A 52456-nucleotide genomic window follows, 5' to 3' on the forward strand; every position below is an offset into this window, starting at 1 on the left:
GTGTTGTCCCTTAACTGACTAACATTACGGCTTGCCCCGCCGCTCGCCGCAGCAAGAACGCTCTTATTGCCGGGCATGCTTGACCTGCACCTCAGGCATCGCCGACGAGTGATGGTTGAGGATCTTCCACTGTCCACCCACCTGCTCATACACAAAGGTATAACGCGCCTGCACTTCATGCTTCTCGCCGTTCGCTTGGGTCAAGGTAAAGGTGTAGACCCCGCTGTCCATGGCCACGTTGCTGCCCAGCTGGCGGATTTCGCGGTAGTTGATCTGGCCCACCGGCTTGAGCGCCAGGAAGTGATCGAAGTAGTCCTTGATCTGGTCCGGCGTGGTGCGCACCTGGTTGGACACGGTAGGCTGCAACACCGCATCCGGCGCATACAGGTCGACCACCGCGTTCACGTTACCGGTCTGCAAGGCACTGTTCCAACGGTCGAATAAACCGGCGATCTCACGCTCTTTCACATTGGCCGGTGCCTGGGCCACCTCACGGTAGACATAGGGTGATGCCTGCTCGGCCTGAACCAACGGGGCGCTGAAGGCGAGAATCAGGGCGATCGAAGCGGCTTTGAATGTCATTGCAATACTCCAGGGGGTTGTCGTGGCGCCCACTTTGCCAACCTGCCCACCGCGCGCCATCGGCCAACCGGAGGCATTTGCCTATGCCATTTGGCAGATAGCGCTCAACCGCCCCGGCAAGGTCTAATAGCCGCCTCGCGCCCCTGAGCATCCCGTTATGCAGAACACACCCTTTGATCCCGGCAGCGCCTTGGCCATGCGCGCGCATTTCAGACAATCGGAAAGTCGCACGGCGCGCCTGCGTCTGTTGGTGGACACGGGCCAGGCATTGGCGCAGTTGGCCCCCGACGTCATGCGCGAGCGCGTGCTGACAAGGGCCTGCGGCTTCCTCGCAATGGACCACGGCGTGCTGCTGGAATGGGAGGCTGACGGCGACGCCCAGATCACCGCTCGCCATGGCAGCCCGGCGCGACCGGCCAACCTGGCCGCCCTCGCCGACCGCGACCTGCGCGCGCCACGCTGGCAGACGCAGCCGCACAGTGCTTTGCAGGTGCCGTTGTGCGGCAGTCACGGCGCGGCCTTTGGCATGCTGATCGTGGGCAATAGCGTCAGCCTGCAAGCGCCGGAACATGAGGACATCGAATCCCTGCAACTGCTCGCCACGCTGTTGGCCACACATGTGGAAAACCACCGCCTGCTGACCACGCTCAAGGCACGCGACCGCACGCTGTCCGACCTGGTCAACCGTTTGCTGCATGCGCAGGAAGATGAACGCAAACGGGTGGCCTACGACCTGCACGACGGCCTCGCACAGACCCTTGCCGGTCTGCACCAACGGCTGCAAGGCTTCGCCGGCCGCTGCCCGGACCTGCCGCAGGCATTGAGTGCGGATTTGCAAGCGATCCTCAGCCTGGCCCAGCACTCTGTCGGCGAGGGCCGACAACTGATCGCGGGCCTGCGTCCCACCGTGCTGGATGATTTCGGCGTGTTCAAGGCCCTCGATAAAGAGGCCGATCGCCTGCGTGACGCCGGGATCGATGTGGTGTGGCAGGCGCAGTGCGAAACGCGACTGCCCAGCCAGGTGGAAATCGCCCTGTTCAGGATCGGCCAGGAAGCCATCAATAATGTGCTCAAGCACGCACAGGCGAGCCAGGTGCGACTGGCGCTGGTGTTGCGCGACGCGACGGCCGTACTGCAGTTGGACGACAACGGCAGGGGTTTCATCTGCGAACAACCACGCGATGCCGCCCGGCACCTGGGGCTTGCCACCATGCATGAGCGCGCCAGCTTGTTGGGCGGCTTTTTCAGCTGCGTCAGTGCCGTCGACGGTGGCACGCAACTGCAGGCCCGCGTGCCGATACAGCCCCAGGGAGCCGCGCAATGAACCCGGTGTTGCGCCTGGTACTGGCGGACGATCACGAAGTCACCCGCACCGGTTTTGTCGCGTTGTTGGCCGGCCACCCACAGTTCGAGGTGATCGGCCAGGCCCGTGACGGGCAACACGCGGTAGAACTGTGCGAGCAACTGCTGCCGGATATCGTCATCCTCGACATCCGCATGCCGGTGCTCAATGGCCTGGGCGCCGCGCGCTTGCTGCAACAACGCTTGCCGGACCTGAAGGTGGTGATGTTCACCATGGACGACAGCCCCGACCATCTGGAAGCCGCGATGAATGCAGGTGCGGTGGGCTATCTGCTCAAGGATGCCAGCCGTGACGAGGTGATCCAGGCCTTGCAACAGGTGGCCGCCGGCGCGAAGCGCTCAATACGGCGGTCAGTGCGCGGCTGTTGCGGCGCATGAGCGAGCGCCAGGCCAGCGGCGCCGCGTCCGCCGAACACCTCACGCCGCGCGAGCGTCAGGTATTGGGCCTGGTCGCCAATGGCATGAGCAACCGTGCCATCGGTGAGCAGTTGGGGATTACCACCGGCACGGCCAAAGCCCATGTGGAACGGGTGATCGGCAAGCTCGGCGCGGCCGACCGCACACAAGCCGCCGTGCGTGGCATTGCGCTGGGCCTGGTGGCGCAACCATGAAGCGGCGCTGGGCCGACTTGCCATTGCGGGGCAAGGCCTTGGTGGTGATTTCGCTGCCGCTGGTGGTGCTGTTGTTGTCGCTGGTGCTGATCTACATCACCGAACGTCAGACCGCCCGCGCCGAAGAGGACGTGCGCCGGGTGCTGCGGGTGCAGGGCGATATCCAGGCCGTGCACACCCTGCTCGCCGAGGCGGCGGCCAGTGTGCGCGGTTACTTGCTGACCCGGCGCGAGGACTTCCTGCCCAGCTATTTGAACGCCAGGCCGCAGATCGAGGCGGCGCTGCATCGGCTCGACCGCAACGTGCGCGACCCACGGGTGCGCGAGCAACTCAGTGCGATCAAGCCGTTGATCGATGGCAAGGTCGATGGGCTGGAGGAGATGCTCAAGGACCGCGACGCCACGGCGGAATCGATTGGCGCCATTCTGATCAGCAACAAGCACATTCTCGATGCGCTGCGCCAACACATCAGCAGCATGCTGACCCTGGAGGAATCACTGCTGGCCGAGCGCAGCGCCGCAGCGTCCGAGACCCGTCAACGGCTGTTGTTGTCGACCTGGCTGGCGGCGATCTGCGGGCTGTTCGGCGCGATTGTCGCGGTGCTGTTCCTGTCCAAGGGCATTGTGGCGCGGGTGCAGAACGTGCAACGCAATGCGCAACGCCTGGCGCTGGGTCAGCCGTTGCTGGCGCAACCGCCGGAGCAGGATGAGATCGGCCAGTTGGGCACGCGCCTGGTGGAAGCCGGCGTGCTGCTGGCTGAACGCGAACGCGCCTTGCGCGACAACGAAGAACGCTTGCGGCTGATCATCGACGGGGTCAAGGACTACGGGATCTTCGCCCTTGACACCGCAGGCCACGTCACCAGCTGGAACAACGGCGCCGAACGCATCAAGGGCTACACCGAGCAGGAAATCATCGGCCGGCATTTCTCGCTGTTCTACCTGCCCGAGGAATGCCCGCAACACCCCGAGATGGCCCTGCGCGAGGCGACCCGCAACGGCGACTACACCGAAGAAGGCTGGCGCTGCCGCAAGGATGGCACGCGTTTCTGGGCCAGTGTGGTGATTACCGCGCAGTACGACGGCACCGGCGCGTTGCGCGGCTTTTCCAAGATCACCCGCGACATCACCGACCGCCGCGCCGCCGAAATAGCCCTGCGCACCGCCCGCGAGGAAGCCGAGCGCGCCAGCCGCGCCAAAAGCGAGTTTCTATCGCGCATGAGCCACGAGCTGCGCACCCCGCTCAATTCGATCCTGGGTTTTGCGCAGCTGCTGGACATGGACGCGGCCAAGACGCAAAGGCGCATGTCGGGCATATCCTGCGCGCCGGCCAGCACCTGCTGACGCTGATCAACGAAGTGTTGGACATCGCCAAGATCGAAGCGGGAAGCCTGGCGCTGAACATCGCCCCGCTGCCGTTGGCGCAGGTGCTGCAAGAGGCACTGACGCTGGTATCCCCCATGGCGGCCGACGCGGGTATTGAGTTGCTGCCGCTGCCCACCCTGGCGACCGACATCGGCATCGTCGCCGACCGCCAGCGCCTGACCCAGGTGCTGCTGAACCTGCTGTCCAATGCGATCAAATACAACCGGCGCGACGGGCAAGTGAGCATCGAGGTGACTGTCGACGCGCAGCGCATCGGCGTGTCGGTGTGCGATTGCGGCAAGGGCATCGCGGCCGATCACTTGGGGCAGCTGTTCACCCCCTTCGAGCGTCTGGGCGCCGATCCGAATGTGGAAGGCAGCGGCCTGGGCCTGGCGCTGAGCAAAAGCCTGCTGGAGAACATGGACGGCCAGTTGCACGTACACAGCCAGGCCGGCATCGGCTCGCGTTTCACCCTGGAACTGCCGTGGGTACGCCTGCCGGCCCCGCAAAACCTTGGATTAGCGCTCATCGACAGTGAATTCAAGCGCCCTGCCCCGTTGACTGTCGCGTTTCAGGGCAAGGTGCTGTGTATCGAGGACAACCTCTCCAGCCTCGCGCTGATCGAAACCCTGCTGCAACGTCGGCCGGGGATAAAGCTGCTGTCGAGCATGCAAGGCCAACTGGGCCTGGACCTGGCCGCGCAGCATGGGCCGCAGTTGATTCTGCTGGATGTTTCCCTGCCGGACATCGACGGCTTGAGAGTGCTGCAACGCCTGCGTCAGTCACCGGTCACCCACGCCACCCCGGTGCTGATGATCACCGCCGACGCCAGCGACCGGACCCGCCTGGCCTTGCAGGACGCAGGCGCCACGGCGGTGTTGAACAAACCCATCAACGTGCCTGCGTTTCTCGCCCACCTCGACCAGTACTTCCCGGAGCCCGCGTGAACACCGACCTGCGTATTCTGATCATCGACGACCAACGCCCTAACCTCGAACTGGTGGAGCAACTGCTGGCGCGCGAAGGGCTGACCAACGTGCTGAGCAGCACCCAGCCGCTGCTCACCCTGGAACTGTTCAACAGCTTCGAGCCGGACCTGGTGATCCTCGACCTGCACATGCCCGAGTTCGACGGTTTTGCGGTGCTGGAGCAACTCAACCGGCGCATCCCCCACGACGAATACCTGCCGATCCTGGTGCTCACCGCCGACGCCACCCGCGACACGCGCCTACGTGCCCTGGCGCTGGGTGCCAGGGACTTCATCAGCAAGCCACTGGACGCGCTGGAAACCATGTTGCGGGTATGGAACCTGCTGGAAACCCGCGCGCTCTACACAACCTTGCGCAGGTTGGTACCGGCGCAGCGGATCGAGTTGTTGCAACGGCGTGAATCAACGGGCAATCTCCACGCCGCCGGGGACACTCCGGCCTAGCTCCCCCATCGATCGCACCTCAAGGATGGCCCGCACATGGCGGCTTCGAACAAATGGCTGATGTCGTCAGTCGCGTATTACCTGGATTTCTTCACCATCCCCTTGTTCATCGGCTTTGCGCTGTGGCTGGCGCCCCTGGATCCATGGCAACTGCTCGCCGGTCTGCTGGCCTGGACGCTGGTGGAGTATTCGGCGCACCGCTTCCTGTTCCACTCGCTGTACCGCCGCGAACACTGGACCCACCACATTGATGTACTGGCCTACATCGGGGTGTCGAGCTGGAAAACCAGCACCACCTTTGCCGCGCTGTTGCTGTTTGCCTGGTACACCGGCCTGACCTCGGCGTTCATCGGCGCGGTGACCGGCTACTTCTATTACATCTCGGTGCATTACGTGATGCACCGCCCCGCGCATTGGGCGTACCGCTATATTCCGGGGCTGGTTGCCAACCACGACCTGCATCACCGCCAAGGCATCGAGAAAAACTTCGGCGTGTCCTCGCCGCTGTGGGACCACGTGTTTCGCACCTTCATTCGCACCCCGGCAAGGGTTGATACCCCGCGGTGAAGGTAACGTACCCGTCATAAACCAGACGGAAGGCACATAGGGAGGGCTAAAGTTGCGGCGAACAGTGCGGATAACTTCTATGTTGTTTATATCCGCAATACTGTTCAAGGACCGAACTCATGACCCCGAGTCAATCCAGCCGTACTGCCCTCCCCGGTCATCCGCGTATTCTTTGGTTCGCTTTACTCCCAGTCATCCCCGCCGCCGTCTGGATACTCCTGCAGTCCGCGTCCCCGGCCAACCTGGCGGCCTGCGCGGTGCTGGCGCTGATCGGCCTCGGTGCCTGCGTCTGGAGCGCACGGGTGCAGCGCGAGGCGGTGCGCCGCGCCTTTGCGCTGGAAGTCCCTGGCGCCACGCAGGCCCTACAACAGAGTGCGGACTCACGGGCACAACTCGACGAAGTCTTGCTCGGCGCCATGCCGATCTGGGCCAAACAGGTGGAAAGCTCGCGCCAGCAGACCGAAGACGCCATTGTCAGCCTGGCTAATCGTTTCACCGGTATTTCCGCGCGATTGCAAGACACCGTGCACGCCTCACAGCAAGCCGCCGGCGAGCTCGATGGGCAGGCCGCCGACGGCGCCCTCAAGGTGCTGGCGCGCAGCGACAGCGAGCTGAGCCAAGTCATCGACTCCCTCAAGGCCGCTCAATCGAGCCGCGACCAGACCCTGTCCCAAGTACGCAGCCTGACTGCCTATACCGGTGAGTTGCGCAGCATGGCCGCCGATGTGGCGGCGATCGCGGCACAAACCAATCTGCTGGCCCTCAACGCGGCGATCGAGGCGGCACGCGCCGGTGAAGCCGGGCGTGGTTTTGCAGTGGTGGCCGATGCGGTGCGCAGCCTGTCGAGCAAGTCCAGCGAGACCGGCCAGCAGATGTCGGCCAAGGTCGACATCATCAATAACGCCATCAACCAACTGGTGCAGGCGGCCTCCAGCAGCGCCGACCAGGACAGCCACTCGGTGGCCGCGTCCGAGCAGAGTATCCAGCAGGTGCTTGAGCGCTTTCAGACCATCACCGGTCACCTGGCCGACTCCGCCGACCTGCTCAAGCAGGAAAGCTACGGGATTCGCGACGAGATGACCGAGGTGCTGGTCAACCTGCAATTCCAGGACCGGGTCAGCCAGATCCTCAGTCATGTGCGCGACAACATGCACGCCCTGCATGAGCACCTGCTGCAGGCCAGCCAGGCGCCGGACCAGCCGGTGGCCGTGGATGCCCGGCAGTGGCTGGCGCGTATGGAGGCCACCTATGCCACCGACGAGCAGCGGCGTACGCACCATGGCACCGCGGCCGCGCAACAGCGTTCAGAAGACATCACCTTTTTCTAGGAGCACAGCATGGCGAAGAATGTATTAGTGGTCGACGACTCGAGCAGTGTGCGGCAGGTGGTCGGCATCGCCTTGAAAAGCGCCGGCTACGACGTAATCGAGGCGTGCGACGGCAAGGATGCCCTGGGCAAGCTCAACGGGCAGAAGGTGCACCTGATCATCAGCGACGTGAACATGCCCAACATGGACGGCATCACCTTCGTCAAGGAGGTCAAGAAGCTGGCCAGCTACAAGTTCACCCCGATCATCATGCTGACCACCGAATCGCAGGAATCGAAAAAAGCCGAAGGCCAGGCCGCTGGCGCCAAAGCCTGGGTGGTCAAGCCGTTCCAGCCGGCGCAGATGCTGGCGGCGGTGTCCAAATTGATCCTGCCCTGACCGCTAACGACCCGGAGGCCCCATGCCCATCATCAGCGAAACAGTCGAAGGCATCGCCCGCGTGGGCATCGAGGGCGAACTGACGATCTACACCGTGGCCGAACTCGCCGCCGAGCTGCTGCCCCAACTCGGCACTGCGCCGCGCCTGGAGCTTGATCTGTCGCAGGTCACGGAAATCGACGGCGCCGGCCTGCAATTATTGGCGGTGATCCACCGCGAGGCCACAGCCGGCGGTACGCCGGTAAGTCTTGTCGGACAAAGTCAGGCGGTGACCCAAACGTTGCAATTATGTGGCGGCACTGTCTTTTAGCGCGCCATACCCCGATCAACGAGCGACAAAGGAATGTCCAGGTGAGTATTAATCTCGATCAGGCACAGCAGACCTTCATCGCCGAAGCACGCGAGCTGTTGCAGGTCATGGAGCAATCCCTGCTGCAACTGGAGAGCGAGCCAGGTGATGAGGATGCCATCGGCGCGGTGTTTCGCGCCGCACATACCATCAAGGGCTCGGCCGGGCTCTTCGGCCTGGCGCCGATCGTGGGGTTCACGCATATCGTCGAAGACGTGCTCGACCGCCTGCGCGACGGCAGTGTGACGGTGGATGCGGAGCTGATCGCGGTGCTGCTCAAGTGCGGCGACCACATCCTCGATCTGATCGAGGCGGTCGACCACCACGGTGGCGCGCTGCAACCTGCGACGCTGGCGCGCGGCGAGGTGTTGCGCGAGGCGCTGAGCGCCTATCAACCGCTGCAGACCGCCAGCGCCGCCATCGAAACCTTTGGCGCGGATGACGCGCCCCAGGCCGAAGTGCTCTGGCACATTTCCCTGCGCTTCGGCGTGGACGTGTTCCGCAATGGCATGGACCCGTTGTCCTTCCTGCGCTACCTCGACACGCTGGGCCAGCTGCTGCAAGTCACCACCCTGACCGACAGCCTTCCACCCGTGGACGCCTGGGACCCGGAAAGCTGCTACCTGGGTTTCGAGATCGACCTGCGTTCGAATGCCAGCCACACCACCCTCAATGAAGTCTTCGATTTCGTACGCGATGATTGCCAAGTGCACATTCGTGCCCTCGATGAAACGAGCGACAGCAGCGCCGCCACCGGTACCGAATTGGTCACCCAGGCCGCGCCAGGCCCCATGGAGACGGCGCAACAGCGGGTGGCGACCACCAGCGAAACCAAGCCCCGGGACGGCAGCTACGTGCGGGTCAATGCCGACAAGCTCGACGAATTGATCAACCTGGTCGGCGAGCTGGTCATCGCCAGCGCCGGCGCCAGCCTGCTGGCCCGCTCCTGCAACAACGACCCGTTGCAGGAAGCCACGTCCACCGTGTCGGGGCTGGTGGAAGAGATCCTCGACGGCGCCCTGCACCTGCGAATGATCCCCATCGGCGATACGTTCAATCGCTTCCGCCGCGTGGTGCGCGATGTCAGCCAGGAACTGGGCAAGGACATCGACCTGATCATCAGCGGCGCGGAAACCGAGCTGGACAAAACCGTGGTGGAGAAAATCGGCGACCCGCTGATGCACCTGTTGCGCAACGCCATGGACCACGGCATCGAAAACGCCGACGCCGGCGCGCGGCGGGCAAGCCGGCCAAGGGCTACCTGAGCCTGAACGCCTATCACGACTCAGGCAGCATCGTGATCGAAATCGCCGACGACGGTGCCGGGCTCAACCGCGAACGTATCCTGGAAAAAGCCCAGGAACGCGGGCTGATCGCCAGCGGTGCGGTGCTCACCGACCAGGAGATCTACAACCTGATTTTCGAAGCCGGCTTCTCCACGGCCGAGGCGGTGACCAACCTTTCCGGGCGCGGTGTCGGCATGGACGTGGTCAAGCGCAATATCACCCTGTTGCGCGGCACCGTCGACCTCGACAGCCGCCCAGGCCAGGGCACCGTGGTGCGCATTCGCCTGCCGCTGACCCTGGCGATCATCAATGGCTTCCTGGTGGGCATCGACCAATCCACCTACGTGATTCCGCTGGACATGGTTCAGGAGTGCATCGAGCTGGACGAACGCCAGCGCCAATCCAGCCGCGACCAGGGCTACCTGGACCTGCGCGGCGAGGTGTTGCCGCTGGTGGACCTGCGCGAGCACTTCAACCACGAAGGCCCGGCGGCCCGCCGTCAGAACGTGGTGGTGGTGCGCTATGCCGAACACAAGGCCGGGCTGGTGGTGGATGACCTGCTCGGCGAGTTCCAGACCGTGATCAAACCCTTGGGCAAGCTGTTCGGCGCGCTGCGCGGCATCAGCGGCTCGACCATTCTGGGCAGCGGTGCGGTGGCCTTGATTCTGGATGTGCCGGCGCTGCTCAACCAAATCGTACAACAAGAAGCGCGCACGCCTCAGGTGCCACCGTCGGCCTCGGTCGTCGTGCGCTGAAGCATTTGTCATTCCATGGAGGTTTCCCGATGAAATGGTTCTACGATCTCAAGATTTCCACCAAGTTGATCAGCTCATTCCTGGTGGTCCTGGCGCTCACAGCGGGCATGGGCGCGTTCGCCATCCTCCAGCTCGGCGCCGTCAACCATGCGGCGCAGGAGATCCGGGGCAACTGGATGCCGTCGATGCGCGCGGCGGCAGGCATGCGTTTTTTTGCCGCCAACTACCGACTGAAAGAAAACCGCAACATCAGCACCGAAATCGCCGAGGAAAAAGCCCAGGCCGAGCGCGAAGCCGTGGAAGCGCGCCAGCAGTTCGAAACCCGGCTGGGCACCTACGAACAACTGTTGTCGAACGACGAGGACCGTCAGCTGCTGGTCAGCGTGAAGAGCGCCTGGAGCGCTTACCTGGGAGCCAGCCAGCAATTGCTGGAGCTGTCCCGGCAGAACCAGGAAGCCCAGGCCCGCGCCCTGCTGCGCGGCGAGTCCAAGGTGCACTTCGACGAGCTGACCAACCGCTTGCAGAAAATGGTCGAACTCAACGACGCCGGCGCCACGGTAGCCGGTGACAGGGGCTCGGCGCTGTATGAAGAATCACGCCTGTTGATCATTGTGGTACTGGGCGCGGCGCTGCTGATCGGCCTGGGGCTGGCGCTGTTCATCGCGCGGATCATTTCCCGCCCACTGCGACTGGCGGCAAGCGCCGCCGAGCAATTGGCCGAGGGCAATCTCAATACCCCTATCGCGCCAGGCTCGAAGGATGAAACTGGCATGGTGCTCAACGCCATGCGCAACATGGTCGGCAAACTGGCGCACATCATCGGCGAAGTGCGCAACGCCGCCGACAACCTGGCCAGCGCCTCGGAGCAAGTCAGCGCCACCGCGCAGTCGATGAGCCAGGCCACCAGCGAACAGGCCGCCAGCGTCGAGGAAACCAGCGCGTCGGTGGAGCAGATGAGCGCCAGCATCAACCAGAACACCGAAAACGCCAAGGTCACCGACGGCATGGCCAGCAAGGCCGCCAAGGAAGCCACCGACGGCGGCGAGTCGGTGCAGCAGACGGTGGTGGCGATGAAGAAAATCGCCCAGCGCATCAGCATCATCGACGACATCGCCTACCAGACCAACCTGCTGGCGCTCAACGCCGCGATCGAGGCTGCACGGGCCGGCGAACACGGCAAAGGCTTTGCCGTAGTCGCGCCGAAGTGCGCAAACTGGCGGAGCGCAGCCAGGTGGCCGCCCAGGAAATCGGCGAGTTGTCGTCCAGCAGCGTGGACATGGCCGAGAAAGCCGGCAAGTTGCTCGACGAGATGGTGCCCTCGATCAACAAAACCTCCGACCTGGTGCAGGAAATCAGCGCCGCGTCCGAGGAACAGGCAGCCGGTGTCGCGCAGATCAATACGGCCATGACCCAGCTCAACCAGGTCACCCAGCAGAACGCCTCCAGCAGCGAGGAACTGGCCGCCACCGCCGAAGAAATGAGCAGTCAGGCCGAGCAGCTGCAACAAGCCATGAGTTTCTTTGTGCTTGACGCCACCCCCAGGGCCGCGGTGCAAAGCAGCCACGTAGACAGTCAGGGCAGCAAGCCCAGCCGTCAGCCACCGCGCCCGGCACCGCAGGCTCCGCGCCAGGCCTTTGCCTACAACATGGCCAGCGCCCCGGACGAATCGGAATTCACCCGTTTCTGATGCCAGGCATCGACACGGGCTTATAGGGAGAATGACATGGGTGCAGTGATGACTACCCGGCAGGCCGCGGTTACGGCCGATGAGGATGCCCAATACCTGACCTTCATGCTCGGCGGCGAGATGTTCGCCATCGGCATTCTGGGCATCAAGGAAATCATCGAGTACGGCAGCCTGACGGTGGTGCCGATGATGCCCGCGTTCGTGCGCGGCGTGATCAACCTGCGCGGCGCCGTGGTGCCGGTGGTGGACCTGTCGGCGCGGTTTGGCCGGGCGAACTCGGCGATTACCCGACGCTCCTGTGTGATTATCATCGAAGCGAGCACCGAAGATGGCCAGCCCCAGGACATCGGACTGCTGGTGGACACGGTATCTGCCGTGCAAGAGATCCCGGCGGCGCAGATCGAGCCGCGCCCAGCTTCGGCGCGCGGATTCGCGCCGACTTCATCGGTGGCATGGCCAAGGTCGAAGGCAAGTTCGTGATTGTGCTGGAGGTGGACAAAGTGCTGTCTATCGATGAGATGTCCAGCCTGGCCGAAAGCGCCCAGGTCCCGGCGCTCGACCTCGACCCGCGTTGAGGTGTGATCATGGCAGACACCTCTTCGCTCAATGACCGTGAGTTCGGTCAGTTCCAATCCTGGTTGCACCGGGCGGCAGGCATCAACCTGTCGCCGGCCAAGAAAGCCCTGGTGGCCGGGCGGCTGTTCAAGCGTCTCAAGCACTATGACCTGCAGAGCTATGGAGACTACTTCAAGTTGATCATGAGCGATCAGCGCAAGGGTGAGCTGCAAGTCGCGCTGGACCTGCTGACCACCAACGAGACCTATTTTTTCCGCGAGCCCAAGCACTTCGACTTTCTACGTCAGCAGGTGCTGCCCAAGGCCGCGCCGGGCAAAGTGTTTCGCGTGTGGAGCGCGGCCAGCTCTTCGGGCGAAGAATCCTACAGCCTGGCGATGACCCTGGCCGAGGCCCTGGGCACCACGCCCTGGGAAGTGGTCGGCTCGGACATCAGCACCCAGGTGCTGGCCAAGGCGCGCACCGGGCATTATTCGATGGAGCGCATCGGCACCCTGCCCCAGCCGCTGTTGACCAAATACTGCCTCAAGGGCATCGGCCGTCAGGAAGGCACCTTCCTGATCGACAAGAGCCTGCGCAACCGTGTCAGCTTCGTGCAGGTCAACCTGAACGAACCACTGCCGGGCCTGGGCGAATTCGATGTGATTTTCCTGCGCAACGTCATGATCTATTTCGACCAGCAGACCAAGAGCCAGGTGGTCGCTCGCCTGTTGCCGCTGCTCAAAACCGGCGGCCATTTCATCATCAGTCACTCCGAAAGCCTCAATGGGGTGAACGACACCCTGAAGCTGGTGGCACCGTCGATTTACCGCAAGCCATGAAAAAGCCCCTCGGTGCGGCCGAAGTGGTGTTGGCGCCAGGCCAGGTCAGTTTTATGACGCGGCCGACGCGCCTGCGCACCCTGCTCGGCTCCTGCGTGGCGTTCACCTTCTGGCACCCACAACGCTGATCGGCGGTATGTGCCATTTCATGCTGCCGGCACGTTTGCGCCATGATCAGCCGCTGGATGGCAAATACGGTGACGAAGCGCTGGAGCTGCTGCTTCAGCACGCGCGCGCCCATGGCACACAGGCGCAGGATTATCAGGTGAAGGTGTTCGGCGGCGGCGAGATGTTCCCTGCACAGCAATACTTGCCAGCGCGCAATGTGGCCAGCCTGAATATCCGCGCGGCGCTGGCCCTGGCCGAGCATCATCACTTGCACCTGACGGCCCAGGACATGGGCAGTACCGGCTATCGCACCATCGTGTTCGACCTGTGGAGCGGCAACGTCTGGGTCCGGCACCAACCAATGGGAAAACGTTAAAACCATGCCTTCCAAAAAAATCAGTGTATTGCTGGTCGATGACTCGGCCGTGGTACGCCAGGTGTTGCTGGCGATCTTCAACGACACGCCGGACATTCACGTCATGGGGGCGGCCTCCGACCCGATCTTCGCCATGGACAAACTGGCGCGGGAATGGCCGGATGTGATCGTGCTGGATGTGGAAATGCCGCGCATGGACGGCATCACCTTTCTGCGCAAAATCATGAGCGAGCGCCCGACGCCAGTGGTGATCTGCTCCTCCCTGACTCAGAAAGGCGCGGAGACGTCCCTGCAGGCGCTGTCGGCCGGCGCGGTGGAAATCATCACCAAACCCACCACCGGCTTGAAAAACTTCCTGATCGAGTCGGCTCCGGAGCTGGTCGCGGCGATCCGCGCGGCTGCCAATTCCAATGTCAAGAACCTGGGCAAGCGCAGCGCACGACCGACCCCGGCCCCTGTACCGGCGGGCAAGCTCAGTGCCGATGCGATCCTGCCCGCCGCCAACGGCCAGGCCATGGCCCAGACCACCGAACGCATCGTCGCCATCGGCACCTCAACCGGCGGCACTCAGGCGCTGGAGGCCGTGCTGACGGCGCTGCCGAGGGTGTGCCCGGGCATGGTGATCGTGCAGCACATGCCGGAGAAATTCACCGCATCATTTGCCGAACGGCTCAACAGTGTGTGCCAGATCGAAGTGCGCGAAGCGCGCAACAATGACCGCATACTCCCAGGCCTTGCGCTGATCGCCCCAGGCGGCAAGCACCTGATGGTCACCCGCAGCGGCGCCTTCTATCACGCGCAAGTCATCGACGGGCCGCTGGTCAACCGGCATCGCCCCTCCGTCGACGTGCTGTTTCGCTCGGTGGCCAAGTTTGCCGGCAAGAACGCCACCGGCATCATCATGACCGGCATGGGCGACGACGGCGCCCGTGGCCTCAAGGAAATGCTCGATGCCGGTGCCGCCACGGTGGCCCAGGACGAGGCCAGTTGCGTGGTGTTCGGCATGCCCAAGGAAGCCATCAAGCTCAATGCCGCACAGCGCATCATGGCGTTGCAGGATATTCACCAGGCGATTTTGCATAAGTGATAACACCTGTGGCGAGGGAGCTTGCTCCCGTGACGTCCTGACAGCCGACACGTATCTGGCTGATTGCCCACATTTAGGTCGCGGCGCGTCAGTTAGATAGCCGTTCTCCCGAGGCGACCCGCCAGGCCTGACCACTTCATCAAGTATTATCACGCCTATTGATAGCTCCCTAACGAAACCCCCAGGCTAGAGGGCTGATCGCGCGCTTATATCATTCCGAATGATAGTTACCTTTGCTTCATTCGATTCGTGACATACCGCGTCCCCGCGCATGATCCGCCCATCTCAAATACATTGGCGGATGCACCTCATGGAACAGTCATTCAAACCTTTGCGCTTCCCCCTGGCGATCCTGGCCGTGGTGGTGATGAGCGCGTGCGGCAAGACCCCGGAACAAGCGGCCGCCATGCCGGCGGCCAAAGTCAGCGTGGCCAAGGTGCTGGAACAACCGGTCAACGAGTGGGACGAATTCACCGGCCGTCTTGAAGCGCCGGAAACCGTACAGATTCGTCCACGGGTCTCTGGCCAGATTGACCAAGTCGCTTTCACCGAAGGCGCTTTGGTCAAGAAAGGCGACCTGCTGTTCCAGATCGACCCGCGTCCGTTCCAGGCTGAAGTGCGCCGCCTTGAAGCCCAGCTCGCTCAAACCAAAGCCGCCGCCACCCGCAGCGACAACGAAGCCCAGCGTGGCGAACGCCTGCGCCAGAGCAATGCGATCTCCGCCGAACTGGCCGACTCGCGCACCACCGCCGCCCAGGAAGCCCGCGCCGCCGTCGCCGGGATCCAGGCGCAGTTGGACCTGGCCAAGCTGAACCTGAGCTTCACGCGCGTGACCGCGCCGATCAGCGGCCGCGTCAGCCGTGCCGAAATCACCGCCGGCAACCTGGTGACCGCCGACACCACCGCGCTGACCAGCGTGGTCTCCACCGACAAGGTCTACGCCTACTTCGACGCCGATGAGCGCGTGTTCCTCAAATACACCGAACTGGCTCGCCAGGGCCGTCGTGGCGCCACCACCCCGGTGTACCTGGGTCTGTCGAACGAAACCGGTAACCCGCACCTGGGCCAGATGAACTTCGTCGACAACCAGGTCAACCCGGCCACCGGCACCATCCGTGGTCGTGCGGTGTTCGATAACAGCAAGGGCGAATACACCCCTGGCCTGTATGCGCGCCTGAAGCTGGTGGGCAGCGGCACCTACTCCGCCGTGCTGATCAACGACGAAGCCGTGGGCACCGACCTGGGCAAGAAGTTCGTGCTGGTGATGGAAGGCGACAAGCCGGCCTATCGCTCGGTGGAACTGGGGCCGAAGATCGAAGGTTTGCGCATCGTGCGCAGCGGCCTGAACAAGGACGACACCATTATCGTCAAGGGCCTGCAGCGCGTGCGCCCGGGCTCGCCGGTCGCACCGGAAACCATTCCGATGGCCAGCAAGGAAACCCTCGCCGCCTTGGCCCAACAACGACAAGCGCTTGAAGCCAGCAACCTGGAACAAGTGGCGCCGGAAAAACCCGCGCCCAAACTGGCCAGTGTCGCGACTCCACGCGGTTAAGGGATACGACTCAAGATGAATTTTTCCAAGTTCTTCATTTCGCGGCCGATCTTCGCAGCGGTGCTCTCGCTGTTGATCCTGATCGCCGGCGCGATCTCGCTGTTCCAATTGCCGATCAGCGAATACCCGGAAGTAGTGCCGCCGACCGTGGTGGTACGCGCCAACTTCCCGGGCGCCAACCCCAAGGTCATCGGTGAAACCGTGGCGGCCCCGCTTGAACAGGCCATCACCGGCGTCGAGAACATGCTGTACATGTCCTCACAGTCGACCGCCGACGGCAAGCTGACCCTGACCATCACCTTCGCCCTGGGCACCGATCTGGACAACGCCCAGGTGCAGGTGCAAAACCGTGTGACGCGTACGCAGCCAAAACTGCCGGAGGAAGTGACGCGCATCGGTATCACTGTGGACAAGGCCTCTCCCGACCTGACCATGGTGGTGCACTTGACCTCCCCGGATCAGCGTTACGACATGCTCTACCTGTCCAACTACGCCTTGCTCAACATCAAGGATGAGTTGGCGCGCCTGGGCGGCGTGGGTGATGTGCAGCTGTTCGGCATGGGCGACTACTCCCTGCGCGTCTGGCTGGACCCGAACAAGACGGCTTCACGCAACCTGACGGCCACCGATGTGGTGACAGCCATCCGTGAGCAGAACCGTCAAGTGGCCGCGGGTGCCCTCGGTGCGCCGCCTGCGCCGAATGCCACCGCGTTCCAGTTGTCGGTGAACACCCAGGGCCGTCTGGTCACTGAGGAAGAGTTCGAGAACATCATCATTCGTTCCGGCGATAACGGTGAAATCACGCGTCTCAAAGACATCGCACGGGTCGAGCTGGGTTCCAGCCAATATGCCCTGCGTTCGTTGCTCAACAACCAGCCGGCAGTGGCGATCCCGATCTTCCAACGTCCGGGTTCCAACGCCATCGAAATTTCCAACGAAGTGCGCAGCAAGATGGCGGAGCTGAAAAAGAGCTTCCCGCAAGGCATGGACTTCAGCATCGTCTATGACCCGACCATCTTCGTGCGTGGCTCTATCGAAGCGGTGGTGCATACGCTGTTCGAAGCGCTGATCCTCGTGGTGCTGGTGGTGATCCTGTTCCTGCAGACCTGGCGCGCCTCGATCATCCCATTGGTGGCGGTGCCGGTATCGTTGATCGGTACGTTTGCGGTGATGCACCTGTTCGGCTTCTCGCTCAACGCGTTGTCGTTGTTCGGGCTGGTATTGGCCATCGGTATCGTGGTGGACGATGCCATCGTTGTGGTGGAGAACGTCGAGCGCAACATCGAGCTGGGCCTGGAACCGTTCCCGGCGACTGAAAAAGCCATGAGCGAAGTGACCGGCCCAATCATCGCCACCGCGCTGGTGCTGTGCGCGGTGTTCATTCCAGCGGCGTTTATCAGCGGCTTGACCGGCCAGTTCTACAAGCAGTTCGCCTTGACCATTGCGATCTCCACGGTGATCTCGGCGTTCAACTCGCTGACCTTGTCCCCTGCCCTGGCCGCCGTGTTGCTGCGCAGCCATGACGCGCCGAAGGATCGCTTCTCCAAGGTGCTCGACAAGATTTTCGGCGGCTGGTTGTTCCGTCCGTTCAACCGCTTCTTCGAGAAGGCCAGCCACGGTTACGTCGGCACCGTACGCCGAGTGATTCGCGGCAGCGGCATCGCCCTGTTCCTGTACGCCGGCCTGATGGTGCTGACCTGGTTCGGCTTTGCCCATACCCCGACCGGTTTCGTACCGGCCCAGGACAAGCAATACCTGGTGGCCTTCGCCCAACTGCCCGACGCCGCGAGCCTGGACCGTACCGAAGACGTGATCAAGCGCATGTCCGAAATCGCCTTGAAGCAACCGGGCGTGGACAGTGCGGTGGCCTTCCCTGGCCTGTCGATCAACGGTTTCACCAACAGCCCGAACAGCGGCATCGTGTTCGTGACCTTGAAACCGTTCGACGAGCGTAAAGACCCGAGCATGTCGGCCGGTGCGATTGCCGGCGCCTTGAACGGCCAGTACAGCAACATCCAGGAAGCCTACATGGCGATCTTCCCACCGCCGCCGGTACAGGGCCTGGGCACCATCGGCGGGTTCCGCCTGCAGATCGAGGACCGTGGCAACCTGGGTTACGACGAGCTGTACAAAGAAACCCAGAACATCATTGCCAAGAGCCATAACGTGCCGGAATTGTTCGGCCTGTTCACCAGCTACACGGTCAACGTGCCCCAGGTCGATGCCGCCATCGACCGGGAAAAGGCCAAGACCCACGGCGTGGCGATCAGCGACATCTTCGACACCCTGCAGATCTACCTGGGTTCGCTGTATGCCAACGACTTCAACCGCTTTGGCCGCACCTACCAGGTCAACGTGCAGGCAGAACAGCAGTTCCGCCTGGATGAAGACCAGATCGGCCAGCTGAAAGTGCGCAACAACAAGGGCGAGATGATCCCGTTGGCGACCTTTATCAAGGTCAGCGACACCTCGGGACCGGACCGTGTGATGCACTACAACGGCTTTATCACCGCTGAAATCAACGGCAACGCCGCACCGGGCTACAGCTCCGGCCAGGCCCAGGCCGCGATCGAAAAACTGTTGAAGGATGAACTGCCCAACGGCATGACCTACGAGTGGACCGACCTGACCTATCAGCAAATCCTCTCGGGTAATACCGCGCTGTTCGTGTTCCCGCTCTGCGTGCTGCTGGCGTTCCTGGTACTGGCCGCCCAATACGAAAGCTGGAGCCTGCCACTGGCGGTGATCCTGATCGTGCCGATGACGCTGCTGTCGGCGATCACCGGGGTGATCATCTCCGGCGGCGACAACAACATCTTCACCCAGATCGGCCTGATCGTACTGGTGGGCCTGGCCTGCAAGAACGCGATCCTGATCGTCGAGTTCGCCAAGGACAAACAGCAGGAAGGCCTCGATCCGCTCGCCGCGGTACTGGAAGCCTGCCGCCTGCGTCTGCGGCCAATCCTGATGACCTCGTTCGCGTTCATCATGGGCGTGGTACCCCTGGTGTTCTCCAGCGGTGCCGGTGCCGAGATGCGCCATGCCATGGGTGTGGCGGTGTTCTCCGGGATGATCGGTGTGACCTTCTTCGGTCTGTTGCTGACGCCAGTGTTCTACGTACTGATCCGTCGCTATGTGGAGCGCCAGGAAGCGCGCAAAGCGGCCAAGGCCTTGAAGCTGGAGACACAGCAATGAGTGTGAAAGTCTTTTTGCCGAGCTTGCTGGTACTGGCGTTGAGCGCCTGTGCCGTGGGCCCGGACTACAAAACGCAGACCCCGGAAGCGGCGAACATCACTGCCGCCGCCGACGCCAAGCAGTATGACCATGCCAAGTTCGAAGGCATCTGGTGGCAACAGTTCGACGACCCGACGCTGAACCAGTTGGTCACTCAGTCGCTGCAAGGCAACCGTGATCTGCGCGTCGCCTTTGCCCGCCTGCGGGCGGCACGGGCGATCCGCGATGACGCCAGCAATGACGCCATGCCGACCATCACCAGCCGCGTCAGCAGTGACCAGGGCAAGGGCCAGGTCCCGGGGCAAACCTCTCGCCGCGTCAAGACCGAGCGCTACGACCTCGGCCTGGACATGGCTTGGGAGCTGGACCTGTTCGGCCGCATCCAGCGCAACCTGGAAGCCACCGACGCCGACCAGCAAGCCGCCGAGGCTGACTTGTACCAGCTGCAAGTCACGATGATTGCCGAACTGGTGGACGCCTACGGGCAACTGCGCGGCGCGCAACTGCGTGAACGCATCGCCCTGGACAACCTGAAGAACCAGCAGGAGTCGCGCACCATCACCGTCAGCCTGCGCGATGCCGGGGTGGGCGACCAGCTCGACGTGGAACGCGCCGACGCACGCCTGGCGGCGGTAGAAGCCAGCGTGCCGCAACTGCAAGCCGAACAGGTGCGCGAGCGCAACCGCATCGCCACCCTCCTCGGCCAGCGCCCCGACAAGCTGAGCGTGGACCTGAGCCCCAAAGACCTGCCGGCGATTGCCAAGGCCTTGCCGATCGGCGATCCAGGACAACTGCTGCAACGGCGCCCGGACATCCTCAGCGCCGAACGCAAACTGGCCGCCGCCACCGCGCGTATCGGCGTGGCCAAGGCCGACCTGTTCCCACGGGTCAGCCTCAGCGGCTTCCTCGGCTTTACCGCCGGGCGTGGTTCGCAGATTGGTTCGTCGGCGGCCAACGCATGGGCCCTGGGCCCGAGCATCACCTGGGCCGCGTTTGACCTGGGCAGTGTGCGCGCGCGTCTGCGCGGCGCGGATGCCGAAGCTGATGGCGCACTGGCCACCTACGAGCAACAAGTGCTGCTGGCGCTGGAAGAATCGGAAAATGCCTTCAGTGATTACGGTAAACGCCAACAGCGCCTGGTCTCGTTGATCCGTCAGAGTGAGTCCAGCCGCGCCGCCGCCGACCTCGCCGCGATCCGCTACCGCGAAGGCACCGTGGACTTCCTGGTCCTGCTCGACGCCCAGCGCGAACGCCTGGCCGCCGAAGACACCCAGGCCCAGGCCGAAGTGGACCTGTATCGCGGGATTGTGGCGATCTACAAGGCGCTGGGCGGCGGATGGCAGCCGGATACGGTCGTCGCGACGGCCAAGTAACGTAAAGAGCTCCTTTGGTTGGTCGCATCCAGCCAATTTTTAGCCCCGTGATCGATTCGGTCATGGGGCTTTTTTTTGTTTGAAATATCCTAAAAAATTGAAAGTAATCTCTGTAAGTTAAACAAGAAGTCCTTTGTAAGTAATTTCCTAATACTGCGCTACGCCTGAAGATCAGGTTTGAAGGGCTTTTTTATTGCGATAGGCGTTTGTTCCATCACGGACGCACCGGTATGTAAAATCACACCGCGTACATTTGCGCATCACCGGCAATATAATCTTTAATCACGTAAACAGGCATACAAAAAAAACAAGGAGATTGAAAATCTCAAAACACAAGACGGAAAACTTATACTATTGCCTATCGATATTCATGAACCTGGATGTTCAGCGGAGCTTATTCGCACTTTACCTGCTGCAACTTGGCATCACACAAGGTGAAATAGGCCTGCTTCAATCTTTTTTATTCTTCTCTTCAGTTGCGCTGGAAATCCCATCTGGTTTACTTGCAGATCGACATGGCCGTAAAGTTTCTCTTGCAGTGGGTTTTTTAGGATTGTTTTTAAGTGGTATTGGCTTTTTGCTGTTTTCTTCTTTTATTCCGTTTGCAATTATATTTTGTCTGTTCGGCGCCAGTATTGCCATGGGCTCCGGCTCAGACCGAGCGTTACTGTATGACAACCTACTCGCTGAAAATCGTACTGCCGAGTACCCTAAAATACTATCGCGCGCCCGTGCTATTGGCGCGGTGTCATTAGGCTTATCCATACTGCTTGGTGGCGTATTACAAGATACCTGGTCTTGGAACAGTGTTTATATTTTTTTTGCGGCCTCAAAGCTTATTGGAGCGCTTGTAGTAACATTCATTCCTGAAATCAAGCTACCGTCGTTTTCGTTGAACGCCCATAAAAATAGCGACATGGACAAGGGAAAAACAGAAGGAGTTTCCACTTCACTGATTAAGTTTTTCGGTTCAAAAAAAGGTGCCTTTCTTATACCTTTGTTTATTGGGTATGCGTTATTTGAGCTTTCGACGATACCTCTCTTTATCTATGGCCAGCCTTTTTTCTCCATGCAGGGCTTGGAGATACCTATAATCGCAGGCATTTATGCCGCCATTGAAGCCGTATCGGCATTAATGTTCATGGCCGCCGATTTTATTTGCTCTAGACTTCCTATTGGCATCATTGCCTTCACTACAACCGGCATTGTCACTTTCCTTCTTTTCATTTTATCATTAAATATCGGAATCATTACTTCAATTGCCGCCGTCCTTCTGATTATGTCGCTGCCTGCTATATATGAGACGTCATATGAAACCTATATTCACGATAACGTTGAGTCACGTATTCGAGCCTCTTGCCTCTCTGTTGCAAATCTGGTCAACTCGGTAATCATCGGTATTTCCTACACTGTTTTCGGGGGGCTAGTAGATATATATGGTTTCTCATTAACTTTGCTTATAGTTGCAGCCATCTGTTTTGCTGGTTTGTTTGGTGTCAGTACAACGTTGCTGTTAGGTGAACAAAAAGCCCAGTCAGAAAAACAGGAAGCTTGAGATGCTCGATTCATTTGCAACCTAGCATCACTCTTATAGGCATCCGACTGAATACTTGACTGAGCTTTATCCGTGCCCTTACGTCCTACGTAGCATCATTAAGAATCAAACTCCGATAATGCCCCGGATTCGACCCGCTCCACTTGCGAAACGCTTTATAAAACGAACTGGTATCAGCAAACCCCAATCGTTCGGCTATCTCGGCAAAACTGATCTGCGGCTCTGCCAGCCACACGATAGCCAACTCCTTGCGCACGCTGTCCTTCAACCCCTGATAGGTCTGCCCTTCTTCCGCCAGGCGGCGGCGCAGAGTGGAGGCGGAGATGCAGTGAACCGCCGCCAGGCCATCGGTTTCCGGCCAGGTGTCGGGGGGCATCTGCCGCAGGTCGTGTTTGATGCGTGCCGCCAGGCTGTCGGGGTCGCGGTATTTGACCAGGATATTGGCCGGCGCATGGGCCAGGAATCGCTGGAGTTCCTGCGCAGTGCGTTTGATCGGCAGGTCGAGGCAGTCGGCGGAGAAGATCATGCGGGTGCGGGGTCGATCGAAACGCAGGTTGTCTGAAAACATTACCCGATAATCATCACAGAAATCCGGCGGCGGGCAGCGCAGTTCGATGGCCAGGATCGGGATGCGCCGCCCGGCCAACCAGCAGGCGACGCCGTGCACGATCATCCAGTAGGTGAAATAGGTAAAGGCGCGATTGGGCTCGGCATCGGGTTCCAGCAACACAATTTCCGCCAGGCTCTGTTGGCGCACCAGTTGCGCCGGCAGGCGCTCCAGCATCAGCGAGAGGAAGTCCAAGCCAGTTTCCACGCCGGCCGCCAGGCTCGGTTGCGCGATGGCCGCCCGGCAGAGAAACGCCAGGCTGCCGGACTTGAGCCTGCGCGGGTCCATGCCGAAAAACTCATCATCGCAACGCCGCGCCAGCAAGCGCCACAGGCTTGCATAGGCAGCCGCCGGCACGCGGGCGGCAGGCTGTTGCAGCAACGCCGGGTCGATCCCGACCTTGCTCAGGGCCTCGGCGGTGGCCGCCCCCGGCACGCAGCTCTGCAACAAGGCTTCGCGCACCAGGTGGATGGAGATAGTGTCTTTTTCCGACATGGGCAGTGAGGCAATCCGCTCGTGCATAAGGTGGCGTGCATCATAAGGGCGGTTGCGCTTTGCCACCACCGTTCAGCCGCCGTTCAGCAAAAGTCAATATTTCACGTTTAGCAATGAGTATCATTATGTTACAACTTAGCACCCTATCTAATGACCCTGCGGTGCTGAATGCTCGTCCCTTTTCTGATCATGCTGCGCGAAGGCATTGAAGCAGCCTTGATCGTTGGCATCATTGCCAGCTACCTGCAACAGACCGGCCGTGGCCAGTGGATGCCCGCCGTGTGGATTGGCGTGTTCCTCGCCGCTGCGCTCGCCCTGCTGGTGGGCGGCGGCCTGGAACTGGTCAGCGCCGAGTTCCCGCAGAAACAACAGGAGCTGTTCGAAGGCGTGGTCGGGCTGGTCGCCGTGGGTATCCTCAGTTCGATGGTGTTCTGGATGCGCAAGGTCGCACGCTCGATCAAGCATTCGCTGCACGCCTCCCTCGATCAGGCGCTGGCCGGGTCCAGGCACCAGGTCATCGCACTGATCCTGATGGTGTTTTTCGCCGTGGCCCGCGAAGGCCTCGAAACCGTGTTTTTCCTGCTGGCGGTGTTCCAGCAGAGCGAAGGCCCAGGCGCGCCGATTGGCGCCCTGCTCGGCCTGGTGTTGGCGATTGTCGTGGGCTTTTTGATCTACACCGGCAGCATGCGTTTGAACCTGGGTGCATTCTTCCGTTGGACCGGCCTGTTTATCCTGGTGGTCGCGGCCGGCATCCTCGCCAACTCGGTGCAGGCCCTGCACGAAGCCGGGGTGTGGAACCACCTGCAAAGCGTGCTGTTCGATTTCAGCGCTGTATTGCCAATGGACAGCCCATTGGGCTCGGTGCTGGCCGGCATGTTCGGCTATCAGGAAGCACCGACCGTCAGCACGCTGGGTGCCTACCTGATTTACCTGGTGGTGGCGCTGGTGATGTTCTTCCTGCCCGCGACGCCGGCCAAGCCAGCCGCTGCCCCTTCTTCCGCTTCCAGCCAGTAAGGACCGTCTCTTGTCCAACCCAACGCCTCAACCTGCCCCGCCATCCCGCGCCTTGCGCTGGGCGGTGGCCGGCTCGGTGGTCGTGATGATCGCCGCCGGTGGCCTGTTCTACTATGCCTCGCAACTGGCCGCCGCCAAGCGCCAAGCCAACAGCAATGAAATCGCGGTGACCATCCATGGCCACGCCTGTGAACCCAATGCGCTGACAGTGCCTGCCGGACGCGCGAGCTTTCGCATCATCAACCGCTCCGAGCGGGCGGTGGAATGGGAAATTCTCGATGGTGTGCTGGTGGTCGAAGAACGCGAAAACATCGCCCCCGGCCTGAGCCAGGTGATCAATGCCAACCTGTTGCCGGGTGACTATGCGATCACCTGCGGCTTGCTGAGCAACCCGCGTGGCACCTTGCATGTAACCCCCACGGCGGCGTCCGATGCCCAGGCCAAGGCCAAGCCGTCGATGGTGGCGTTTATCGGCCCGCTGTCGGAATTTCGTGTGTACTTGAGCAGCCAGGGCACTGCGCTGATCAAGGCCACGACCGCTCTGCAACAGGCGATCGAGGCCGGAGACCTGGCCCAGGCCCAGGCGCTGTATGTGCCGGCCCGCAAGGCCTACCAGCGCCTGGCCCCGGCAGCGCAACGTCTGGCGGAACTGGACAATGCCATCAACGCGCGCGCCGATTACTTTGAAAAACGCGAGCAGGACCCGGCCTTCAGCGGCTTCCATCGCCTCGAATACAGCCTGTTCCAGCATCGCAGCCTCGATGGCCTGACACCGCTTGCGCAGCGCCTGGTGACGGATGTCACCACCCTCAGACAGCAACTGCTGGCCCAGTCCCTGCCACCGGAACAACTGGTGAGCATCGTGGTGCGCAACCTCAACAGCCTGGCCGATGCACGCGCCCTCAGCGGTGAAGAAGAACGTTACAGCCACATCGACCTGAACGGTTTCGCCGCCAACCTGGAGGCCGCGCACAAGGTGGTGGAGCTGATGCGCCCGCTGCTGACCAAATCTGGCGCGCAGCTATTGCCGAAAATCGACAGTGCCCTTGCCGCGTTCGATGCCGAACTCGCAGGCTTTAAGGTCGATAACACTTACAGCACGTACGACAGCGTTACCGTCGATCAGCGCAAGCAGATCGCCGACAAGGCCAAGGCTCTGGCCGTTGCACTCGATGGAATCGACCCCGCCCTTGGCCTTTCCGGCCTGCAGTGAAGACGACCGCACAAATGAGTGATACCCGACAGTTTGATGCACAACGCCGCCGTGTCCTGCTGGGCATGGCCGCCACCGGCGCAGCGATTGCCGGCAGCAGCCTGGCCTGCCCGGCCATGGCTGCCGCCGAACAAGTCACCACGGCCCCGCGCAGTGACAAGACCCAGGACCACCACGACTTTTTTGGCCGGCACCAGAGCGGCATCGTCACCCCGCGTCCGGCCTGCGGCATGGTCGTGGCGTTCGACGTACTGGCCGGCGACCGCGAAGACCTGGAGCGCCTGTTCCGCACCCTGAACGAACGCATCAGCTTCCTGATGACCGGCGGCCCCGTGGCGCAGGTCGACCCGAAACTGCCGCCCACCGACTCCGGAATCCTCGGCCCGGTGGTCACACCGGACAACCTCACCATCACGGTATCCGTCGGCGAGTCGCTGTTCGATGAGCGCTTTGGCCTCGGCGCCGTCAAACCCAAGCGTCTGAGCCGCATGGTCGGTTTTCCCAACGATGCGCTGGAACCGGCGCAGTGCCATGGCGACTTGAGCCTGCAGTTCAGCTCAAATACCCCGGACACCAATATCCACGCCTTGCGCGACATCGTGAAAAACCTGCCCGACCTGCTACTGGTGCGCTGGAAGCAGGAAGGCAGCGTGCCGCCCCAGGCGCCCGCCAAGCCCGGCACGCCTGCGCAGAGCGCGCGTAACTTCCTGGGTTTTCGTGACGGTTCGGCCAACCCCAACTCCAACGACGACAAGGCGATGAACCAGATTGTCTGGGTACAGCCCGGCAGCGACGAACCCACCTGGGCGGCCCATGGCAGCTATCAGGCGGTGCGCATCATCCGCAACTTCGTCGAACGCTGGGACCGCACGCCCCTGCAAGAACAGGAAAGCATCATCGGTCGGGTCAAGACCACCGGCGCGCCCATGGACGGCCAAATGGAAAGCCAGGTGCCCGACTACAGCAAGGACCCGCACGGCAAATTGACCAAGCTCGATGCGCATATCCGCCTGGCCAACCCGCGCACCCCGCAGACCCAGGCCAACCTGATCCTGCGTCGTCCGTTCAACTACTCCAACGGCGTCAACAAAAACGGTCAGTTGGACATGGGGCTGCTGTTCATCTGCTATCAGGCAGACCTGGAGAAAGGCTTTATCAGCGTGCAAACCCGGCTCAACGGCGAACCATTGGAGGAATACCTCAAGCCGGTCGGCGGTGGGTACTTCTTTACCTTGCCGGGGGTCACCGGCCCTAAAGATTACCTTGGACGCACGCTGCTCGCGGCTTCGCACCCCCAAACCACTGCCAATACCTGAAACCAACCCCCACAGCGGAAACCGTCCCATGAAGAAGTCGACTCTCGCGTTGTCGTTGTTAATGACCCTCTCGCCCCTGGCCGCCTTCGCCGCCACGACGGCGCCGCTGGACCTGGTAGGCCCGGTATCGGACTACAAGATCTACGTCACCGAACAAATCGATGAGCTGGTGACCCAGACCCAGGCATTCACCGACGCCATCAACAAAGGCGACCTGGCTACCGCCAAAAAGCTCTACGCACCGACTCGCGTGCACTATGAGTCCATCGAGCCGATCGCCGAGCTGTTCAGCGACCTCGACGCGTCCATTGACTCGCGGGTCGACGACCATGAAAAAGGCGTGACCGCCGAAGACTTTACCGGTTTCCACCGCATCGAATACGCGCTGTTCTCGCAGAACTCGACCAAGGGCCTGGAGACACTGACGGCCAAGCTCAACACCGACGTCAGCGACCTCAAGAGCCGCGTAGACGGCCTGACCTTCCCGCCGGAAAAAGTCGTGGGCGTGCCGCCGCCCTGCTCGAAGAAGTCGCCGCCACCAAGATCTCCGGCGAAGAAGACCGCTACAGCCACACCGACCTGTATGACTTTCAGGGCAACATCGACGGCGCGAAGAAAATCGTCGACCTGTTCCGTGGCCAGATCGCGCAGCAAGACAAGGCATTCCTGACCAAGGTCGACAAGAACTTCGCCAGCGTCGACAAGGTCCTGGCCAAGTACAAGACCCAGGACGGCGGCTTCGAGACCTACGACAAGGTCAAGGAAAACGACCGTAAAGCCTTGGTGGGCCCGGTCAACACCCTGGCTGAAGACTTGTCGACGCTGCGTGGCAAGCTGGGTTTGAACTAGGCTAAACGCCCCCCAGCCTTGGGGGGCTTTCTACGTTGAGCTTAACGGTGTGAACCCATCCAACGGCGTGCTGATCGGCAAGCCGGTTTGCGGATTGACCGCGTACCAATGGCCGTTCGCCTGCAGCGCTTGAACGGGAACCGAATGGTTGTGGCCATTGTGTGTGGAGCGTTGGCCAACACCTTCCTGCAATATCGCAGCTTCGCCCAGCGCACTTTTCACGCCAAAAAACGTGCGCAACTTTTCCTCCACCGCAACCATTTTGGTCACCGCCGACAACTTCGGCGCCTTGGCCACGGTCTGAGGCAGCGTCAGCAGGCCTTTGGATGCCCAGCGGATCAAATCGGCCGTACCGTCCAACGGATTCAAAAACGCACTGACCACCAACACGCCTTTCGCCAAGACACTAAACGCTTTGGCACCAAAGGGTGCAACCGCTTTTGTGGCTTTCGCCAGGGAGCGAACTGTCGTCCCCGCGCCTCCCAACAGGGCAGCGAACGTATCGATGATCAACCCGCGCGAGCCCTCCACGATATTGCCGTTGACCAGGTCGATGATTGCTCCGACAAAAGGAATCATGCTCAGGAAAAGGGCCTTGTTACGCTGTGACACCTCCCGCGCCTGCTCAATTGGCAATTCGTCCTGGGCTATCTTCAGCACCGTGTCGCGGTGATGGATAAAGTTGCCCTGCATGATGCGCTCGACAATTGCCTGGGATCTGGCAGAGGCAAAACTGTTGGGAACCGGGCTGTCGGCATGACGGCTGTCCAGTGCCGGCAACGTGTCACCCAGCTTATCGATAATGATGCCAGGTGATGTCATCCCCGCACGGGGACCGGCGTCAGAGGTGTAGGCGGCAAAATCAAACGGTTCCGGCGCACCGTTCTGTGTTTGTACGTCTGTTGGCGCCCAGCGCCCGTAGGTTTTCTGATGATTTTCAAGCGTGCCTCCCAGTGTTAACTGAGCGGGCAAATCCTCACGTTTAACGATCAGCATCTTGGCCGCAAACACCTCGAAGTAGCTGACCGCCCCGTTATGGACGCAGCGTATCAGCGTGCCTTGGCGCCCACGCCGCTCTTCGACCTGCGCAGACGTTTGTTCCAGGGTGAGCACTGCGTCGGTTTGCTCGCGCAAGGCAAACAGTTCGACCTCGCCATATTCCAGGGCCTGCCGGTCAGCCAGGGGTAACTCAGCGATCATTTTGCGCGTAGTGGTGCTCAAGCCTTGTTTGAGCGCGGCCAGATAGGCGTCCACCTTGTCAGGCAGTTGAGCCTGCACATCCGGCAGGTCAGCAATCCTTGCGTTCAAGTCCCGGACATTCTGGTCGACAGCCGCTTGATCGGCCGGTTGCAGGCGTCGATGAATATCAAAGGGACTGTTCGCTTTGGGCAATTGAGGCGGCTGCTCACCGGGTGCCAGCAACATCCATCGATCCTTGACCAGCTCCCCCGTCATGTACGTCTCGACCAGCGAGCGGGTCACGGGCTCGGACGGCTTCTGGTTGCGTCGCTCAGCCGGGTCGGCGATATACACGGTCAAGGCCTTCAGTTGTTCGACGCTGTGTTCGGGAAAAACTTTTCGCAGCTGTGAGATCGCCAGGTCGCGGCGCGTGGGCAGCGGTACGTTGAATACCTGCAAGGCTTGCACGAGCTGCTCATTCTGGGCCTGGAATGCCTTACTGGCCTGTTGATAATGCTGCGGTGTATAGACGCCGTCCGTGGGCTTGGCGAACACACCTTGCATCACCGCCCAGTCCAGCAAGGCGTCGATCCCGTGGTTTGTCAGCACCGCCGTCTGGTCGTCGGTCATTGGCTCCAGCTTGCTCAGGGCCATGATTTCATCGTAACTCATGGCACGTGAAGAGCCTGGCCCACCCTGGCGCTCGGCAAACGCAACCCCCAGACGGAAGTCGGTCCATTGCGCAGACCCCATACGCAGCGTGGGCGGGATACCCTTGACCAGAAACTCGGGCGCACTGCTGGCCAGAAACAGGTGCGCGGCCAGCGGCGTGGTCTGCGCATCGAGCAGCGGATTTTTACTCAGGTGGGCCTCAACGTCCGCACGTACCGAAGCTATCGTCCGTCCGTTGTTGCCGGCTTGATAAATGTCATAACCCACAAGGGTGCCTGGACGCCCTGGAAAGTCTGGATCGATCTGCAACAAGAACGCCGCCAGCGTCCACTGTTTGGCTTCAAGCGCCGACAGTTCGTACGCACCGGACGCGCCCTGGAAACTCAGGGTGCGAGCAACCGACTCGCCCCAGAGCAAGGCCACTCGGTGGCTGAGGATCTGATCGATGAAATGATCAGCCTGGTCACGCAGCACCTGCGGTGTGTTGTCATCAAGCACACCCCTGAAATCAAGCCCGCGCAACACCGTGGCGCCGCTTGCGCTGCTGTAGACATCCTCATCATTAAACTTGGCCACTGAGCGTTTATCGGTATCCGACAACCGGCCCGGTGCCCATTCACGTCCTAGCAATTGCGCGTAATTACCCAGCACGGGAGCGGGCGCGATCACGGCATTCAGCCAGCGAATGGTGTTGCGCACCTCTCCAATCGTTTTGGGTATGGTTAAACCGCACGCCAGCAAGACATCGCTGGCCGCGGCGCGCCCCGAGCCATCGACGCTCAGCCCTGAAGTTGCGCTTACCGGTGTTCGCAACGTGGTCAACGCCACCTCTTCATCGTCGGGTCGATTGCGAACCAGATCACTTAAGCAACTGACCAAGTGCACGCGCTCATCCATCCGACCGATGGCCTTGCTGGCTGAAACGTACCGGCTTTGCAGCCGATTTATTGCCTCAGTCGACAAGGCCGACCAGTCTGACGCCAACAACGCATCACGCACCTGGTTCAACTCGCCTGGCTGGGTCGGTGGCGTGACCCCGTACCAGTGCAAAACAGCATTGCGCGAAAAAGCCTGGCTCTCTGGTGGAATATACGCCACGCCTTTACCGGCAGTGTCCAAAGCACCTGCTGCGGCGCGCAATCGTGCGCTTACCTGCCACCAACCCGATGTGTCGCTCAGTGTGAACGTCTTACGCGTTGCGCGACGGCCCTCCATAACCAACCCCGTGATTGAGTCCGCCGTGACGACGAGGGTGTCCAACGCCAGTCCTTTGCTCATGGCCCAGTCGCGTATTTGCGCCGAATTGAAAGCGCTGCGTAATGCTGAAAACCCGGGGTAAATCGTACTGTTGGGCGGGATCTGAACAAGCGAGTCCGACACTTGGCGCAATGCCCACGTCGCTAACAGGTTTTGCAGTTGGCGATCGGCGTCACCTGATGTTGCCACCCCCGACGGCAACGTCGATTGCGAGGACGTATCGGCAGGTGGATCGATCGTTATCGCACGCTTGCTGCGCACAGCGGCGGCCGGGGATGGTATTGAAACATGCGCTGCTGACGCAGGCGCAGAGACGTGGTGGGGCAAGTAGATGCTCGACATTTCCGGTTCCTCTTTACCATGGATTGGCAAGAGTTCTTGTCCTTAAGAACTGTCAAGAGGAAACATACGAGCCATCGCCTCACGGCACTGTAGGCCGACTCTCAAGACGGCGAAGGCCGTCTGAGCGTTCGCTGTAGGACAGGTCGGGCTTTACAGAATGCGATAGAGCAACCGTTCAATTCGCACGCGGCTGACCCGACGCAGGAATTTGCCGACTGCGGGCGGGTAGTCCACCAGGGTCTGCAACTGCTGGTAGCCGCCAATGCGTGTGGCGTGCTGGAAAATCTGCGCCAGCTCCGCGCGCCGTGGCGCCAGCCACTGGGCCTTGGGATCATCGATCAGCAAGGCGTTTTCCAGGTCGAGACGAAACGCTCGAGGGTTGAGGTTGTTGCCGGTGAGCAAGGTATAACGCTCATCGACCCACATGCCCTTGAGGTGGTAGCTGTTGTCGCCGTCGTGCCACAGGTGCAGGTTGAGTTGGCCACTGTCGATCATTGCCTGATGGCGCTTGGCAAAACGGCGCAGGCTGATTTCGTACAGGTACGGCAATGCCGCAATGACCTTGAACGGCTCGCTGGGCGGGATATAGAAGTCGTTGGCGGTCTTGTCGCCGACGATGATGTCGATCTTCACGCCGCGCGCCAGGGCGCGGTTGATCTCGCGGGTCACCGGCAGCGGCAGGTTGAAGTACGGTGTGCAGAGGGTCAGTTGCTGTTGGGCACTGGCGATCAGCTCCAGGATCACCCGACTCAACGGGTTGTTCTTGCCGACGCCCAGCAAAGGGCTCACCGACAAGTCGCCATTGGGCAGTTGCCCGGCCGTGGTGTCGTAGGCCGCGTGTTTGAGACGGCTGCGCAGGTCGCCGATGTCGTTGCGCAGGCTGCGGGTGGTGGGCGGGTTCGGCAGGTCGAGACGGTGCACCGCCTTGGATGCCACCAGACCATGCTCCACCAGATGCTGCATGGAGTCGGCCAGCGGTTGGCTGTGGATCAGGTGGTAACGGTCGAAACGGTACTTGTCGAACTTGTGCAGGTACACGTTGTTCAGGCTGGCACCGCTGTACAGCACGGTATCGTCGATCACAAAGCCCTTGAGGTGCAGCACGCCGAACAGCTCGCGGGTTTGCACCGGTACGCCGTACACCGGCACTTCACTGGCATGGCTCTGGGTCATGGTCTGGTACCAGGCGCTGTTGCCCGGCTGCTTGCCGGCGCCGATCAGCCCGCGCTGGGCGCGCAGCCAGTCGACCACGACGACAATATCCAACTGCGGCCGTGCGGCCTTGGCGGCGTGCAGAGCGTCGTAGATCTCTTGCCCCGCTTCGTCCTGCTGCAAGTACAGCGCGACGATGTAGATACGCCGGGTGGCCTGGGGGATTTTTTCCAGCAGGCAGCGCCGATAAGCGTCGGCGCCGGACAGCACCTCAATGGCCTCGGGTGTGACTGGAAAACCACGTAGCTTGGGCAGCAGGGAGCGTTTGAAGAACGACGGCATAAGGCTCGCAATGGGTCGAATCCGAAGAGGTCCCGAGCTTACACCATGAGCCTGCTCAGGTCTCGCTACCGGGCATGGAAATTTTATAGACAAAGAAGAACGATCGTTCTACTGTATTAAACATGAACGACATGCCCAGTAATGAAACCCGCGACATTATCCTCGACGTCACCGAGAAGTTGATCTATCGCCATGGCATTGCCGCCACCGGCATGGATTTACTGGTGAAAACCGCCGGCGTCTCGAGAAAAAGTATCTACCGCTACTTCGCCAATAAAGACGAATTGGTGATTGCCGCCCTGCAACGCCGCGATGAGCGTTGGATGCACTGGCTGCGTGGCGAAGTCGAACCGGTCGACGGCAGCGGCGCACGCTTGCTGGCGGTATTCGCCGCCTTGAAAACCTGGTTCGGCTCGGCCGATTTCCGCGGCTGCGCCTTCATCAACACCAGTGGTGAAACCGGCAACCCGGACGACCCGGTGCGCCTGCTGGCCAAGGCTCACAAACAAAAGCTGTTCGAATACCTGCTCGAACTCTGTACCGCACATGGCACCCCCGATCCTGGACGGCAGGCCGCGCACTTGCTGATCCTGATCGATGGCGCCATCACCGTTGCCCTGGTGATGGGCGATTCAACAGCCGCTGATAATGCGCAATGCATGGCGCAAACGTTATTGGGGCTGTGAACGCACGCTGGCGCAACTTCTTCTTAACAGGAGTCATGACATGTCATCCAACCCAGAAACACGCCCGCCCCTCCCGCCATTCACGCGTGAATCGGCCATCGAAAAAGTGCGCCTGGCCGAAGACGGCTGGAATTCACGCGACCCGCACCGTGTATCCCTGGCCTACACCCTCGACACGCAATGGCGCAACCGCGCCGAGTTCGCGCATAACCGCGAAGAAGCCAAGGGTTTCCTCACGCGTAAATGGGCCAAGGAGCTGGATTACCGACTGATCAAGGAGCTGTGGGCCTTTACCGATAACCGCATCGCGGTGCGCTATGCCTACGAATGGCACGACGACTCAGGCAACTGGTTCCGCTCCTATGGCAATGAGAATTGGGAGTTCGACGAGAACGGACTGATGGCCCACCGCTTTGCGTGCATCAACGATATGCCGATCAAGGACAGCGAACGCAAGTTCCACTGGCCTTTGGGCCGCCGCCCGGATGATCATCCGGGGCTGTCCGACCTGGGCCTGTAAACCTGTGGGAGGGGCAGTGCCCCTCCCACCGGTGGATCGCTCTCCGGTTATGGATTGGCGACGCAGACTAGTCCTGGTTTAAACCGACCCGATACAGCACGCCGTTATCCTCATCCGTAAGCACATACAAAAACCCATCAGGCCCCTGCCGCACATCGCGAATCCGCGCCTTCAACCCGCCCAGCAAACGCTCTTCATGCACCACCTTGTCGCCATCGAACTGCAAGCGAATCAGCTCCTGGCTGGCGAGCGCGCCGATAAATACGTTGTGCTGCCACGGCTTGAAGCGATCGGCATCGTAGAACGCCATGCCGCTGATACCCGGTGATTTCTCCCACACATGACGCGGCTCTACCGTGCCTGCAACGGTTTTACCCTTGGCTTCGGGAATCGGTGTCAGGGAGTAGTTGATGCCGTGGGTTGCCAGGGGCCAGCCATAGTTTTTGCCGCGTTCGATCACATTGATTTCATCGCCACCCCGAGGCCCGTGTTCGTTTTCCCATACCGTGCCGCTCCAGGGGTTCAGTGCCAGGCCCTGCGGGTTGCGCTGGCCGTAGGACCAGATTTCCGGGCGTACGCCTGCCTGGCCCACGAACGGGTTGTCATCCGGCACGCGGCCATCCGGGAAGATCCGCACGACTTTGCCTTGCAGCTTGTCCAGGTCCTGGGCGGTGGGCCGGTCATTGTTTTCGCCAAGGGTCACGAACAGGTAGCCATCACGGTCGAAGGCCAGGCGCGAGCCGAAGTGGTTGCCGGTGGACAGTTTGGGTTCCTGGCGCAGAATCACCTTGAAATCGGTCAAGCCGCTGAGGTCGCTCGCCAGGCGTCCACGGCCCACCGCAGTGCCGGCCGTGCCGCCTTTGCCGCCGCCTTCGGCGTACGACAGATAGACCATGCGGTCTTCCTTGAAATCGGGCGACAACACCACATCCAGCAACCCGCCCTGCCCCTTGGCCCACACCTGCGGGACGCCGCTCAGCGGCGCGGAGAGCTTGCCGTCCGGGCTGACGAACCGCAGGTGGCCGGGACGCTCAGTCACCAAAAATCCTTGCCTGTCCGGCAAAAACGCGACAGCCCAGGGATGATCCAGGCCCTGGACGATTGGCGTGACAGAAAGACTGCCTTGTTCGCTCGGGAACTGTTGGGCATCGGCGGCGTAAACGGCGCTGATGCTGGTTGCGCAGATAACGGCTAGCAGGGTTTTGCGTAGAAACATAAGGCGCGTCCTTACCGGCGATTGCCGTTGGCATCATAAGTGGGGGCTTTGGTTTCGGTGGCCGGCCGGCTGGGCGCTGCATCGCGCGTGGGGTAGCGATTGCCGATGCCGCCGTTTTCCAGGGTCGGTGTGCGTGTGGTCGGCCCGGTCTGAATCCCGCGAACCGTCGGCGCACTGGGCTGTGTGCCCTGCATGCTGTTGGGGTTGGCGCGGTGAATGGGGCCGTTGTTGCCGTTATTGTTGCCGGGCAGGTTCTGCGCCTGGGCAGCGCCCGCAAGTGCCAGGCCTAAGGCCAGTGCCGCAAGGTGACGCACAGCAGTGTTCATGACAATGCCTCGCTGGAACGGGAAATACGTGCTTTCGATAACACGCTACGCCCAGGGTTCGGCTTTGGTAACTAAATACTTTCTCATCAGGTGTAACACAATCTGTCCGCGCATCCGTTCGGCGAAACTTTTCCCACAGCCTCCGAGTCACCAGAACACAGGCTCTGACGGAGGAATCGCACGCATGCCAAGGGCAATCTGGAAAGGCGCTATCAGCTTCGGTTTGGTCCATATCCCGGTGTCGCTGGTGTCGGCCACGTCTTCGCAAGGCGTGGATTTCGACTGGCTGGACAAACGCAGCATGGACCCGGTGGGCTACAAGCGCATAAACAAGACCACCGGCAAAGAGGTCACCAAGGAGAACATCGTCAAGGGGGTGGCCTATGAAAAAGGCCGCTACGTGATCCTCAGCGAAGAAGAGATCCGCTCAGCCCACCCCAAATCCACCCAGACCATCGAGATCATCGCCTTTGTGGCCAGCGACCAGATCCCGCTGCAGAACATCGACACCCCTTACTTCCTCGCGCCGGATAAACGCGGTGGCAAGGTGTATGCACTGCTGCGTGAAACCTTGAAGAAAACCCGCAAGGTGGCCCTGGCCAATGTCGTGCTGCACACCAAGCAGCACCTGGCGGCGCTGATGCCGCTGGAGTCGGCCCTGGTGCTGGTCATGCTGCGCTGGCCCGCCGAGGTCCGCGGCCTGGACGAACTGGAACTGGGCAGCGATGTGACCAAGCCCAGCCTGGCCAAGGGCGAATTGGACATGGCCAAGCGCCTGGTGGAAGACATGAGTGCCGACTGGCAGCCGGATGAGTATCGCGACAGCTTCCAGGACAAGATCATGGCGCTGGTAGCCAAGAAGGCCAAGGCCGGCAAGATCGAAGACGTGGAGTCCCAGGAAGGCAGCGACGAGCGCAAATCGGCCGATGTGATCGACCTGACCGAACTGCTCAAGCGCAGCCTGGCAGGCAAACCGGCGGCCAAAAAAACCGCCGCGAAGAAATCCTCGAAAAAGGCCTCTTGAGCCTGCCGGTGCCTGGAGAATCCTATGGCAAAGCCCCTGAGTGAGTACAACCGCAAACGCGATTTCGAGATCACCGCCGAACCGTCGGGGGAGGCATCCGCGCGTAAACGCAAGGCGTCGGCGCTGTCCTTCGTGATTCAGAAACACGATGCCAGCCACCTGCACTATGACTTTCGCCTGGAACTGGACGGCGTGCTCAAGAGCTGGGCCGTGCCCAAGGGCCCGAGCCTGGACCCCAGCCACAAACGCCTGGCGGTGCATGTCGAGGATCACCCGCTCAGTTATGGCAGTTTTGAAGGCAGCATCCCCGCAGGCCAATACGGCGCCGGGGATGTGATTGTGTGGGACCGGGGCGTGTGGCAACCGCATGACGATCCCCATAAGGCCTACGCCGCCGGCAAACTCAAGTTCACCCTGGTCGGCGAAAAGCTCTCCGGCGACTGGGCCTTGGTGCGCACCCGGCTCAAGGGCAGCGGCGACAAGGAGCAATGGCTGCTGATCAAGGAAAAGGACCAGCAAGCCCGCCCCGCGAGCGACTACGACATTGTCGAGGCCGAACCGAACAGCGTGCTCAGCGAAGCCACCATCGACACGCCCAAGGCCCGGACCACAGCCAAGCCCAAAGCCAAACCAAAGCCAAAGCCCAGCAAAAAAACCACCGCCCTGCCCGAGGAGTTCACCCCGCAGTTGGCCACGCTGGTTGACCGCGCCCCCGAAGGGGCATGGCAGTACGAGGTCAAGTTCGACGGTTACCGCATGCTGACGCGCATCCGCGACGGCGAGGTACGCTTGTTCACGCGCAATGGCCATGACTGGACCGACCGCTTGCCGCGCCAGGCCAAGGCCCTGCAAGCGCTCAAACTCAAGGACAGCTGGCTCGACGGCGAGGTGGTCAGCCTCAATGGCGATGGCTTGCCGGATTTCCAGGCGCTGCAGAATGCATTCGATATCGGCCGCAGCCTGGACATTGTCTATTACCTGTTCGACGCCCCCTTTCTTGAGGGGCAGGACCTGCGCCAGGCGCCCGTCGAGGAGCGTCGTGCGGCACTCAAGGCTGCGCTGGGCCGTAGTCGAAGCAAGCTGCTGCGGTTCTCCGAAGCCTTTACCGCGCACCACCAGGATATCTTCGAAAGCGCCTGCGACCTGGCCTTGGAAGGCGTGATCGGCAAGCGCTTGGGCAGTCCCTATGTGTCCAGTCGCAACAGCGATTGGATCAAGCTCAAGTGCCGCCTGCGCCAGGAGTTCGTGATCGTCGGCTATACCCGCCCCCAAGGCTCGCGCAGCGGCTTCGGCGCGTTGCTGCTGGCGGTGAATGACGCGTCCGGGTTGGTCTATGCCGGACGCGTGGGCACCGGTTTCGACCAGGCATCGCTGAAGGCCATTTATGCACAGTTGCAGCCCCTGGAACGCAAAACGTCTCCCCTGCAAAAAACCTTGACCAGTACCCAGGCGCGCGGCGTGCACTGGGTGGAACCGACGCTGGTCGGCGAAGTGCAATTTGCCGAATGGACCCGCGAAGGCGTGGTGCGCCAGGCCGCATTCGTCAGCCTGCGCACCGACAAGCCTGCCGCCCAGATCGTGCATGAACAGCCGCGTGCGGCCAAATCCCTCAAGAACAAGCAACCGGTCAAGAACGTGAACATCACCCACCCCGAACGCGTGATAGACCCGCAAAGCGGCACGCAAAAACAGCAACTGGCGCAGTTCTACGACAGCATCAGCGAATGGATCCTGCCCTTCCTGCACCAACGGCCCGTGTCCCTGCTGCGGGCACCGGAAGGCATCGAGGGCGAGCAGTTCTTCCAGAAACACGCCGAGCGCCTGGCAATTCCCCACATCCGGCAACTGGACCCGGCCCTGGACCCCGGTCATGCGCGCCTGATGCAAATCGACAACGCCCAGGCGCTGGTGGGAGCCGTGCAGATGGGTACCGTCGAGCTGCACACCTGGGGGGCGACCTCGGACAAGATCGAAACCCCGGACCTGTTTGTCCTTGACCTCGACCCGGGCCCGGCGCTGCCCTGGAAAACCATGCTGGAAGCGGCGCAACTGACCTTGTCGGTACTCGACGAACTGGGGCTTGAGGCGTTCGTCAAAACCAGCGGCGGCAAAGGCTTGCACTTGGTGGTGCCGCTGGCACGCCGCGACGATTGGGACAGGGTGAAGGCCTTTGCCAAGGCCGTCGCGCAGTTCATGACCGCACAACTGCCCGAACGCTTTACCGCCACCAGCGGGCCAAAGAATCGCGTCGGCAAGATCTTTATCGATTACCTGCGCAATGCCCGCGGCGCCAGCACCGTGGCGGCCTATTCGGTGCGCGCGCGGCCGGGGTTGCCTGTGTCAGTGCCAGTGAGTCGTGGGGAATTGGAAGGGTTGCGCGGCAGCCAGCAATGGACCGTTGCCAACCTGACGCAGCGCTTGCAGGCGTTAAAGGAAGACCCGTGGGCGGGTTATGCCAATCGGCAGAAAATCAGCAGGAAAATGTGGGACAAGCTGGGCGCCAAGCCACCGCAGTGACAGGCGCCCGAAGCGGTTTCAGATCCATATGAAGAGCAACGCCAGGGCGGCGAAGATCAGCCATTGCTCCAGGTAATAGCGCGTCCGGTTGCGCTTTTTCAGCGCCTTGCCGCGCAAGCGGATCTTGTACAGGCGCGTGAAGGCACGGTTGAGCGCGCCCGTCTTGTCGCCCTCATCATTCGGCGAGCCGGCGGCAGCCATCACGGTACGGCTGAACCAGCGATTGAACGCCGCCGCCCAGCGGTATTTCATTGGCCGCTCTACGTCGCAGAACAGAATGATGCGGTTATGCTGCGTGGTGTTTTCGGCGTAATGGATGAACGTCTCGTCGAACATCACCGGCTCACCGTCGCGCCAAGAGTAGTTTTCGCCGTCGACATTGATGTAGCAACCCGGATCATTCGGCGTGTCCAGGCCCAGATGGTAGCGGTAGGAACCGGCATACGGGTCACGGTGGCGCACCAGCTTGGAGCCCGGCGGCAGCTCGGCGAACATCGCCGCCTTGATCGAGCCGATGCTCTGCACCAACTGCGTGGTGCGCGGGCACAACTTCATGGCCGAGGGATGGCTGTCGCCGTACCACTTGAGGTAGAAGCGCTTCCAGCCCGACTTGAAAAACGAGTTGAAGCCCACGTCGTTGTACTGCTGTGAACGCTTGATCTCGCCTGCGCGCAACAAGTTCTGGCCTTCCTGACGAATCTCTTCCCAGTGCTCCTGCAAAGGGCTCAGGTCGGGAAAATCGCTGGGGGACAGGTACGGTCGGCTTGGCAGCTTGGAAAACAGGTACAAAAAGCAGTTGATCGGCGCCAGGAAGGTCGAATGATCACTGAGCTGGCGCCCCAGCGTGTGTCGCACCCGGCCACGCAGGTGTACATACGCAATGGAGACAACGTAGAGAGCAACAATGATGAGTTTCAAGGGATTTCGTCACACGTCAGAAGAAAACAGGCTACCCCTGCGTGCCCACAACGGCCGAGGATAATAGCAGCACCTGAAATCACAATTCACACAGGCGGCACGACCGGTTGGATGGCAACCGGTGCATGAGCATTGACACTTATTTAGCCATATATTGTAACCAAACGTTAGCCAAAATTTGTGAAAAGCTGTCTACGCCGGGTATTCGAGAGGATGATACCGGCCAGAAGCAGGCCCTGCGCCCTCACCCACTTGAACCCGTAACCTGCCAATAACGCGTCAAAGCGCGCGTACTTTAGAAAAGGATTTTTATGCTTGCCCTTTCAGATCCCGACTTCCAGGCCCTTCAAGGCGCCTGGGAGCAGACCTCACTTGAAGACAACGGTGTACTGAACCCCGCCGACGCCCATAGCGCCCCCGGAGCAATCACCACGATTACCGGCGATCACTTCCAGGTCACGACAGTACATGGCGAGGTACTGCTGGCGGGTCGGTTTTTCCTGGACAGCAGCACTTTCCCCAAGCGCATTACCTGGATCGACGCCATAGGCGATGACGCGGGCAAAGAGTTACCCGCCAGCTACCGGCTTGAAGGCGATGTGTTTGTGTTTATCGCTGCCGACGAGGGCATGCCCAGGCCAATCACATTCAGCACCGGTCCGGGCCAGACCATGCGGACGTTCGTCAGACGTTAATGAGCGGTAGGCCATCCGAACGTGCGACATTATTTTCACAAGGCCTTCACGTTCTGGCCGATAGGGTAAAGCCTACCTACTCCAGTGAATCCCTTGGCCCGCCTTCCCTCGCGGGCTTTTTTTCGGGCGCATGAATGGCTCAGGCGGGCCGCTTGGTCGCGACGAGGGTAAAGCAGAGCGGTAATTGCGCGGGCTGGTACTCGTACTGGTCGTAGAGTTCTTCACGATTGGAATGCGCATACTCCTGCAACTCGCTGATCTGCAGGTCGGCGCCTATCGCCGCGTTGAGAATGTCCCCAAGGGTGTGTACGAACCAATAGGATGTCGGCCCGGCGGTCTCGGCCTGGCCTTCGTAGACAATGGCTTCGCGCAAGACAAAAGGCTCGCGCTGAAAGTAGGAACTGGAAGGCTGCAACGGGTTTGCGGCCTTCGGGTCGAACACCTCGAGGAACGGATGGGTTTCATACATCACCAGTGCCCCGCCGGGTTTCAAGGTGCTGGCGACATGCTGCATGAACAGCGCCACATCCGGCATCCAGCCGAGTACGCCGATGGTCACCAGGGCAATGTCAAAGCGCTCGTGCAGGCGCGGTGGCAGGTGATGGATATCGCTTTCGATAAATTCAGGATCGTGGGGCGAGCGTGCGGCCAACTCGCGGGCCTGCTCGAGAAACGCCCGGGACTGGTCCACCCCCACCACCGACCTCGCACCGAGGCCAAACAGTGACAGGCTTTCACGTCCGTTGTTGCAGCACAGTTGAATCACGTCCTTGCCAGCCACGCCGATATCCTGCAGCACGCCGGTCAGGGTGCCGTCGAGGCAGGAAAACTCGGAATTGTCGACCGCCCTCTGCAGCGCGGTCCAGGTCTCGGTGGTTCTATGCAGGCTGGCGGACTGGTTCCAGGCGTCCTTGTTGCAGGCAATTGCTTCTTGAGCTGAGGGCATGTCCATTTGCGTCTCCAGATAATCACTAAACCGAGTAAGGAACATAAGCCACCTGTTCGTCGAACAAAATACCCTGCTGCGCGTGAAACTAATGTCAAATCGTGCAGGTCATTTACGCAGTGAGCGCTCAGCCGTTGAACGCCCCTCCCGAAGACATCGCCGTGGCCCACCACTCCGACCTGCGCACCACCCTGTCGCTGGACAGCCTGAATTTCTTCCTGGCGGATGTTCGCGACGGCCTCGGCCCCTATCTGGCGATCTACCTGCTCGCGGTGCACCGATGGGACCCCGCAAGCATCGGCGTGGTCATGACGCTCGCCGGCATCGCCGGTTTGATCAGCCAGGGCCCGGCGGGCGCACTGATTGATCGCACCCGCAGCAAACGCGCGGTGATTGTGGTGGCCGCGCTGTTGGTCACTGCCGCGTGCCTGATGCTGCCCTTTGTCAGTTCGTTCGGCTGGGTGGCATTGACCCAGGCGGCCAGCGCCGTCGCCGCCTCAGCCTTCGCCCCGGCGATATCCGCCATCTCCCTGGGCATCACCGGGCCCCGCGCGTTTACCCGTCGTACCGGACGCAACGAAACGTTCAACCATGCCGGCAATGCCGTGGCTGCCATGCTGGCCGGGGGCCTGGCGTACCTGTTCGGTCCGGTGGTGGTGTTTTACCTGATGGCCTTTATGGCGGTGGCCAGTGTCATCGCGGTCAGTTGCGTGTCGGCCAACGCCATTGATCATGAGGTGGCGCAAGGCTTCGATCCCGCTCATCACAGCGATCATGAGCAGCCGTCCGGCATCAAGGTGTTGCTGGCCAACCGGCCGTTGCTGTTGTTCGCGGTCTGCTGCGCGCTGTTCCACCTGGCCAACGCTGCGATGTTGCCGCTGGTCAGTCAGAAGCTGTCGCAGATCAACCTGCACATGGCCACGCCGCTGACCTCGGCGTGCATCGTTGCCGCGCAACTGGTGATGGTGCCGGTGGCCTGGCTGGTGGGCGCCAAGGCCGATGTATGGGGGCGCAAGCCGTTGTTGCTGGTCGGCTTCATGATCCTGCCGTTACGGGGCGTGCTGTACACCCTGTCCAACGACCCTTACTGGCTGGTGGCGGTGCAAATGCTCGATGGCATCGGCGCGGGCGTCTTCGGCGCGCTGTTCCCGGTGATCGTCAAGGACCTGACCCAGGGCACCGGGCGCTTCAACGTGAGCCTCGGCGCACTGTCCACGGTGTTTGGCCTGGGCGCGGCCTTGAGCAACAGCCTCGCCGGTTTCGTGGTGCAACAGGCCGGCTACGACGCAGCGTTCCTGACCCTGGCCGGCGTGGCGGCGGTGGCGCTGGCGCTGTTATGGCTGGCGATGCCGGAAACGTTGGAACGCCCCTCTTTCGCGTGCCATACAACTGTCGCCTGAGATATGCGACAATGCGCGCCAAATTCCAACACACATCCCCCATTTTTTGCTCAGCGACCGGGTTTCGCGCCTTGATGTCGCTGTTGATGCATGCCTGACGGCGCCTGCCGCCATGCTCGCAACCCATTGATAGGTAAAGTAATTGATCTCCACAGCTAACATCACCATGCAGTTCGGCGCCAAGCCGCTCTTCGAGAACGTCTCGGTCAAGTTCGGCGCCGGCAACCGGTATGGTCTGATCGGTGCCAACGGTTGCGGCAAGTCGACCTTCATGAAAATCCTTGGCAGCGACCTCGAGCCGTCCGGCGGCCAGGTCATGCTCGAGCCGAACGTGCGCCTGGGTAAACTGCGCCAGGACCAGTTCGCCTATGAAGAATTCACCGTGCTCGATACGGTGATCATGGGCCACGAGGAGCTGTGGAGGGTCAAGGCCGAGCGCGACCGTATCTACTCGCTGCCGGAAATGAGCGAGGAAGACGGCATGGCCGTGGCCGAGCTGGAAACCGAATTCGCCGAGATGGACGGCTACACCGCCGAGTCCCGCGCCGGTGAGCTGCTGCTGGGCCTGGGCATCCCCCTGGAACAGCACTTCGGCCCGATGAGCGAAGTGTCCCCCGGCTGGAAACTGCGGGTCTTGCTGGCCCAGGCGCTGTTCTCCGATCCTGAAGTGCTGTTGCTCGACGAACCGACCAACCACTTGGACATCAATACCATCCGCTGGCTGGAAAACATTCTGACCCAGCGCTCCAGCCTGATGATCATCATCTCTCACGACCGTCACTTCCTGAACAGCGTGTGCACCCACATGGCTGACCTGGACTACGGCGAGCTGCGCCTGTTCCCGGGCAACTACGACGAGTACATGACCGTGGCGACCCAGTCCCGCGAGCAACTGCTGTCGGACAACGCCAAGAAGAAGGCGCAGATCTCCGAGCTGCAATCCTTCGTCAGCCGCTTCTCGGCCAACGCCTCGAAAGCCAAGCAGGCCACTTCCCGCGCCAAAGCGATCGACAAGATCCAGCTGGCCGAGGTCAAGCCGTCGAGCCGCGTGAGCCCGTTCATCCGTTTCGAACAGAACAAGAAACTGCACCGCCAGGCGGTCATCGTCGAGCGCATGGCCAAAGGCTTCGACGGCAAGCCGCTGTTCAAAGACTTCAGCTTCCAGGTTGAAGCGGGCGAGCGCGTGGCGATCATCGGCCCGAACGGTATCGGCAAAACCACCCTGCTGCGCACCCTGGTCAACGAACTGACGCCGGACGCGGGCAGCATCAAGTGGACCGATGCCGCGGAACTGGGCTACTACGCCCAGGACCACGCCCACGACTTCGAAGACGACGTCACGCTGTTCGACTGGATGGGCCAATGGACCCAAGGCGAGCAAATGATCCGCGGCACCCTGGGTCGCATGCTGTTCTCCAACGACGAGATCCAGAAGTCGGTGAAGGTAATCTCCGGTGGTGAGCAAGGTCGCATGCTGTTCGGCAAGCTGATCCTGCAAAAGCCGAACGTCCTGATCATGGACGAACCGACCAACCACTTGGACATGGAATCGATCGAAGCGCTGAACCTGGCGCTGGAGAACTACCCAGGCACGCTGATTTTCGTCAGCCACGACCGTGAGTTCGTATCGTCCCTGGCCACCCGCATCATCGAGTTGAGCGCCAACGGCGTGATCGACTTCAGCGGCACCTATGACGACTACCTGCGCAGCCAGGGTGTGGTGTTTTAAGAACAGCGATCAGTTGTTAGCTACAAGCAGCAAGATAGAGCCCTGTCCACTGTGACGGGGCTTTTTGCGTCCGGTTGAGCGCTATGATTAATAGTTAGGCTGCTTCCTTTTCCCCCAAGCCCTTGCCATGATGCCCTCACCGCCCGCCAGCGAACGAATGTCCATGTCCAACGCCGCCCCCTCTTCCCTGTCGATCACCCTGCAGATCGTCTCCATCGTCTTCTACACCTTTATCGCCTTTATCTGCATCGGCCTGCCGATTGCGGTCATCCCTGGCTATGTGCACGAGCAACTGGGTTTCAGCGCGGTGGTCGCCGGGGTGACCATTGGTTCGCAGTACCTGGCCACGCTGCTCAGCCGGCCCATGGCCGGGCGCGTGTCGGATAACGTCGGCACCAAGCGCGCGATCGTGCTGGGGCTGGCGGGCATTCTGGTCAGTGGCGTACTGACGTTTTTCGCGACATTGCTGCACAGCGTGCCCGGCTTGAGCCTGGGCATTCTGATCGTCGCCCGGCTGCTGCTGGGCGTGGCCCAGGGCTTGATCGGCGTGGGCACCATCAGTTGGTGCATGGGCCAGGTCGCGCCGAGCATACGGCGCGTTCGATTTCCTGGAACGGCATCGCCTCGTATGGCGCCATCGCCGTGGGTGCGCCGCTGGGTGTGGTGATGGTGGCCGACTATGGCTACAACAGCCTGGGGATTGCGCTGACGGTATTGGCCGCGTTGGGCCTGGTGCTGATCCGCAACAAGCCGTCGGTGCCGGTGATACGCGGTGAGCGCCTGCCATTCCGGGCGGTGTTCGGGCGTATCGCCCCGTTTGGCGCCAGCCTGTGCCTGGCGTCAATCGGGTACGGCACCCTCACCACCTTCATCACCCTGTATTACCTCAATCGCGGCTGGGCCGGCGCAGCGTACTGCCTTACGGTATTTGGCGCGTGTTTTATCCTGTCGCGGCTGGTGTTTATCTCGGCGATCAGCCGTTTTGGCGGGTTTCGCGCAGCAATTGCCTGCATGGTCATCGAAACCCTGGGCCTGGCGCTGCTCTGGCTGGCGCCCACCACCAGCGTGGCGTTGATCGGCGCCGGGCTGACCGGCTTCGGTTTATCGCTGGTCTACCCGGCCCTGGGCGTGGAAGCGATCAAGCAGGTGCCCAACAGCAGCCGGGGCGCGGGCTTGAGTGCCTATGCGGTGTTCTTCGACCTGGCCCTGGCGATTGCCGGGCCGTTGATGGGCTTTATTGCGCTGAACCTGGGCTATGGCTGGATCTTCTTTTGCGCGGCACTGCTATCGGCCACAGCCTTGGGCCTGACCTTACTGCTTATGCGCCGCGCCTATTGATCAGCCGTTTGCAGGCCGGCGCGCGAAGGTTCGCTGAGGGTATGCGCAAAAAACTGCCCGGCCTCGAAAATAAGGTCACGGTGAATGCCTTCGCGGTCGACCCCATCGGCATCGGTGCAAATGGCCGGCATCGCCGCCAGTTGATCACTGTCACACGGGGCCATGAACACGAAGTGCCCGGCCCCGGCCAGCAGTTTGAAATCCGGTGGCTGTGGCAGTTTGCGCGCCAGGGCCGCAGCGTTTTTGTCCACTGCGACCAGTTTGTCGCCGTCGCCGCTGTAGAGCAGCACTGGCACATGCACGTCGGCCAGGGTATGGCGACCGAACATCAGGCTCAGGGGCGCCATCAACATCAGTGCATGGATACGCGGGTCCGATTGCGGCTGCAAGTCATCGCGGTCCATCACCAGCTCGCCTTTGGTGGTGCAGGCATCACGGTCTTCCGGGCGCTCCTGGCAATAGCGGCGCAGGCGCTCGAAATCCGGCTTGGCGCCCGCCAGGATCAGCGCGGTTTCGCCACCGGCGGAATAGCCGATAACGCCCACCTGATCGACGTCAACGAAGGGCGACAGCATCGGGTCCGCCAGCGTCGCGGTGATGGCTTCGGAAATCTGGATCGCCGGCCGTACAGGTTGCTCAGCGTGCCTAATCGGCTGTGGTCTTTATAGTTGTCGCCGGGATGCAGCACCGCCACCACCACAAAGCCCTTGCGCGCCAACGACGTGGCCAGGTCATGCAACGCCAGTGGCGTACCAGTGTTGCCATGGGACAGCATCAGCATCGGGAAACGGCCGATGGCGATTTTGGAGTCTTCAGTGGCGGCGACGCGATAGGCGCCCAACTGCGTGGAGCGCTCGGTGTCGGTGGAAGGATAGAACGCGACGGCTTTCATCGGCTGCAAGTCCAGCGGGTCGAGAAAGCTCATGCGATGAAAGCCCACACTCCAATGGGGGTGCGGCGCAGGCGCGGCGTGCACTGAAATCAGGCTGCCGAGCAGGGAGAGAACCATAACAGCACAAAGACGCATCATGGGACGTCCACCTTTGCTGCGTGAGAACCGACATGTCGAATGAAAAGTCCAGGGTATTGAACCCATGCTTGCACAACCTGGGCCACATCAGAAAAGACAGCGTACAAACGAAAAAACTCCGTACTCCGTTCGCGTTCAGACGAGCAGAATACAGAGTTTAGGCGCCCGACCTCAGATTGAAACCGAGTAGAGGCGAAATTTACACAAGTCTTACGCCGCGGCGAACAATTCTTCGTTGATACGTACGTTGGCGTCGCTCATGGCTTTGTTGCGCACTTCATCACCATAGGCCAGGCCTTCGGCGCGAACCACTTCGATGTTGGTGATGCCAAGGAAGCCGAACAGCAGCTTCAAGTAGTCGACGTGGGCAGCGCCGGACGCTTGACCCGCATGCAGGCCGCCGGAGGTGGACACGATGATGACTTTCTTGTTGCCGCACAGCCCTTCCGGACCGGCTTCGGTGTAGCGGAAGGTCTGGCCGGCGACGGCAATGCGGTCGATCCAGGCTTTGAGTTGCGTCGGGATGGTGAAGTTGTACATCGGCGCACCGACGACGATGGCATCGGCGGCAAGGAACTCGGCCAGCGACGAGGCGCTCAGTTCAGCTTCGTGCTTCTGTGCCGCATCACGCAATTCGGCAGCGGTGCCCAAGGCGCCCAGGGTCGCGCCGGAAAAATGATTGATGGCGTCGCTGGCCAGGTCGCGGTAAGTGACTTCCACACCCGGTTCAGCGGCTTGCCAGGCTTTCACTACGCCAGCGCTGAGCTGACGGGAAGCCGAGTTGTCGCCGAGGATGCTGGAATCGATGTGCAAGAGTTTCATGGTGGATCTCCGAGGTGGGATCGACAAGGGCGATCTGATGGCGTTGATGCTACGCATCAATCCAATAGTCGATAAGCCGCCTGAAATGCGATAGTTTGTCCTACTGACAGGACAATAGGCAGCAACATGCAAGACCTGAACGATCTCTACTATTTCGCCAAAGTCGTCGAAGCCGGCGGTTTCGCGGCCGCCGGACGGCTGCTGGGCATCCCCAAGTCGCGACTGTCGCGGCGCATTGCCGAGCTGGAAGAACGCCTGGGCGCACGCTTGCTGCAACGCACCACCCGCCAGTTGACCCTTACCGCCGTGGGCGAACGTTACCTGCGTCATTGCCAGGCCATGCTGTTGGAAGCCGAGATGGCCGATGAGGCCGTGGCCAGTATGTCCAGTGAGCCGCGTGGGCGGTTGCGGGTCACTTGCCCGGTGGGTTTGGCGCAAAACATGATGCCCGACGTGGTCGCCGGGTTTCTTGCCGCCTACCCCCAGGTGCAACTGGAGATGACCCTGGTCAATCGCCGTGTCGACCTGGTCGCCGAAGGTATCGACGTGGCCCTGCGCGTGCGCGATCTGGGCGACGAAGACCCGTTGCTGGTCACCAAGCGTCTGCGCCCGGCCCAGACCGTGCTGGTTGCCAGCCCTAATTTTTTAAACGGACGACAGGTCGGCACCCTCGACGACCTCAAGCAGTTGCCGATACTCGGCGCGCTGGAAGCGGATCGCATGGTGCATCAACGCATTCTCGATCCCCAGGGCAACCCCCAGGACCTGGTGATGGAAGCACGTCTGGGCGTTGACGACTTCAATGTGCGCAAGGCCTGCGCCATCATGGGCCTGGGCTTCACCGTGCTGCCGATGATGTATTGCGAAGAAGAACTGGCCAGCGGCCGCCTGGTGCAACTGCTGCCACAATGGTCATTGCCGGGCGGCTGGCTGCAGGCGGTGTACCCGCATCGACGTGGCGTACTGCCGGCCATTCGCGCCTGGATCGATTACCTGGAAGAAGGCTTTAAAAGCTGCGGAGACCGCCTGTTATGAAGATGACCGAAGAACACGTCGCCACGTTCTGCCTGAGCCTGCCCGGCGCGCGGGAAGACTACAAATGGGGTGGTGTGCGGGTGTTTTCGATTGCCGGCAACAAGATGTTCGCCCTGCAGAACCTGCGCGGCGACTCGTTGGCGTTCAAGGTCGACAAGGACCTTTTCCTGGGCCACGTGGACCGTCCCGGCATCCACCCCGCGCCGTACCTGGCGCGTGCGCAGTGGATCATCATGAACACGCCCTACCCGCTGGGCGCCGAGGAGTTGCGTGGCCTGTTGCGGCGCTCCCACCAACTGGTGGTTAGCAAACTGCCCAAGCGCACGCAGATCGGCTTGCGGCTAGAGGACTGACAACAAGGTGCCGCCCAGGAACAACTGATCCAGCCAGAACACTTGGTGCAGCAACACAATCACCCAGAACAGCACTTGGTAAGAGACCTTGCGTGTCTTGTGACGAAACACCTGCTGGGCAATCAACGCCCCCGGCCAACCGCCCGCCAGTTCCACCGCGTGGAGGATGTTTTCCGGGGTGCGCCAGCTGTCGGTCTGCGCCTTGCGTTTGTCACTCCAGTACAGGAAAAACGCGATCACGCTGACCACGCCATAGGCCGCCAGTGGGACCACGGTTTCGCCGCGTTGCCACACCAGCACCGACCCCAACAGCGGCGCCGCGCACAACAGCACAAAGAGCGCCGCCTTCAAGCGTGGGTGCTGGATGCTCATGCCTTGGCCGCCGCCCAGTCGATCCAACCGAACTGCCAGGTCGCCAGGATCAGCAGGCCAAAGCCGATGCGGTACCAGGCAAACGCCGCGTAGCTATGGCTGGCGATGAACTTGAGCAGGCCCTTGACCGCGATCATCGCGAAAATGAACGAGGTGACAAACCCGATGGCAAACACCGGCAGGTCCGCCGGCTGGAACAGGTCGCGGTACTTGTAGCCCGAGTACAGCGCCGCGCCGACCATGGTCGGCATGGCCAGGAAAAACGAGAACTCGGTGGCCGTCTTGCGCGACAGGCCGAACAGCAGGCCGCCGATGATGGTGGCACCGGAGCGCGAGGTACCGGGGATCATTGCCAGGCACTGGGCAAAGCCGACCTTGAGGGCATCTTTCCAAGTGATGTCATCGACCGTTTCAGCATGTACGGTATGTTCGCGCCGCTCAGCCCACAACATGATCACCCCACCCACCACCAAGGCGGACGCCACCGTGATCGGGTTGAACAGGTAATGCTTGATCGCGTTCGCGAAAATCACCCCCAGCACCACTGCCGGTAGCACGGCGATGATCAGGTTCACGGTGAAACGCTGGGCATTGCGCTGAGTCGGCAAACCGACGACCACGTCCAGGATCTTGCGGCGAAACTCCCAGACGACGGCCAGAATGGCCCCCAACTGGATAATGATATTGAACGCTTCGAAGCGCTCACCACCGAAGCCAATCAAGTCGGCGACAATGATCTGGTGGCCGGTGCTGGAAATCGGCAGGAACTCCGTCAGCCCCTCCACTACACCAAGAATCAATGCCTGAATGGCGGTCCAAAAATCCATGCTTCCCCCAAAGGTCATGCGCGGTGGCATGCCTCACTAGTCTTTTTTAATGGTTCACTGACGACGCGCGCGCTGAAGGCCCAATGTTGATGATGGTCAACACCGGCCTGCAAAAATGCTGTGAAAATCAGACAGTACTCAGGTTTTACGATTTCAGGCCGAAAGCCTATCAGACAAGGCGTAAAAGTCGATGCGACGCCCATAATTATAAAAAGCCCGGAGTGACAGGACGATGAACAGTTTGCGCAATATGTCGATCAGCCGCCGCCTTTGGTTGATCCTGATAGTCGCCGTGCTCATGCTGATGGCCTTGGGTTTGCTGATGCTCAAGCAGATTCATGACGACCTTTACCAGGCCAAAAGACAACAGACCCAACACGTGGTGCAGACCGCCAGCGGCATCCTGACGTTTTATCACGGCCTCGAAACCACCGGCGTGATGACCCGCGACGCCGCGCAAAAACAAGCCCTGAGCGCTGTGCGTGGGCTGCGTTACGACCATGACGATTACTTCTGGATCAACGACCTCACGCCCGTGATGATCATGCATCCGACCAACCCCAAGCTCGATGGCCAGAACCTTTCGGCGATCCGCGATCCGGACGGCTTTGCGATCTTCAATGAGTTCGCCAGCCTGGCCAAGGCCAAGGGCGCCGGCATCGTCAACTACCGTTGGCCCAAGCCGGGTGCCGAAGCACCAGTGGCCAAGACCTCGTATATCCAACTGTTTGAACCCTGGGGCTGGATCATCGGCTCTGGCGTCTACGTCGACGATGTACAGGCCGAGTTCAGCGCCCAGGTATGGAAAGCGTCATTCATCGTGCTGGGCATTGCGCTGGCGATGGGTTTGCTGGTGGCGCTGATTGCCCGCAGCATCGTGCAACCGCTGCAGGCAGCGGTGAATGCCATGGGCAACATCGCCAGCGGCGAAAGCGACCTGACCCGCAGTCTCGACACCCACGGCCGCGACGAAGTGACCCAGTTGTCCCAGCACTTCAACAGCTTCACGGCCAAGCTGCGCCAGGTGGTCAGCCAGTTGCAGGCCTGCGCCAACGCCCTGGGCGAGTCCTCCACGGAGCTGGGCAACAACGCCAGCCAGGCCCATGACCGCAGTCAGCAACAGTCGCAGCAGATGGAGTTGGTGGCCACCGCGATCAACGAAGTCACCTACGGCGTGCAGGATGTGGCCAAGAACGCCGAACACGCCGCCAGCGAAATGCGCGAAGCCGAAGCACAGGCCCAGCAAGGCCAGGTCAATATCGACGGCAGCCTGCAGCAGATCGACCAGTTGTCCAACACCATCAGCCAGGCCGTGGAAGTGATCCGCACCCTGTCCAGCGAAAGCACGCAGATCGGAGGCGTGCTGGAAGTGATCCGTTCCATCGCCGACCAGACCAACCTGTTGGCGCTCAACGCCGCCATCGAAGCCGCGCGGGCCGGCGAGCAAGGTCGCGGGTTTGCCGTGGTCGCCGACGAAGTGCGGCTGCTGGCCCAGCGCACGCAAAAATCCACCGCCGAAATCCAGCTGATGATCGAGCGCCTGCAGGGTCACTCGGAAGCGGCGGTCAAGGTGATCAGCGACAGCCACAGCGCTTCGCAACTGACCATCGAACAAGCCGGCCAGGCGGGTGCGAGCCTGACGGCCATCGGCCAGGCCTTGCGTAACCTCAACGGCCTGAACGCGTCGATTGCCAGCGCCACCCTGCAGCAAGCCCATGTGGTGGAAGACATCAACCAGAACGTTACCGAGGCGGCGGGGCTGTCCCACAGCACGGCGGTAGCGGCGGAACAGTCGAGCCTGGCCAGTGCGCAGTTGCGTGGGTTGAGTGAACAGCTCGACGGGTTGCTGCGTCAGTTCAAGGTCTGACACTGCTCCAAATGTGG

The 52456-nt window shown here is 61.3% G+C and carries 37 protein-coding genes and 9 pseudogenes; 34 read left to right on the forward strand and 12 right to left on the reverse strand.

Going from position 1 to position 52456, the window contains the following annotated elements:
- Positions 1–63: 63 nt before the first annotated feature.
- The gene (locus tag JWR98_RS00005) at positions 64–582 is read right to left on the reverse strand and encodes an SgcJ/EcaC family oxidoreductase (protein WP_078733379.1); all 519 of its coding nucleotides are present in this window, start codon (positions 580–582) and stop codon (positions 64–66) included.
- 157 nt (positions 583–739) lie between these two features.
- Here JWR98_RS00005 and JWR98_RS00010 point away from each other — a divergent pair, with 157 nt between their 5' ends.
- From JWR98_RS00010 to JWR98_RS00095, 18 genes and pseudogenes are all read left to right on the forward strand, one after another.
- Positions 740–1906, forward strand: a complete 1167-nt coding sequence (locus JWR98_RS00010; RefSeq protein ID WP_205489079.1) for a sensor histidine kinase — start codon at positions 740–742, stop codon at positions 1904–1906.
- Positions 1903–2555: pseudogene (locus tag JWR98_RS00015) on the forward strand (response regulator). The gene JWR98_RS00010 and the pseudogene JWR98_RS00015 overlap by 4 nt, the downstream one beginning before the upstream one ends.
- A pseudogene (locus tag JWR98_RS00020) lies at positions 2552–4866 on the forward strand (ATP-binding protein). Before JWR98_RS00015 ends, JWR98_RS00020 begins: the two co-directional pseudogenes overlap by 4 nt.
- Positions 4863–5351, forward strand: a complete 489-nt coding sequence (locus JWR98_RS00025) for a response regulator (RefSeq protein WP_078733383.1) — start codon at positions 4863–4865, stop codon at positions 5349–5351. Before JWR98_RS00020 ends, JWR98_RS00025 begins: the two are co-directional and overlap by 4 nt.
- Positions 5352–5387: 36 nt before the next feature.
- Positions 5388–5918: a sterol desaturase family protein gene (locus JWR98_RS00030; RefSeq protein WP_078733384.1), complete on the forward strand. Its 531-nt coding sequence runs from the start codon at positions 5388–5390 to the stop codon at positions 5916–5918.
- 416 nt (positions 5919–6334) lie between these two features.
- Entirely contained in the window at positions 6335–7246 is a 912-nt protein-coding gene (locus JWR98_RS00035) for a methyl-accepting chemotaxis protein (RefSeq protein ID WP_425273139.1), read from the forward strand.
- A 9-nt stretch (positions 7247–7255) separates the two neighbouring features.
- Positions 7256–7624: a response regulator gene (locus tag JWR98_RS00040; protein ID WP_003174214.1), complete on the forward strand. Its 369-nt coding sequence runs from the start codon at positions 7256–7258 to the stop codon at positions 7622–7624.
- Positions 7625–7646: 22 nt separating this feature from the next.
- On the forward strand, positions 7647–7934 hold the full coding sequence (locus JWR98_RS00045) for an STAS domain-containing protein (RefSeq protein ID WP_078733386.1): 288 nt from the start codon (positions 7647–7649) through the stop codon (positions 7932–7934).
- Between the two features lie 41 nt (positions 7935–7975).
- Positions 7976–10014, forward strand: a pseudogene (locus tag JWR98_RS00050) (chemotaxis protein CheA).
- 29 nt (positions 10015–10043) lie between these two features.
- Positions 10044–11701: pseudogene (locus JWR98_RS00055) on the forward strand (methyl-accepting chemotaxis protein).
- A gap of 36 nt (positions 11702–11737) precedes the next feature.
- A pseudogene (locus tag JWR98_RS00060) lies at positions 11738–12276 on the forward strand (chemotaxis protein CheW).
- A gap of 9 nt (positions 12277–12285) precedes the next feature.
- Entirely contained in the window at positions 12286–13095 is an 810-nt protein-coding gene (locus tag JWR98_RS00065) for a CheR family methyltransferase (protein ID WP_205489081.1), read from the forward strand.
- Positions 13092–13579 (forward strand): annotated as a pseudogene (gene cheD / locus JWR98_RS00070) (chemoreceptor glutamine deamidase CheD). Before JWR98_RS00065 ends, cheD begins: the two are co-directional and overlap by 4 nt.
- Positions 13580–13583: 4 nt before the next feature.
- A complete protein-coding gene (locus JWR98_RS00075) occupies positions 13584–14666 on the forward strand; it encodes a protein-glutamate methylesterase/protein-glutamine glutaminase (RefSeq protein WP_078733392.1) in 1083 nt (360 codons plus the stop codon).
- 310 nt (positions 14667–14976) lie between these two features.
- Positions 14977–16218, forward strand: a complete 1242-nt coding sequence (gene mexE / locus JWR98_RS00080; RefSeq protein WP_078733419.1) for a multidrug efflux RND transporter periplasmic adaptor subunit MexE — start codon at positions 14977–14979, stop codon at positions 16216–16218.
- 15 nt (positions 16219–16233) lie between these two features.
- A complete protein-coding gene (locus tag JWR98_RS00085; RefSeq protein ID WP_078733393.1) occupies positions 16234–19413 on the forward strand; it encodes an efflux RND transporter permease subunit in 3180 nt (1059 codons plus the stop codon).
- A complete protein-coding gene (locus JWR98_RS00090) occupies positions 19410–20825 on the forward strand; it encodes an efflux transporter outer membrane subunit (protein WP_205489082.1) in 1416 nt (471 codons plus the stop codon). Before JWR98_RS00085 ends, JWR98_RS00090 begins: the two co-directional genes overlap by 4 nt.
- 370 nt (positions 20826–21195) lie before the next feature.
- Complete coding sequence (locus JWR98_RS00095; RefSeq protein ID WP_205489083.1) at positions 21196–22380, forward strand: MFS transporter; 1185 nt, start codon at positions 21196–21198, stop codon at positions 22378–22380.
- Between the two features lie 85 nt (positions 22381–22465).
- Here the strand turns inward: JWR98_RS00095 and JWR98_RS00100 are convergent, their stop codons facing one another.
- Positions 22466–23482, reverse strand: coding sequence for an AraC family transcriptional regulator (locus tag JWR98_RS00100; RefSeq protein WP_205489093.1), 1017 nt, complete (start codon positions 23480–23482; stop codon positions 22466–22468).
- A gap of 168 nt (positions 23483–23650) precedes the next feature.
- On the opposite strand from JWR98_RS00100, the gene efeU reads away from it, so the two are divergent.
- From efeU to efeO (JWR98_RS00120), 4 genes and pseudogenes are all read left to right on the forward strand, one after another.
- On the forward strand, positions 23651–24496 hold the full coding sequence (efeU, locus tag JWR98_RS00105; protein WP_205489084.1) for an iron uptake transporter permease EfeU: 846 nt from the start codon (positions 23651–23653) through the stop codon (positions 24494–24496).
- Positions 24497–24506: 10 nt separating this feature from the next.
- The gene (efeO, locus tag JWR98_RS00110; protein ID WP_205489085.1) at positions 24507–25709 is read left to right on the forward strand and encodes an iron uptake system protein EfeO; all 1203 of its coding nucleotides are present in this window, start codon (positions 24507–24509) and stop codon (positions 25707–25709) included.
- Between the two features lie 14 nt (positions 25710–25723).
- Positions 25724–27025, forward strand: a complete 1302-nt coding sequence (gene efeB / locus JWR98_RS00115; protein WP_205489086.1) for an iron uptake transporter deferrochelatase/peroxidase subunit — start codon at positions 25724–25726, stop codon at positions 27023–27025.
- 28 nt (positions 27026–27053) lie between these two features.
- Positions 27054–27874: pseudogene (gene efeO / locus JWR98_RS00120) on the forward strand (iron uptake system protein EfeO).
- Between the two features lie 30 nt (positions 27875–27904).
- Here the strand turns inward: efeO (JWR98_RS00120) and JWR98_RS00125 are convergent.
- Positions 27905–30424 carry a hypothetical protein gene (locus JWR98_RS00125; protein ID WP_205489087.1) on the reverse strand — a complete coding sequence of 840 codons (2520 nt, stop codon included), beginning with the start codon at positions 30422–30424 and terminating at the stop codon, positions 27905–27907.
- Positions 30425–30443: 19 nt separating this feature from the next.
- Between JWR98_RS00125 and JWR98_RS00130 the strand changes: the two genes are divergently transcribed.
- Positions 30444–31064 (forward strand): hypothetical protein, encoded by a 621-nt coding sequence (locus JWR98_RS00130; protein ID WP_205489088.1) that lies wholly within the window; start codon positions 30444–30446, stop codon positions 31062–31064.
- Positions 31065–31474: 410 nt separating this feature from the next.
- Here the strand turns inward: JWR98_RS00130 and pssA are convergent, their stop codons facing one another.
- A complete protein-coding gene (gene pssA, locus JWR98_RS00135) occupies positions 31475–32818 on the reverse strand; it encodes a CDP-diacylglycerol--serine O-phosphatidyltransferase (RefSeq protein WP_205489089.1) in 1344 nt (447 codons plus the stop codon).
- A 122-nt stretch (positions 32819–32940) separates the two neighbouring features.
- Between pssA and JWR98_RS00140 the strand changes: the two genes are divergently transcribed.
- Together JWR98_RS00140 and JWR98_RS00145 are read left to right on the forward strand one after the other, a co-directional pair.
- Positions 32941–33504, forward strand: a complete 564-nt coding sequence (locus JWR98_RS00140) for a TetR/AcrR family transcriptional regulator (RefSeq protein WP_078733401.1) — start codon at positions 32941–32943, stop codon at positions 33502–33504.
- Between the two features lie 40 nt (positions 33505–33544).
- A complete protein-coding gene (locus JWR98_RS00145) occupies positions 33545–34024 on the forward strand; it encodes a nuclear transport factor 2 family protein (RefSeq protein ID WP_078733402.1) in 480 nt (159 codons plus the stop codon).
- 67 nt (positions 34025–34091) lie between these two features.
- Here the strand turns inward: JWR98_RS00145 and JWR98_RS00150 are convergent, their stop codons facing one another.
- On the reverse strand, positions 34092–35240 hold the full coding sequence (locus tag JWR98_RS00150) for a PQQ-dependent sugar dehydrogenase (protein WP_078733403.1): 1149 nt from the start codon (positions 35238–35240) through the stop codon (positions 34092–34094).
- 11 nt (positions 35241–35251) lie between these two features.
- The gene (locus JWR98_RS00155) at positions 35252–35566 is read right to left on the reverse strand and encodes a hypothetical protein (RefSeq protein WP_078733404.1); all 315 of its coding nucleotides are present in this window, start codon (positions 35564–35566) and stop codon (positions 35252–35254) included.
- Between the two features lie 184 nt (positions 35567–35750).
- On the opposite strand from JWR98_RS00155, the gene ku reads away from it, so the two are divergent.
- Positions 35751–36590, forward strand: a complete 840-nt coding sequence (gene ku, locus JWR98_RS00160) for a non-homologous end joining protein Ku (protein ID WP_078733405.1) — start codon at positions 35751–35753, stop codon at positions 36588–36590.
- Between the two features lie 24 nt (positions 36591–36614).
- A complete protein-coding gene (gene ligD, locus JWR98_RS00165) occupies positions 36615–39107 on the forward strand; it encodes a DNA ligase D (RefSeq protein WP_205489090.1) in 2493 nt (830 codons plus the stop codon).
- Between the two features lie 18 nt (positions 39108–39125).
- Here ligD and lpxO read toward each other — a convergent pair whose 3' ends face one another.
- Entirely contained in the window at positions 39126–40025 is a 900-nt protein-coding gene (gene lpxO, locus JWR98_RS00170) for a lipid A hydroxylase LpxO (RefSeq protein WP_078733407.1), read from the reverse strand.
- A gap of 311 nt (positions 40026–40336) precedes the next feature.
- Here lpxO and JWR98_RS00175 point away from each other — a divergent pair, with 311 nt between their 5' ends.
- Positions 40337–40720 (forward strand): TIGR03067 domain-containing protein, encoded by a 384-nt coding sequence (locus tag JWR98_RS00175; RefSeq protein WP_205489091.1) that lies wholly within the window; start codon positions 40337–40339, stop codon positions 40718–40720.
- A gap of 139 nt (positions 40721–40859) precedes the next feature.
- Here JWR98_RS00175 and JWR98_RS00180 read toward each other — a convergent pair whose 3' ends face one another.
- Positions 40860–41672: a class I SAM-dependent methyltransferase gene (locus JWR98_RS00180; protein WP_078733409.1), complete on the reverse strand. Its 813-nt coding sequence runs from the start codon at positions 41670–41672 to the stop codon at positions 40860–40862.
- Between the two features lie 155 nt (positions 41673–41827).
- Here JWR98_RS00180 and JWR98_RS00185 point away from each other — a divergent pair, with 155 nt between their 5' ends.
- From JWR98_RS00185 to JWR98_RS00195, 3 genes and pseudogenes are all read left to right on the forward strand, one after another.
- Complete coding sequence (locus tag JWR98_RS00185) at positions 41828–43066, forward strand: MFS transporter (protein WP_205489094.1); 1239 nt, start codon at positions 41828–41830, stop codon at positions 43064–43066.
- 142 nt (positions 43067–43208) lie between these two features.
- Positions 43209–44795: an ABC-F family ATPase gene (locus JWR98_RS00190; RefSeq protein WP_078733410.1), complete on the forward strand. Its 1587-nt coding sequence runs from the start codon at positions 43209–43211 to the stop codon at positions 44793–44795.
- A gap of 163 nt (positions 44796–44958) precedes the next feature.
- Positions 44959–46133, forward strand: a pseudogene (locus JWR98_RS00195) (MFS transporter).
- Here JWR98_RS00195 and JWR98_RS00200 read toward each other — a convergent pair.
- Both JWR98_RS00200 and JWR98_RS00205 read right to left on the reverse strand, forming a co-directional pair.
- A pseudogene (locus JWR98_RS00200) lies at positions 46127–47163 on the reverse strand (alpha/beta hydrolase family protein). The pseudogenes JWR98_RS00195 and JWR98_RS00200 overlap by 7 nt on opposite strands.
- A gap of 210 nt (positions 47164–47373) precedes the next feature.
- A complete protein-coding gene (locus JWR98_RS00205; protein WP_078733413.1) occupies positions 47374–47985 on the reverse strand; it encodes an FMN-dependent NADH-azoreductase in 612 nt (203 codons plus the stop codon).
- A 126-nt stretch (positions 47986–48111) separates the two neighbouring features.
- Between JWR98_RS00205 and JWR98_RS00210 the strand changes: the two genes are divergently transcribed.
- Positions 48112–49020, forward strand: coding sequence for a LysR substrate-binding domain-containing protein (locus JWR98_RS00210; RefSeq protein WP_078733414.1), 909 nt, complete (start codon positions 48112–48114; stop codon positions 49018–49020).
- Complete coding sequence (locus JWR98_RS00215; protein WP_078733415.1) at positions 49017–49373, forward strand: MmcQ/YjbR family DNA-binding protein; 357 nt, start codon at positions 49017–49019, stop codon at positions 49371–49373. The genes JWR98_RS00210 and JWR98_RS00215 overlap by 4 nt, the downstream gene beginning before the upstream one ends.
- Here JWR98_RS00215 and JWR98_RS00220 read toward each other — a convergent pair.
- The gene (locus tag JWR98_RS00220) at positions 49362–49745 is read right to left on the reverse strand and encodes a DUF1294 domain-containing protein (RefSeq protein WP_078733416.1); all 384 of its coding nucleotides are present in this window, start codon (positions 49743–49745) and stop codon (positions 49362–49364) included. The two genes, JWR98_RS00215 and JWR98_RS00220, sit on opposite strands and share 12 nt — an antisense overlap.
- Complete coding sequence (locus JWR98_RS00225; RefSeq protein ID WP_078733417.1) at positions 49742–50572, reverse strand: undecaprenyl-diphosphate phosphatase; 831 nt, start codon at positions 50570–50572, stop codon at positions 49742–49744. Before JWR98_RS00225 ends, JWR98_RS00220 begins: the two co-directional genes overlap by 4 nt.
- A gap of 232 nt (positions 50573–50804) precedes the next feature.
- Between JWR98_RS00225 and JWR98_RS00230 the strand changes: the two genes are divergently transcribed.
- Complete coding sequence (locus tag JWR98_RS00230) at positions 50805–52439, forward strand: methyl-accepting chemotaxis protein (RefSeq protein ID WP_205489092.1); 1635 nt, start codon at positions 50805–50807, stop codon at positions 52437–52439.
- Positions 52440–52456: the final 17 nt, after the last annotated feature.

The sequence above is a fragment of the Pseudomonas lactucae genome (assembly GCF_016937615.1).
Classification (GTDB): domain Bacteria; phylum Pseudomonadota; class Gammaproteobacteria; order Pseudomonadales; family Pseudomonadaceae; genus Aquipseudomonas; species Aquipseudomonas lactucae.

Bases quoted from the DNA above. Each gene is read 5' to 3' on its own strand.
- JWR98_RS00225 (WP_078733417.1), bottom strand. From the start codon at position 50,572: ATGGATTTTTGGACCGCCATTCAGGCATTGATTCTTGGTGTAGTGGAG.
- JWR98_RS00085 (WP_078733393.1), top strand. From the start codon at position 16,234: ATGAATTTTTCCAAGTTCTTCATTTCGCGGCCGATCTTCGCAGCGGTG.
- ku (WP_078733405.1), top strand. From the start codon at position 35,751: ATGCCAAGGGCAATCTGGAAAGGCGCTATCAGCTTCGGTTTGGTCCAT.
- JWR98_RS00155 (WP_078733404.1), bottom strand. From the start codon at position 35,566: ATGAACACTGCTGTGCGTCACCTTGCGGCACTGGCCTTAGGCCTGGCA.
- JWR98_RS00210 (WP_078733414.1), top strand. From the start codon at position 48,112: ATGCAAGACCTGAACGATCTCTACTATTTCGCCAAAGTCGTCGAAGCC.
- JWR98_RS00150 (WP_078733403.1), bottom strand. From the start codon at position 35,240: ATGTTTCTACGCAAAACCCTGCTAGCCGTTATCTGCGCAACCAGCATC.
- JWR98_RS00005 (WP_078733379.1), bottom strand. From the start codon at position 582: ATGACATTCAAAGCCGCTTCGATCGCCCTGATTCTCGCCTTCAGCGCC.
- JWR98_RS00145 (WP_078733402.1), top strand. From the start codon at position 33,545: ATGTCATCCAACCCAGAAACACGCCCGCCCCTCCCGCCATTCACGCGT.
- JWR98_RS00220 (WP_078733416.1), bottom strand. From the start codon at position 49,745: ATGAGCATCCAGCACCCACGCTTGAAGGCGGCGCTCTTTGTGCTGTTG.
- JWR98_RS00040 (WP_003174214.1), top strand. From the start codon at position 7,256: ATGGCGAAGAATGTATTAGTGGTCGACGACTCGAGCAGTGTGCGGCAG.
- JWR98_RS00045 (WP_078733386.1), top strand. From the start codon at position 7,647: ATGCCCATCATCAGCGAAACAGTCGAAGGCATCGCCCGCGTGGGCATC.
- JWR98_RS00205 (WP_078733413.1), bottom strand. From the start codon at position 47,985: ATGAAACTCTTGCACATCGATTCCAGCATCCTCGGCGACAACTCGGCT.
- ligD (WP_205489090.1), top strand. From the start codon at position 36,615: ATGGCAAAGCCCCTGAGTGAGTACAACCGCAAACGCGATTTCGAGATC.
- mexE (WP_078733419.1), top strand. From the start codon at position 14,977: ATGGAACAGTCATTCAAACCTTTGCGCTTCCCCCTGGCGATCCTGGCC.
- JWR98_RS00090 (WP_205489082.1), top strand. From the start codon at position 19,410: ATGAGTGTGAAAGTCTTTTTGCCGAGCTTGCTGGTACTGGCGTTGAGC.
- efeU (WP_205489084.1), top strand. From the start codon at position 23,651: ATGCTCGTCCCTTTTCTGATCATGCTGCGCGAAGGCATTGAAGCAGCC.
- JWR98_RS00230 (WP_205489092.1), top strand. From the start codon at position 50,805: ATGAACAGTTTGCGCAATATGTCGATCAGCCGCCGCCTTTGGTTGATC.
- JWR98_RS00010 (WP_205489079.1), top strand. From the start codon at position 740: ATGCAGAACACACCCTTTGATCCCGGCAGCGCCTTGGCCATGCGCGCG.
- JWR98_RS00140 (WP_078733401.1), top strand. From the start codon at position 32,941: ATGAACGACATGCCCAGTAATGAAACCCGCGACATTATCCTCGACGTC.
- JWR98_RS00180 (WP_078733409.1), bottom strand. From the start codon at position 41,672: ATGGACATGCCCTCAGCTCAAGAAGCAATTGCCTGCAACAAGGACGCC.
- JWR98_RS00100 (WP_205489093.1), bottom strand. From the start codon at position 23,482: ATGTCGGAAAAAGACACTATCTCCATCCACCTGGTGCGCGAAGCCTTG.
- JWR98_RS00095 (WP_205489083.1), top strand. From the start codon at position 21,196: ATGAACCTGGATGTTCAGCGGAGCTTATTCGCACTTTACCTGCTGCAA.
- JWR98_RS00215 (WP_078733415.1), top strand. From the start codon at position 49,017: ATGAAGATGACCGAAGAACACGTCGCCACGTTCTGCCTGAGCCTGCCC.
- JWR98_RS00065 (WP_205489081.1), top strand. From the start codon at position 12,286: ATGGCAGACACCTCTTCGCTCAATGACCGTGAGTTCGGTCAGTTCCAA.
- JWR98_RS00175 (WP_205489091.1), top strand. From the start codon at position 40,337: ATGCTTGCCCTTTCAGATCCCGACTTCCAGGCCCTTCAAGGCGCCTGG.
- JWR98_RS00035 (WP_425273139.1), top strand. From the start codon at position 6,335: ATGCCGATCTGGGCCAAACAGGTGGAAAGCTCGCGCCAGCAGACCGAA.
- efeB (WP_205489086.1), top strand. From the start codon at position 25,724: ATGAGTGATACCCGACAGTTTGATGCACAACGCCGCCGTGTCCTGCTG.
- JWR98_RS00030 (WP_078733384.1), top strand. From the start codon at position 5,388: ATGGCGGCTTCGAACAAATGGCTGATGTCGTCAGTCGCGTATTACCTG.
- pssA (WP_205489089.1), bottom strand. From the start codon at position 32,818: ATGCCGTCGTTCTTCAAACGCTCCCTGCTGCCCAAGCTACGTGGTTTT.
- JWR98_RS00075 (WP_078733392.1), top strand. From the start codon at position 13,584: ATGCCTTCCAAAAAAATCAGTGTATTGCTGGTCGATGACTCGGCCGTG.
- JWR98_RS00130 (WP_205489088.1), top strand. From the start codon at position 30,444: ATGGTTAAACCGCACGCCAGCAAGACATCGCTGGCCGCGGCGCGCCCC.